At 37.5% G+C, this 57,671-nt stretch carries 60 protein-coding genes, 5 pseudogenes and 1 riboswitch (1 of these 66 running past the window's edge); of the genes and pseudogenes, 52 read left to right on the top strand and 13 right to left on the bottom strand.

All coding sequences use genetic code 11. The features are described 5' to 3' along the window. The 15 genes and pseudogenes from ADG03_RS07480 to ilvD all read left to right on the top strand — a co-directional run. Nucleotides 1-84: the 3' end of a hypothetical protein gene (locus tag ADG03_RS07480; RefSeq protein ID WP_049473236.1), read on the top strand. The gene continues 852 nt to the left of window position 1, outside the view; the window shows 84 of its 936 coding nt (coding positions 853-936); its start codon lies off the left edge, out of view; its stop codon occupies nt 82-84. Between the two features lie 78 nt (nt 85-162). After that, entirely contained in the window at nt 163-897 is a 735-nt protein-coding gene (locus ADG03_RS07475) for a PoNe immunity protein domain-containing protein (RefSeq protein ID WP_049473235.1), read from the top strand. Nucleotides 898-927: 30 nt separating this feature from the next. Continuing rightward, nucleotides 928-1,683 carry a PoNe immunity protein domain-containing protein gene (locus ADG03_RS07470; RefSeq protein WP_049473234.1) on the top strand — a complete coding sequence of 252 codons (756 nt, stop codon included), beginning with the start codon at nt 928-930 and terminating at the stop codon, nt 1,681-1,683. A 9-nt stretch (nt 1,684-1,692) separates the two neighbouring features. Next, on the top strand, nt 1,693-2,172 hold the full coding sequence (locus ADG03_RS07465) for a toxin-antitoxin system YwqK family antitoxin (RefSeq protein ID WP_049473233.1): 480 nt from the start codon (nt 1,693-1,695) through the stop codon (nt 2,170-2,172). An 11-nt stretch (nt 2,173-2,183) separates the two neighbouring features. Continuing rightward, nucleotides 2,184-2,843, top strand: coding sequence for an endonuclease V (locus ADG03_RS07460; protein ID WP_192832144.1), 660 nt, complete (start codon nt 2,184-2,186; stop codon nt 2,841-2,843). Nucleotides 2,844-2,871: 28 nt separating this feature from the next. Further along, on the top strand, nt 2,872-3,042 hold the full coding sequence (locus ADG03_RS11230) for a hypothetical protein (RefSeq protein ID WP_239667202.1): 171 nt from the start codon (nt 2,872-2,874) through the stop codon (nt 3,040-3,042). Between the two features lie 13 nt (nt 3,043-3,055). Continuing rightward, on the top strand, nt 3,056-3,601 hold the full coding sequence (locus ADG03_RS07455; RefSeq protein ID WP_049473231.1) for an ankyrin repeat domain-containing protein: 546 nt from the start codon (nt 3,056-3,058) through the stop codon (nt 3,599-3,601). A gap of 52 nt (nt 3,602-3,653) precedes the next feature. Continuing rightward, a pseudogene (locus ADG03_RS12040) lies at nt 3,654-3,740 on the top strand (DUF6572 domain-containing protein); the annotation flags it as partial. An 88-nt stretch (nt 3,741-3,828) separates the two neighbouring features. After that, complete coding sequence (locus ADG03_RS07450) at nt 3,829-4,743, top strand: hypothetical protein (protein ID WP_049473230.1); 915 nt, start codon at nt 3,829-3,831, stop codon at nt 4,741-4,743. Between the two features lie 32 nt (nt 4,744-4,775). Beyond that, nucleotides 4,776-5,501, top strand: coding sequence for an alpha/beta fold hydrolase (locus tag ADG03_RS07445; protein ID WP_049473229.1), 726 nt, complete (start codon nt 4,776-4,778; stop codon nt 5,499-5,501). Nucleotides 5,502-5,683: 182 nt separating this feature from the next. Further along, nucleotides 5,684-6,667: a GMP reductase gene (guaC, locus tag ADG03_RS07440; RefSeq protein ID WP_049473228.1), complete on the top strand. Its 984-nt coding sequence runs from the start codon at nt 5,684-5,686 to the stop codon at nt 6,665-6,667. Continuing rightward, nucleotides 6,657-6,752: riboswitch (purine riboswitch) on the top strand. It overlaps the preceding gene by 11 nt. Before the next feature lie 90 nt (nt 6,753-6,842). Continuing rightward, on the top strand, nt 6,843-7,424 hold the full coding sequence (locus tag ADG03_RS07435; RefSeq protein WP_003001484.1) for a xanthine phosphoribosyltransferase: 582 nt from the start codon (nt 6,843-6,845) through the stop codon (nt 7,422-7,424). Further along, nucleotides 7,424-8,686 carry a nucleobase:cation symporter-2 family protein gene (locus tag ADG03_RS07430; RefSeq protein WP_049473227.1) on the top strand — a complete coding sequence of 421 codons (1,263 nt, stop codon included), beginning with the start codon at nt 7,424-7,426 and terminating at the stop codon, nt 8,684-8,686. Before ADG03_RS07435 ends, ADG03_RS07430 begins: the two co-directional genes overlap by 1 nt. A 110-nt stretch (nt 8,687-8,796) precedes the next feature. Continuing rightward, nucleotides 8,797-10,140 carry an MATE family efflux transporter gene (locus ADG03_RS07425; RefSeq protein ID WP_049473226.1) on the top strand — a complete coding sequence of 448 codons (1,344 nt, stop codon included), beginning with the start codon at nt 8,797-8,799 and terminating at the stop codon, nt 10,138-10,140. A 126-nt stretch (nt 10,141-10,266) separates the two neighbouring features. Continuing rightward, a complete protein-coding gene (ilvD, locus tag ADG03_RS07420; protein ID WP_013903555.1) occupies nt 10,267-11,985 on the top strand; it encodes a dihydroxy-acid dehydratase in 1,719 nt (572 codons plus the stop codon). 59 nt (nt 11,986-12,044) lie between these two features. On the opposite strand, the gene ADG03_RS07415 is transcribed toward ilvD, so the two are convergent. Continuing rightward, complete coding sequence (locus ADG03_RS07415) at nt 12,045-12,227, bottom strand: 4-oxalocrotonate tautomerase (protein ID WP_001117401.1); 183 nt, start codon at nt 12,225-12,227, stop codon at nt 12,045-12,047. Nucleotides 12,228-12,341: 114 nt separating this feature from the next. Here ADG03_RS07415 and ADG03_RS07410 point away from each other — a divergent pair, with 114 nt between their 5' ends. The 9 genes from ADG03_RS07410 (at nt 12,342) to ADG03_RS07370 (ending at nt 20,080) form a co-directional block, all read left to right on the top strand. Next, nucleotides 12,342-12,926 (top strand): thymidine kinase, encoded by a 585-nt coding sequence (locus tag ADG03_RS07410; protein WP_049473225.1) that lies wholly within the window; start codon nt 12,342-12,344, stop codon nt 12,924-12,926. A gap of 21 nt (nt 12,927-12,947) precedes the next feature. Continuing rightward, nucleotides 12,948-13,421 (top strand): GNAT family N-acetyltransferase, encoded by a 474-nt coding sequence (locus ADG03_RS07405; RefSeq protein ID WP_049473224.1) that lies wholly within the window; start codon nt 12,948-12,950, stop codon nt 13,419-13,421. 15 nt (nt 13,422-13,436) lie between these two features. Next, nucleotides 13,437-14,516, top strand: a complete 1,080-nt coding sequence (gene prfA / locus ADG03_RS07400) for a peptide chain release factor 1 (RefSeq protein WP_045759437.1) — start codon at nt 13,437-13,439, stop codon at nt 14,514-14,516. Then, nucleotides 14,516-15,352 carry a peptide chain release factor N(5)-glutamine methyltransferase gene (prmC, locus tag ADG03_RS07395; protein WP_049473223.1) on the top strand — a complete coding sequence of 279 codons (837 nt, stop codon included), beginning with the start codon at nt 14,516-14,518 and terminating at the stop codon, nt 15,350-15,352. Before prfA ends, prmC begins: the two co-directional genes overlap by 1 nt. Further along, nucleotides 15,339-15,950, top strand: a complete 612-nt coding sequence (locus tag ADG03_RS07390; RefSeq protein ID WP_031577155.1) for an L-threonylcarbamoyladenylate synthase — start codon at nt 15,339-15,341, stop codon at nt 15,948-15,950. The genes prmC and ADG03_RS07390 overlap by 14 nt, the downstream gene beginning before the upstream one ends. A 38-nt stretch (nt 15,951-15,988) precedes the next feature. After that, on the top strand, nt 15,989-17,245 hold the full coding sequence (gene glyA, locus ADG03_RS07385; protein WP_049473222.1) for a serine hydroxymethyltransferase: 1,257 nt from the start codon (nt 15,989-15,991) through the stop codon (nt 17,243-17,245). A gap of 8 nt (nt 17,246-17,253) precedes the next feature. Beyond that, nucleotides 17,254-18,228: a nucleoid-associated protein gene (locus ADG03_RS07380; protein ID WP_003001540.1), complete on the top strand. Its 975-nt coding sequence runs from the start codon at nt 17,254-17,256 to the stop codon at nt 18,226-18,228. Further along, nucleotides 18,228-18,830 carry a lysozyme family protein gene (locus tag ADG03_RS07375; RefSeq protein WP_023918108.1) on the top strand — a complete coding sequence of 201 codons (603 nt, stop codon included), beginning with the start codon at nt 18,228-18,230 and terminating at the stop codon, nt 18,828-18,830. Before ADG03_RS07380 ends, ADG03_RS07375 begins: the two co-directional genes overlap by 1 nt. A gap of 239 nt (nt 18,831-19,069) precedes the next feature. Next, nucleotides 19,070-20,080 (top strand): DUF1002 domain-containing protein, encoded by a 1,011-nt coding sequence (locus ADG03_RS07370; protein WP_049473221.1) that lies wholly within the window; start codon nt 19,070-19,072, stop codon nt 20,078-20,080. Nucleotides 20,081-20,346: 266 nt separating this feature from the next. Here the strand turns inward: ADG03_RS07370 and ADG03_RS07365 are convergent, their stop codons facing one another. The 4 genes from ADG03_RS07365 to ADG03_RS07350 all read right to left on the bottom strand — a co-directional run bounded on the left by ADG03_RS07365 (nt 20,347) and on the right by ADG03_RS07350 (nt 24,740). Then, complete coding sequence (locus tag ADG03_RS07365) at nt 20,347-21,585, bottom strand: tyrosine-type recombinase/integrase (RefSeq protein ID WP_007521706.1); 1,239 nt, start codon at nt 21,583-21,585, stop codon at nt 20,347-20,349. Continuing rightward, nucleotides 21,585-21,779: a DUF3173 domain-containing protein gene (locus ADG03_RS07360; RefSeq protein ID WP_049473220.1), complete on the bottom strand. Its 195-nt coding sequence runs from the start codon at nt 21,777-21,779 to the stop codon at nt 21,585-21,587. The genes ADG03_RS07365 and ADG03_RS07360 overlap by 1 nt, the downstream gene beginning before the upstream one ends. Nucleotides 21,780-22,038: 259 nt before the next feature. Then, nucleotides 22,039-23,400 (bottom strand): hypothetical protein, encoded by a 1,362-nt coding sequence (locus tag ADG03_RS07355; protein WP_007521710.1) that lies wholly within the window; start codon nt 23,398-23,400, stop codon nt 22,039-22,041. Nucleotides 23,401-23,729: 329 nt separating this feature from the next. Beyond that, on the bottom strand, nt 23,730-24,740 hold the full coding sequence (locus ADG03_RS07350) for a site-specific integrase (RefSeq protein WP_007521711.1): 1,011 nt from the start codon (nt 24,738-24,740) through the stop codon (nt 23,730-23,732). Between the two features lie 866 nt (nt 24,741-25,606). Here ADG03_RS07350 and ADG03_RS07345 point away from each other — a divergent pair. Beyond that, a complete protein-coding gene (locus ADG03_RS07345; RefSeq protein ID WP_007521713.1) occupies nt 25,607-25,963 on the top strand; it encodes a hypothetical protein in 357 nt (118 codons plus the stop codon). 125 nt (nt 25,964-26,088) lie between these two features. On the opposite strand, the pseudogene ADG03_RS07340 reads toward ADG03_RS07345, so the two are convergent. After that, nucleotides 26,089-26,421, bottom strand: a pseudogene (locus ADG03_RS07340) (IS30 family transposase); the annotation flags it as partial. Here ADG03_RS07340 and ADG03_RS07335 point away from each other — a divergent pair. The 12 genes and pseudogenes from ADG03_RS07335 to tnpA form a co-directional block, all read left to right on the top strand. Then, nucleotides 26,416-27,153, top strand: a pseudogene (locus ADG03_RS07335) (ATP-binding cassette domain-containing protein); the annotation flags it as partial. The pseudogenes ADG03_RS07340 and ADG03_RS07335 sit on opposite strands and share 6 nt — an antisense overlap. A gap of 326 nt (nt 27,154-27,479) precedes the next feature. Then, a pseudogene (locus ADG03_RS07325) lies at nt 27,480-28,120 on the top strand (peptidylprolyl isomerase). A 9-nt stretch (nt 28,121-28,129) separates the two neighbouring features. After that, on the top strand, nt 28,130-29,215 hold the full coding sequence (locus ADG03_RS07320; protein ID WP_007521724.1) for a toprim domain-containing protein: 1,086 nt from the start codon (nt 28,130-28,132) through the stop codon (nt 29,213-29,215). A gap of 50 nt (nt 29,216-29,265) precedes the next feature. Beyond that, on the top strand, nt 29,266-29,499 hold the full coding sequence (locus ADG03_RS07315) for a DUF5965 family protein (protein WP_000152422.1): 234 nt from the start codon (nt 29,266-29,268) through the stop codon (nt 29,497-29,499). Beyond that, nucleotides 29,496-29,879 carry a DUF5945 family protein gene (locus tag ADG03_RS07310; RefSeq protein WP_007521728.1) on the top strand — a complete coding sequence of 128 codons (384 nt, stop codon included), beginning with the start codon at nt 29,496-29,498 and terminating at the stop codon, nt 29,877-29,879. Before ADG03_RS07315 ends, ADG03_RS07310 begins: the two co-directional genes overlap by 4 nt. A gap of 38 nt (nt 29,880-29,917) precedes the next feature. Then, entirely contained in the window at nt 29,918-30,193 is a 276-nt protein-coding gene (locus ADG03_RS07305) for a hypothetical protein (RefSeq protein ID WP_007521731.1), read from the top strand. A gap of 81 nt (nt 30,194-30,274) precedes the next feature. Then, nucleotides 30,275-30,907, top strand: coding sequence for a DUF3990 domain-containing protein (locus tag ADG03_RS07300; RefSeq protein WP_007521733.1), 633 nt, complete (start codon nt 30,275-30,277; stop codon nt 30,905-30,907). Continuing rightward, complete coding sequence (locus ADG03_RS07295) at nt 30,898-31,125, top strand: hypothetical protein (RefSeq protein WP_007521736.1); 228 nt, start codon at nt 30,898-30,900, stop codon at nt 31,123-31,125. The genes ADG03_RS07300 and ADG03_RS07295 overlap by 10 nt, the downstream gene beginning before the upstream one ends. A 152-nt stretch (nt 31,126-31,277) precedes the next feature. Beyond that, on the top strand, nt 31,278-31,418 hold the full coding sequence (locus tag ADG03_RS11890) for a helix-turn-helix domain-containing protein (protein ID WP_239667201.1): 141 nt from the start codon (nt 31,278-31,280) through the stop codon (nt 31,416-31,418). A 55-nt stretch (nt 31,419-31,473) separates the two neighbouring features. Then, nucleotides 31,474-31,755 carry a hypothetical protein gene (locus ADG03_RS11885; RefSeq protein ID WP_007521739.1) on the top strand — a complete coding sequence of 94 codons (282 nt, stop codon included), beginning with the start codon at nt 31,474-31,476 and terminating at the stop codon, nt 31,753-31,755. Beyond that, nucleotides 31,755-32,527 (top strand): annotated as a pseudogene (gene pezT / locus ADG03_RS07285) (type II toxin-antitoxin system toxin PezT). The gene ADG03_RS11885 and the pseudogene pezT overlap by 1 nt, the downstream one beginning before the upstream one ends. A 127-nt stretch (nt 32,528-32,654) precedes the next feature. Further along, on the top strand, nt 32,655-33,050 hold the full coding sequence (tnpA, locus tag ADG03_RS07280; protein ID WP_371106497.1) for an IS200/IS605 family transposase: 396 nt from the start codon (nt 32,655-32,657) through the stop codon (nt 33,048-33,050). Between the two features lie 431 nt (nt 33,051-33,481). Here tnpA and ADG03_RS07275 read toward each other — a convergent pair whose 3' ends face one another. The 7 genes from ADG03_RS07275 to guaA all read right to left on the bottom strand — a co-directional run bounded on the left by ADG03_RS07275 (nt 33,482) and on the right by guaA (nt 42,417). Continuing rightward, complete coding sequence (locus ADG03_RS07275) at nt 33,482-34,657, bottom strand: MFS transporter (RefSeq protein WP_007521749.1); 1,176 nt, start codon at nt 34,655-34,657, stop codon at nt 33,482-33,484. Further along, nucleotides 34,641-35,756: an ATP-grasp domain-containing protein gene (locus tag ADG03_RS07270; RefSeq protein ID WP_007521752.1), complete on the bottom strand. Its 1,116-nt coding sequence runs from the start codon at nt 35,754-35,756 to the stop codon at nt 34,641-34,643. Before ADG03_RS07270 ends, ADG03_RS07275 begins: the two co-directional genes overlap by 17 nt. Beyond that, nucleotides 35,753-36,958: an ATP-grasp domain-containing protein gene (locus tag ADG03_RS07265; RefSeq protein ID WP_007521754.1), complete on the bottom strand. Its 1,206-nt coding sequence runs from the start codon at nt 36,956-36,958 to the stop codon at nt 35,753-35,755. The genes ADG03_RS07270 and ADG03_RS07265 overlap by 4 nt, the downstream gene beginning before the upstream one ends. 2 nt (nt 36,959-36,960) lie before the next feature. Further along, nucleotides 36,961-38,046 carry a hypothetical protein gene (locus ADG03_RS07260; protein WP_007521756.1) on the bottom strand — a complete coding sequence of 362 codons (1,086 nt, stop codon included), beginning with the start codon at nt 38,044-38,046 and terminating at the stop codon, nt 36,961-36,963. After that, nucleotides 38,027-38,911: a GSCFA domain-containing protein gene (locus tag ADG03_RS07255; protein WP_007521758.1), complete on the bottom strand. Its 885-nt coding sequence runs from the start codon at nt 38,909-38,911 to the stop codon at nt 38,027-38,029. Before ADG03_RS07255 ends, ADG03_RS07260 begins: the two co-directional genes overlap by 20 nt. Then, nucleotides 38,904-40,481 (bottom strand): helix-turn-helix domain-containing protein, encoded by a 1,578-nt coding sequence (locus ADG03_RS07250; RefSeq protein ID WP_049473219.1) that lies wholly within the window; start codon nt 40,479-40,481, stop codon nt 38,904-38,906. The genes ADG03_RS07255 and ADG03_RS07250 overlap by 8 nt, the downstream gene beginning before the upstream one ends. Before the next feature lie 370 nt (nt 40,482-40,851). Next, entirely contained in the window at nt 40,852-42,417 is a 1,566-nt protein-coding gene (gene guaA, locus ADG03_RS07245) for a glutamine-hydrolyzing GMP synthase (RefSeq protein WP_049473218.1), read from the bottom strand. Nucleotides 42,418-42,545: 128 nt separating this feature from the next. Between guaA and ADG03_RS07240 the strand changes: the two genes are divergently transcribed. The 15 genes from ADG03_RS07240 to ADG03_RS07175 all read left to right on the top strand — a co-directional run bounded on the left by ADG03_RS07240 (nt 42,546) and on the right by ADG03_RS07175 (nt 57,543). Next, nucleotides 42,546-43,244, top strand: coding sequence for a GntR family transcriptional regulator (locus ADG03_RS07240; RefSeq protein ID WP_003016564.1), 699 nt, complete (start codon nt 42,546-42,548; stop codon nt 43,242-43,244). A 228-nt stretch (nt 43,245-43,472) separates the two neighbouring features. Then, nucleotides 43,473-44,750: a glycosyltransferase gene (locus tag ADG03_RS07235; RefSeq protein WP_049473217.1), complete on the top strand. Its 1,278-nt coding sequence runs from the start codon at nt 43,473-43,475 to the stop codon at nt 44,748-44,750. After that, nucleotides 44,747-45,724, top strand: coding sequence for an NAD-dependent epimerase/dehydratase family protein (locus ADG03_RS07230; RefSeq protein WP_049473216.1), 978 nt, complete (start codon nt 44,747-44,749; stop codon nt 45,722-45,724). The genes ADG03_RS07235 and ADG03_RS07230 overlap by 4 nt, the downstream gene beginning before the upstream one ends. Next, nucleotides 45,699-46,526: an MBL fold metallo-hydrolase gene (locus ADG03_RS07225; protein ID WP_049473215.1), complete on the top strand. Its 828-nt coding sequence runs from the start codon at nt 45,699-45,701 to the stop codon at nt 46,524-46,526. The genes ADG03_RS07230 and ADG03_RS07225 overlap by 26 nt, the downstream gene beginning before the upstream one ends. Beyond that, nucleotides 46,492-47,757 (top strand): F390 synthetase-related protein, encoded by a 1,266-nt coding sequence (locus ADG03_RS07220; protein WP_049473214.1) that lies wholly within the window; start codon nt 46,492-46,494, stop codon nt 47,755-47,757. The genes ADG03_RS07225 and ADG03_RS07220 overlap by 35 nt, the downstream gene beginning before the upstream one ends. Before the next feature lie 12 nt (nt 47,758-47,769). Beyond that, complete coding sequence (locus ADG03_RS07215; RefSeq protein WP_049473213.1) at nt 47,770-48,714, top strand: 3-oxoacyl-[acyl-carrier-protein] synthase III C-terminal domain-containing protein; 945 nt, start codon at nt 47,770-47,772, stop codon at nt 48,712-48,714. Nucleotides 48,715-48,794: 80 nt separating this feature from the next. Then, a complete protein-coding gene (locus tag ADG03_RS07210) occupies nt 48,795-49,127 on the top strand; it encodes a putative DNA-binding protein (protein ID WP_003016592.1) in 333 nt (110 codons plus the stop codon). 34 nt (nt 49,128-49,161) lie between these two features. Continuing rightward, entirely contained in the window at nt 49,162-50,733 is a 1,572-nt protein-coding gene (gene ffh, locus ADG03_RS07205; RefSeq protein WP_049473212.1) for a signal recognition particle protein, read from the top strand. A 65-nt stretch (nt 50,734-50,798) separates the two neighbouring features. Then, nucleotides 50,799-51,566, top strand: coding sequence for an alpha/beta hydrolase (locus ADG03_RS07200; RefSeq protein WP_049473211.1), 768 nt, complete (start codon nt 50,799-50,801; stop codon nt 51,564-51,566). Between the two features lie 105 nt (nt 51,567-51,671). After that, nucleotides 51,672-52,655 carry an acetylxylan esterase gene (locus ADG03_RS07195; protein ID WP_049473210.1) on the top strand — a complete coding sequence of 328 codons (984 nt, stop codon included), beginning with the start codon at nt 51,672-51,674 and terminating at the stop codon, nt 52,653-52,655. 520 nt (nt 52,656-53,175) lie between these two features. Beyond that, nucleotides 53,176-54,183 (top strand): DUF5677 domain-containing protein, encoded by a 1,008-nt coding sequence (locus ADG03_RS07190; RefSeq protein WP_000763879.1) that lies wholly within the window; start codon nt 53,176-53,178, stop codon nt 54,181-54,183. 526 nt (nt 54,184-54,709) lie between these two features. Then, nucleotides 54,710-55,396 carry a DUF3800 domain-containing protein gene (locus ADG03_RS07185; protein WP_000933618.1) on the top strand — a complete coding sequence of 229 codons (687 nt, stop codon included), beginning with the start codon at nt 54,710-54,712 and terminating at the stop codon, nt 55,394-55,396. Continuing rightward, entirely contained in the window at nt 55,386-55,907 is a 522-nt protein-coding gene (locus ADG03_RS07180) for a hypothetical protein (protein WP_000097857.1), read from the top strand. The genes ADG03_RS07185 and ADG03_RS07180 overlap by 11 nt, the downstream gene beginning before the upstream one ends. Before the next feature lie 204 nt (nt 55,908-56,111). Beyond that, the gene (locus ADG03_RS11775; RefSeq protein ID WP_006151551.1) at nt 56,112-56,252 is read left to right on the top strand and encodes a hypothetical protein; all 141 of its coding nucleotides are present in this window, start codon (nt 56,112-56,114) and stop codon (nt 56,250-56,252) included. A gap of 661 nt (nt 56,253-56,913) precedes the next feature. Then, nucleotides 56,914-57,543: a TetR/AcrR family transcriptional regulator gene (locus ADG03_RS07175; protein WP_000113543.1), complete on the top strand. Its 630-nt coding sequence runs from the start codon at nt 56,914-56,916 to the stop codon at nt 57,541-57,543. Nucleotides 57,544-57,671: the final 128 nt, after the last annotated feature.

The following is a 57,671-nucleotide window of genomic DNA, read 5'->3' as shown; positions in this document are numbered from 1 at the left end:
AGAAGTCCAAAAGAAATTCTTGATCATTTATCCCCACTTATACCAGAAAGTGCTGAAATATTGTCCATCAATAGTAATTATTAGAGGGAAAGAACTATTTTGTATTCTATCTGATAATGTAATGCCTATGAAAATCTCTATATAATTATTGGAGGATAAGCTGTGAAAAGAGATACTATTTTTATTGAAGAGAAAATTCATGAACTAATTCAAATTAATAAATTATCTATTGATGAGTGGACTCAAGAATTAACAAAATTAAAACAAGGGGAAAATTCATACAAACGACCGGTTGAAGAAATTATCAAATCAGTACAACTTGATATTTCTATTTATCAGAAGGAGAATATGATAGCCGCCTACACTGCGGGATATTCTATTGAGAGATTGAGAGAAGGGTATCTTAAATATGTTGATAGTCTTGTCCCTGTGTGGCATAGCAATTCAGGATATGATGCAATGCTATGGGCCCTTTCCATTGGTATTTTGTTAGAGGTTGATGAAACGACTTTTGATAAATTGGTAGATTTGGTAAGGAAAGATGATCCTGAGGATTATTTAATCGATTATCTCATTCAGTTTCGTCATCCAGAATGGAAGATTCGGATAAACTATAATTTCCCAAGACCTTATGGCTTTACCCGAAAGATTATAGAGGAAGAAAATTCTGAAAAGGCTATATCTCTCTTGAAAGAATACTTGACTAAAAAATGGTATCAGGGATGTAGAGATGAAGGCTGGTATGATTTGCATAAGCGCAACATTGATAATTATTATGGCTACTGGTCTTTTGAATCAGGCGCTATTTGTAAAATTAAGGGATTGGAATATAAACATCTAGAAGGAGTTTCCTACTTCCCATACGATTTAGTCGCAGAAGGTGGAATATATAGATAATCTATATAAGGACTTAGAAAGAAGATAGAATTGGAACTAAGAGACACGTTTTCAAATAAAAATAATATCAATGGACTAATCCAAGTTTTTCAAAAAGCCATTCAGGATTCTGAAGAACGAATTCAAGTAATTGAACAGGATGAGAAAGAAGGAATCCAAAAATTTTCTTTGGACAATAAAGTTGTCATTTCGAATATAAGATCATCAATATGTCGGTACCAAAAAGAAGTTATGATAGCGACTTATACTGCGGGTTATTCTATTGAAGATTTCAAGGGTGAGTATATTAAGTATGTAGAGAGTTTGCAACTATCTTGGCAAGGCAATTCTGGCTATGAACAAATGGTCTGGGCCCTCTCTATTGGAATTTTGTTAGATGTTGAGGAGGATATATTCAATCAGCTAGTAGATTTGGTCAAGAAGGATGACCCAGAGGACTATTTGATTGACTATCTGATTCAATATCGACGTCCAGAGTGGAAGATTCGACTGAATTATAATTTTCCAAAGCCTTATGGTTTTACCAGAAAAATTATTGAAGAAGAGGATTCTGAACAAGCTCTAAATTTGCTTAAAGAATATGTGGCTAAGAAATGGTACCAAGGTAGCAGAGATACAGGATGGTACAATTTACATAAAACCAATAACAGAAGTTATTATGGTTATTGGTCCTTTGAATCAGGCGCTCTCTGCAAATTGAAGGGATTGGATTATAAACAGCTAGAAGGGCTTCCGTATTTTCCATATGATTTGGTTGCGGAAGGAACGCAACAAAATAAACTTTAAGGTTGGAAAATGACAGAAGATAAAATTTTAACAAAAGAAGAAGTTCTTCGTGATGGTGTTTGTTTTGAAGATGAACTAGACTGGGGCGGAGAATTCTATGAACAAATTGTCTGTGAAAATGAATTAGGAGAAGAGGTTCCTTATACTGGTTTAGCCTATGATTTATATTCAGATGGTCAATTAGAGTTTTATGGATATATAGATAATGGGTATAGGCATGGTCTAGCTGTCTACTTTTATTCTAATGGAAAAATTAAAAGTATTAATAATCAAGACAGAGGTTCAGCCGAAGGAATTCAAAAAGAATATTTTGAAAATGGTGATATTGAGTCGGTTTCTTATTGTATTGCAGGAGGAGAAATTCTCTATAAAAAATATGATGAGACTGGTAAAGTTATTGAAGAAAAAACAGAGCCTACCGAAGATGATTTCAAGATAGCAAAAAAGTGGGGTGTTGATTTATCGACTTTAGACATGAATTTGAAGTAGAACAAAATCACTTGAGATCTCAGATTGACTTAACGAATCGTTTCATACCTTCTGAAATCCAGTATGTGGCAGGAGTGGACCTTGCTTATTGGAAAGAAGGAGATAAGGAATATGGTGTTGCATGTATCGTTGTCATCGACCGTAAAACTATGGAAGTGTTGGAGGAAGTGAGTTACTCTGACGAAATCCATGTTCCTTATCTTCCTAGTTATTTAGCTTTTCGAGAGTTACCTTTGATTTTAGAGGCAGTAAAACTTTTAGGTGTTATACCAGATTTGTATATGTTTGATGGAAATGGATATTTACATCCGCGCAATATGGGGATAGCGACACACGCTTCTTTCTACTTGAATAAGCCGACGATTGGCGTCGCTAAAAACTATTACCATATTGACGGGGCACAATATACTGACCCTGAAAATCGTGAGGGAGCTTATACAAATATTGTAAAAAACGGTGAAATTTATGGGCAAGTTTTACGGACTCATCAAGATGTCAAGCCCATCTATATTTCTTGTGGGAATTGGATTGATCTGGAAACGACTCGGGAATTTGTTTTAGAATTTGTTACAAAAGATAGCCGTTTGCCAATCACAACACGATTCGCTGATATTATGTCACATCGAGAGAGAAATAAGAGAAAAAATATAGTTGGATTGGGGAAATTATGAGTAACAAAGTATCAATTATGTGCAAGAGATGTTTAAAAAAGAGGGTTCAGATGAACTCGTTCCTGCAGTAACCATTATATTAGACGGTCAAATTAGAAATATCATTGATGCCCTTTCAGAACGGAATGGCTATGAAGGCTATCCAGAAGCTATTTCAGAAATTCTTTTCAAAGGGATAGAAAGTTTGATTAAAAAATAAAAAGGTAGAAAGAATGAGAGTTTATGATTTAGAGTCATCTATTAGAAATGCAGATTTAAAATCGTTTCAGAAATACTATAATGGAGAAATACATCAAGAATTCACAAATGACAATCTTTCCATGTTAGAGCTACTATTTACGGAATCTAGTGATTTTTCTGATAGAATGCAAATCGCAGAATATCTGATTCATCAAGAAATTGATGTAAATCATCAATCAAAATCTAAGAGTACGGCTCTTCATTTACTATTGGGTTCTTCAAAAGCAAATTGGTCTGCTAATCCAAAATATCTTTTAGAAGAAGCAGAGCTTCTTATACAGAATGGAGCAGATGTGAATGTGATGGATTCTCACGGTGGAACACCTCTCTCATATGCAATTGCGACATTAAAAGCCTCTACTGAAGATTTACTTCCTTTATACAAGGCTCTTTTAAACGCTGGGGCATATGTAGATGAGCGTTCAGGGGTAACTTCGTGTATAGAGTTGACAAAAAAATTTCCTTGGAGAGCAGATTTACTTCCTTTGCTGGAGTATTATCAGGGGAAATCACAATGATTAGAACGATTTTGCTACTTCCAGAAAAGAAGTAAAGTAAAATTTGATAATTTCTGACAACAGTTTGGCCTTTCTCGCAGCTGTTCAGAAAGTATTGCAACCGACGGATATGTGTTTGAAGATAGAATTGCCGGAGTAATACCAACCCCTCGTTTAATCGAAATAGTTTGTGTAAAAAACTAGAGAATTGATTAAAAACTTGAAATAAATAGGAGAATGTTAATCGAATGAAATACCTAAAGGCCCTCAGCTTTCGAACTAAGGCGATTGTGAGTTTAATTTTGCTAGCTCTCTTTGCCTACTTAGCTTATTCCTATGCCTGGCCTAAATATGTTCAGTGGAAGGAAGGACATGAAGTACAGATTGTTAAAACAAAGGTAGAAAGAATCGAAACTTTTGGATCTCAGAATCGCTATGTTTATTATGAGACGAGTGGAGCTAATGGATCTTTTGTTTTATCCAATTATTATGTTGCAACTACAGATAAGTTTATTGGTAGCGGATCTAATCAACCGGTTGGATTATCATTTGATGTCTATGATCTTAATCATTTGAAGAATCCACCGAAAACGATTAACGTGGTCGAGCTTTTACAAACCTATGATCAGAGATACAAACTGGACTTTCAGGCAAGAGGAGGATATTCGGATAATGGTAGAGATTATATGGTTCTTTCTTTGGTAAATAAGGAGAACGATAAAGATAAAAAAGAAGTTGCTTTAGATTTAGAAAGTGAGAAGATCACACGGGCACTTCCTGAAGATAAGACAGAATATAAATGGCGCCCTTTTTCATTTTCTTATACCAATCTAGCTGATATAGCTAATGAGTACGGTTTTATAAGCTATTATGATTTATCTTACAGAAAGAATTTTAAAGTAAGAAAAGACGTTCAGCTAAATTTTATTAAAGAATATCCTGAATATTTTAAGAGGATTGGAGGATTAGCCTTTATTGTAGTTAGACAAGGAGACTACAATGATCCGGAAGCTATTTTCCAAGATATGCGCCATTGGTTTGCGCCAGTTGGTCAGGATAAATTAGATGTTATTGCAACAGATCCAAAGACAAATGAGCAAACTCCGATCCATACGTATAAAGAATACAGAGACTGGTACGAAAAACATCGAGATCACTTATAGTTTTTAGAATTTTAACAGTTAGGACAAAACACATGCAGTTTTATTTTATCGGTGGCTTAGGAGGCAATAGCTACCATCTGGCTCCACTTATTGAAAAACTAGGCTTTCCTGTGACCTTTCTAGATCCCTATAGGAAGATGATTCAGACAGAAAACGATCTTCGTGCTTGGTTTCAAGAGCAGATCGGCCAGGTGGAAGAGATCTGTTTATTTGGGCATTCCTTGGGTGGAGATTTGGCTCGTTATCTGGCTACTGAGTTTCCTCAGATCCAGGCTTTGATTCTCCTTGATGGTGGCTATCTGGATATGGAAAAGATCCTGCCTCTTGAGGAAGAGCTAGACGGCACCTTGTCCTTCATGCAGCAGCAAGTCTTTGCAACTTTAGAAGAAGCTATGTTATCCGAACTTGGTGAGGAAGCAGATCCTACTCCTATAGCGCGAAAAGCAGTAGAGGCTAGCTATCGCTGGAATCCGGCAAGTGAACAATATGAATTAAATCTAGATCTAGAAAAGATCTTGGCCTTATTGCGTCTACGGCGTCAGATGAAGACTTACCAGATTCCACTGGCAGACCTGCCTGTCCTTTTTATTGGACCTCGGTACCAAGAAGAGCCTGAATGGAGAAAAGAAGCTCTTAAGCAACTAGATCCCCAGATCCAGCAAGTCTTGCTAGATGGTTTAGGGCACGAACTATATACAGAGGCGCCTGAAATTGTAGCTAGAGAAGTCAACAATTGGCTCCAAAATGTTCATAAATAAAACCTGTTTCTCTTTTTGAAACGGGTTTTTGTCTTGTAATTTCCGAACGTTATTTCCTATAAAATCATTCCCATTGCATTAGGTCCGTATCTTTGGTATAATCTATCAAGGAAACGTCAAGAGACGTAGCGATGCGCTTGCGCATAGGTAGGTCAGTTTTTAGAAAAGAGATTTTTCAATCTATGTTAAATGAATTTCCTATTTTCGACTATGAAGATATTCAGTTGATTCCCAACAAATGTATCATCAATAGCCGGTCAGAAGCAGATACAACCGTCCAATTTGGAAAGCATACCTTCAAGCTTCCAGTCGTTCCTGCCAATATGCAGACAATCTTGGATGAGAATGTAGCAGAGCAGTTGGCGCGTGGTGGTTACTTCTACATCATGCACCGTTTTGATGAAGCGGGACGGATTCCTTTTGTCAAACGCATGCATGAGCAAGGTTTGATCGCTTCCATTTCAGTCGGTGTTAAGGAATACGAATACGACTTTGTAAGTCAATTAAAGGCAGATGCTCCTGAGTATATCACTATTGATATCGCACACGGTCATGCGGATAGTGTCATTCGGATGATTCAACACATCAAGAAAGAATTACCAGATACCTTTGTCATTGCTGGAAATGTTGGAACACCTGAAGCTGTTCGTGAATTGGAAAATGCGGGAGCTGATGCGACTAAGGTCGGGATCGGTCCTGGTAAGGTTTGTATCACCAAAGTTAAGACTGGATTTGGTACAGGTGGTTGGCAATTGGCTGCGCTTCGCTGGTGCTCAAAAGCAGCGCGTAAGCCAATCATTGCGGACGGTGGTATTCGGACACATGGTGATATTGCCAAATCGATTCGTTTCGGGGCATCTATGGTCATGATCGGTTCTCTCTTTGCAGGACATATCGAAAGTCCTGGTAAAACAATAGAGATTGATGGAGAGTCATTCAAGGAGTACTATGGATCTGCTTCAGAGTACCAAAAAGGCGCTTATAAGAACGTCGAAGGGAAGAAGATTTTATTGCCTGCCAAGGGTCATTTACAAGACACCCTGACAGAAATGGAACAAGATTTGCAAAGTTCGATCTCGTATGCAGGAGGCCGAAAATTAGCAGATTTGAAACACGTTGACTATGTGATCGTTAAGAATTCTATCTGGAATGGCGATGCACACTAATTGAATTACTTATTTATTTCACGAATGGGCGTGATGTTTCTACAAGGTGCCGGAACACCTAACAATAAGTAAGTCGGGACTATTTCTCTTTCTAGAGAGATTTCAAGGCTTGCTTAGCAGGCCTTTTTGTATTTTGTGAATGAAGTAGAGGATTTTTAAAAAAGTAGGAGGAAGTATGAAATTACTTGAAGAGCGCATCTTAAAAGATGGCAATGTTTTGGGTGAGAATATCCTCAAGGTGGATTCCTTTTTGACCCACCAAGTGGATTTCAAATTGATGAAAGAAATTGGTCAGACTTTTGCGGACCGGTTCAAAGATGCTGGCGTGACGAAAGTCGTAACCATTGAAGCATCTGGGATTGCACCTGCCCTTTATGTAGCTGAAGCCTTGGATGTTCCCATGATCTTTGCTAAGAAGGCGAAAAACATCACGATGAATGAGGGCATCTTGACGGCTGAGGTTTATTCCTTTACCAAGCAAGTCACCAGCACCGTTTCGATTGCTGGAAAATTCTTGGATCCATCGGACAAGGTTTTGATCATTGACGATTTCCTTGCAAATGGTCAAGCAGCCAAAGGATTGATTCAAATCATCGAACAAGCTGGTGCTCAAGTCGAAGCGATTGGGATTGTGATTGAAAAATCCTTCCAAGATGGACGGGGATTGTTAGAAGAGTTGGGATATCCAGTTGTATCCCTCGCACGTTTGGACCGTTTTGAAAATGGTCAGGTTGTATTTAAGGAGGCAGACATCTAATGCAAAAACAAGAAAGCCATTCACAGGCGGCCATTCTAGGCTTGCAACACCTTTTGGCCATGTATTCGGGATCTATTTTGGTGCCGATCATGATCGCAGGAGCTTTGGGCTATAACGCTCATCAACTAACCTATCTCATCTCTACAGATATCTTCATGTGTGGGGTCGCAACTTTCCTTCAAGTGCAGCTCAATAAATACTTTGGGATTGGCCTTCCGGTAGTACTTGGGGTTGCCTTCCAGTCTGTAGCGCCTCTCAGCATGATTGGGGCAAGCCATGGTAGTGGTGCCATGTTTGGTGCCTTGATTGTCTCAGGGATTTATGTCATCCTTGTCTCTGGTTTCTTCTCTAAGATTGCCAATCTCTTCCCATCTATTGTAACGGGATCCGTTATTACCACCATTGGTTTGACTTTGATTCCAGTAGCGATTGGAAATATGGGAAATAATGCGCCAAAACCAACCGTTCAAAGCTTGATTTTGGCTGTGGTGACTATTCTCATCATTTTAGTCGTTAATATCTATACGACTGGTTTTATTAAATCCATTTCAATTTTGATTGGTTTGATCGTAGGTACTGCCATTGCGGCTTCTATGGGCTTGGTAGACTTCACACCTGTGGCTCAAGCACCAGTCGTTCACGTTCCAACGCCTTTCTTCTTTGGAGCTCCTAAGTTTGAAATCACCTCCATCTTAATGATGTGTATCATCGCAACAGTTTCTATGGTGGAATCAACAGGTGTCTATCTTGCTCTTTCTGATATTACCAAAGATCCAATTAATAGCACGCGCCTTCGCAATGGTTACCGTGCTGAAGGGTTGGCTGTTCTCCTCGGTGGTATCTTCAACACCTTCCCTTACACCGGATTCTCACAAAACGTTGGCTTGGTGAAATTGTCTGGTATCAAGACTCGTCTCCCAATCTATTATGCGGCTGGTTTCCTTGTTCTTCTTGGTCTTCTTCCTAAGTTTGGAGCTTTGGCACAAATCATTCCAAGTCCAGTTCTTGGGGGAGCGATGCTGGTCATGTTTGGTTTTGTATCGATTCAAGGGATGCAGATTCTTGCGCGTGTTGATTTTGAGCACAATGAGCACAATTTCTTGATCGCTGCTGTATCGATTGCTGCAGGGGTTGGTTTGAACAACAGCACCCTCTTCAATGGCCTTCCAACAGGATTCCAAATGTTCTTTGCGAACGGAATTGTCGTTGCCAGTGTCTTGGCGATCGTTCTCAATGCTATTTTAAACCGCAACAAAAACTAATCTCACATGAACCGGAGGTCCTTGGATCTTCGGTTTTTTTGACTTTTAAAGAAACATATAGTAGAGTGGAAGAGGAGAAAATCTTATTTGATGAGAAGAGAGTTAGAATCATGTATGTAACCTATCACTTTAAAGAGCGCTTGCGCTTGTTTTTGAGTCTATTTTTGCCGATTTTGATCTATCAATTGGCCAATTATTCGGCCAGCTTTGTCGATACAGCCATGACTGGTCAGTACCGGACCCTTGATTTGGCTGGTGTTTCTACAGCTACCAGTCTGTGGAATCCATTTTTTACTTTTCTGACAGGGATTGTCTCTGCGCTGACACCGATTGTTGGGCATCATTTAGGCAAGGGAAATAAAGAACGGATTGCTGGCGATTTTTACCAATTCCTCTATCTGTCATTTGGTATGGCCATTCTCTTAATAGGCTTTGTTTGGGGGATTGCACCCATGATTCTCAAGCAGATCGGCTTAGAAAATGTTGTTGCTCAAATAGCCATTCGCTACTTATATTTCCTTTCTCTAGGAATCTTACCTTTGTTGCTCTTTAGTATCGTGCGGACCTTCCTCGATACCTTGGGCATGACGCGTCTATCCATGTACTTGATGCTCTTGCTCTTGCCTTTGAATGCTTGTTTTAACTATATCCTGATCTATGGAGCATTTGGTTTTCCTGAGATGGGAGGAGCAGGAGCAGGTCTTGGAACCTCTCTGGCCTACTGGGTCTTGTTGGCCATTGCGGTTTTGATCTTGTGCAAGCATCCCAAGGTAGCACCTTTCCAATTGTGGAAGCCACAGCCTTATGATTTTAAAGGGATGAAAGAAGTATTGCGACTTGGGCTTCCAATCGGTGGAATTGTTTTTGCAGAAGTTATCATCTTCTCGCTGGTTGGTTTGTTAATGGCAAAATTCCCATCACTGACCATTGCGAGTCACCAATCAGCCATGAATTTTTCAACCCTGATGTATGCTTTCCCGGTTAGTATCTCCAGTACCATGGCGATTATCGTATCTTACGAACTGGGAGCAGGAAGACCAGAAGTGGTCAAACAATATTGCCGTTTGGGACGACTGACAGCCTTTGGCTTTGCCATTGTCACCCTCGTCTTTCTCTATACATTCCGCTTCAAACTGGCAGGGCTATACGGCAAGGACCCAGTCTTTGTGCAACAAACAGCGATTTTCATGACTTATAGCCTCTTTTTCCAAGTGGCTGATACTTTTGCAGCACCCCTACAAGGGATTTTGCGGGGTTATAAGGATACAACGGTTCCATTCTTATTAGGCGTTTTTAGTTATTGGTGTATCTCTATCCCACTAGGGATTTTCCTTGATCATGTGACCAACTTGGGTCCCTATGCTTATTGGATCGGCCTTATTTCTAGCCTTGTCGTGAGTGGAATTTGTTACCAGCTTCGGCTTTGGCAGATCGAAAAAAAGCAGGCAAACTAAAATGAAGTCTGGGAAACCAGGCTTTTTATGTGCCGTGAATATTATAAATTTTCTGAAAGTTCTTGACAATTGATGTCAAAGTGGTAAGATTAGGAGGTAGAAATGAAGAACTAGAAGGAGAACAAGATGAGAAGTGATATGATCAAAATGGGGATCGACCGGGCACCAGCACGTGGTCTCCTCTATGCAACAGGGCAAGTAAAATCAGCAAAGGATATGCAAAAGCCCTTTATTGCCATTTGTAACTCCTATATTGATATCGTTCCAGGCCATGTTCACCTGCGTGAATTAGCAGATGTTGCCAAGGAAGCTATTCGCGAGGCTGGTGGGATTCCTTTTGAATTTAATACCATCGGTGTCGATGATGGGATTGCGATGGGCCATATCGGGATGCGTTATAGTTTGCCATCTCGTGAGTTGATCGCAGATGCTGCTGAAACGGTCATCAATGCCCACTGGTTTGATGGTGTTTTCTATATTCCCAACTGTGATAAGATTACACCAGGTATGATTTTGGCAGCCATGCGGACCAATGTGCCAGCTGTATTTTGTTCTGGTGGACCTATGAAGGGTGGCGTTGACATGACAGGGCATCAGGCGACTCTCTCAAGTTTGTTTGAAGCTGTCGGTACTTATCAAGCTGGTGATATGGGCATGGATGAACTGGATTTCTTGGAAAAAAATGCCTGTCCAACCTGTGGCTCTTGCTCTGGTATGTTTACTGCCAATTCCATGAACTGTTTGATGGAAGTATTAGGCCTTGCTCTTCCTGGAAATGGTACCATCCTAGCTGTCTCAGATGAACGCCGGGAATTGGTTCGCCAAGCGGCCAAACAATTGGTAGAGAATATTAAAAAGGATATCCGCCCACGGGATATTGTGACCAAAGAAGCCATCGACGATGCCTTTGCGCTCGATATGGCCATGGGTGGTTCTACCAATACTGTGCTTCATACACTCGCTATTGCGCGTGAAGCAGGGATTGACTATGATCTCAAAGATATCAACGAAATTGCCAAGAAGACACCTTATCTCTCTAAAATTGCCCCTTCAAGTGTTTACACTATGCATGATGTGCATGAAGCTGGTGGTGTTCCAGCCATTATCAATCAGTTGATCAAAAAAGGTGCCATTAAGGGTGATCGTATCACAGTTACTGGTAAAACCTTGAAAGAAAACGTAGCTGGTGCTGAAATCAAAAATGAAGAAATTATCCATCCAATCGAGCATCCGATTTCACCTGTAGGTGGTTTGTCGATCCTTTACGGAAATATTGCTCAGGATGGGGCTGTTATCAAGGTCGGTGGGGTCGATCCATCTGTGACTACTTTCCGTGGTAAAGCTATTTGTTGCGATTCACAAGATCAAGCCCTTGAGTTGATTGACAATGGAACAGTCAAGAAGGGCCATGTTGTTGTCATTCGTTACGAAGGTCCTCAGGGTGGTCCTGGTATGCCAGAGATGCTAGCACCAACTTCTAAGATTGTCGGACGCGGTCTTGGTAAGGATGTGGCACTGATTACGGATGGTCGTTTCTCAGGAGCTACTCGTGGGATTGCGATTGGTCACGTTTCCCCAGAAGCAGCAGAAGGTGGGAATATCGCCCTAATCGAAGATGGGGATGAAATCGTGATTGACCTTCCAAATCGTACGCTTGATTTGCTTGTCGATGATGCAACTCTTGCAGAACGTCGCAAACACTTGAAACCATTCAAATCAAAAATCTCCAGCGGTTGGTTGCGTCGCTATACAGCCTTTGCCAAATCAGCCAACGTCGGCGGAACCTTGATGAGTGACGAAGAATTCGAAGAACGGAAAGCAGAACGTCAAGCCCAAGAAAAATAAGAAAAAACCTTTCCTGCTATGTGATATCACAAGTAAGAAAGGCTTTTTTAGTGGAACCATTATTTGGTGCGCATTTCACCTTGAGGGAAGTAGGTTCCTTCAGGCATATCATTAATGATAACGTGAACAGCTGACTGAGGAGCGCCAGTATTGCGGACAACAGCTTCGGTTACTTCCTTGGCCAAGGCTTTCTTTTGTTCCAAGGTGCGTCCTTCAAATAGGTCAATTCGTACAAATGGCATATGGCCACCTCCTAAATTTTTTATAGGACTATTTTATCACATTTTGGGATACAAAGCTTAGCAAAATTATGGTAAAATGATAATGAAACACATTTTAGAGAGAACAAAAGGAAAATGGCACAATTATATTATAAATATGGGACCATGAACTCGGGGAAAACCATTGAGATCTTGAAGGTGGCCCATAATTATGAAGAGCAAGGCAAGAGCGTCGTTATCATGACATCAGCAATCGACACCAGAGATGGAGTAGGGGTGGTTTCTAGTCGAATCGGTATGAAACGGGAAGCCGTTGCGATCGAAGACGAAACCGATATCTTTGGCTTTATTAAAAACCAAGCAATCAAACCTTACTGTGTCTTAATCGATGAAGCTCAGTTTTTGAAACGCCACCATGTCTATGATTTGGCAAGGGTCGTGGATGAACTGGATGTGCCGGTCATGGCTTTTGGCCTCAAAAATGATTTCCGAAATGAACTCTTTGAAGGTTCCAAACACCTCCTCTTGTTAGCCGACAAGATCGAGGAAATCAAAACCATCTGCCAATACTGTTCCCGTAAGGCGACCATGGTCTTGCGCACCCAAGCGGGCAAACCTGTCTACGACGGAGAGCAGATCCAGATTGGTGGACACGAGACCTATATCTCGGTTTGCCGCAAGCATTATTTTAATCCGGACATACCAACTGAAAGCGTCTAGAACGTTTTAAAGAGGGTAAAAATGTCTATTTGTTTAAAAGATATTACAATAGAGAATTATTTTGACGTTTTAAATCTAGAAGTTCATCCAAACCAAAGGAATTTTATTGCATCCAATTCCGTTAGTTTAGCTGAAGCCTATGTATATGATAAAAATGGTGATTTTATAGCTCCCTTAGCAGTTTATGATAAGGAAGTATTAGTTGGTTTTGTTATGATTGCCTATGACCGGAAAATTGGGATCAGTAAGGGGAACTACTTGTTATTTCGTTTTATGATCGATAAACGATTTCAAGGTTTAGGCTATTTTAAACCGACTATGGATGCAGTCATTGACTTTGTTCGAACAGAGCCAGCTGGAAAAGCAACAAGTCTTTGGTTATCTTATGAACCGGAAAATAATCAAGCGAGATCTTGCTATCTCCATTATGGATTTAAAGAAACTGGCGAAGTCATAGAAGACGAAATTGTAGCAATCTATGATCTAACAACCTAGAATTAAGGAGCAAACATGAATATCTATGATCAACTACAAGCTGTAGAAGACCGTTATGAAGAGTTAGGGGAATTATTGAGTGACCCAGATGTGGTCTCTGATACCAAACGCTTTATGGAGCTTTCAAAAGAAGAAGCTTCCAGCCGTGATACGGTGACAGCTTACCGAGAGTACAAACAAGTCCTTCAAAACATTGTCGACGCTGAAGAAATGATTAAGGAAGCAGGCGGCGATGCGGATTTGGAAGAAATGGCCAAGCAAGAGCTAAAAGATGCTAAGGCTGAAAAAGAAGAGTACGAAGAAAAATTGAAGATCTTACTTCTTCCTAAAGATCCAAACGATGACAAGAACATTATCTTGGAAATCCGTGGGGCAGCTGGAGGAGACGAAGCCCAATTGTTTGCTGGTGACCTCTTGCAGATGTACCAAAAATATGCAGAAAGCCAAGGCTGGCGCTTTGAAGTCATGGAAGCTTCCTACAATGGCGTTGGTGGGATCAAAGAAGTCGTAGCCATGGTTTCTGGTCAATCAGTCTACTCGAAACTCAAGTATGAATCTGGTGCCCACCGGGTGCAACGGGTTCCAGTGACAGAAAGCCAAGGTCGTGTCCATACTTCAACTGCCACAGTTCTGGTCATGCCAGAAATCGAAGAAGTCGAGTATGACATTGATCCAAGAGACCTTCGGATTGACATCTACCACGCATCTGGTGCGGGTGGACAGAACGTCAACAAGGTCGCTACAGCCGTTCGTATCGTTCACTTGCCAACCAATATCAAGGTCGAGATGCAGGAAGAACGGACGCAACAAAAGAACCGCGAAAAAGCCATGAAGATCATCCGTGCGCGTGTGGCTGACCACTTTGCTCAGATTGCCCAAGACGAGCAAGACGCTGAGCGGAAGTCTACTATCGGGACTGGTGACCGTTCAGAGCGGATCCGGACTTACAACTTCCCTCAAAACCGTGTGACCGATCACCGGATTGGCTTGACCCTTCAAAAACTGGATACCATCTTATCTGGTAAATTAGATGAAGTGGTCGATGCTTTGGTCTTGTATGATCAAACACAAAAACTAGAAGAGTTGAACAAATAATGTTGTTGGGACCATTATTAGCCCAGTATGAAGAAGAATTAATAGCCATTGGAGAGGAAGCAGAAAGCCTCTCCTTCGCGTATCGTGCTTTAAAAAACTGGACCTTTACAGACTTTGTCCTTGCCTTGCAAACAGAAGTAAAAGTAGAGGATCAGGCCTTGCTTCTATCCATCTTTGAGCAGCTGAAACATCACGTCCCTGCCCAATATATTATTGGCAGCGCAGAATTTTTTGGTCATGTTTTTACAGTTGATGAGCGTGTGCTGATTCCACGACCTGAAACGGAAGAATTGGTCGCTCTTATTCTTGAAGAAAACGATGAGAAAGCCTTACGAGTTCTAGATATCGGAACAGGTAGTGGGGCTATTGCTATTAGCCTAGCCCTTGCTAGACCTACCTGGCAGGTTCAAGCTAGTGATGTCTCAGAAGAGGCTTTAGCCCTGGCTCAAGAAAATGCCAAGCAGTTAGAAGCTTTCCTTGAATTTAAGTCGTCAGATGTTTTGGAGCAGCTACCAGGTCCCTATGACCTGATTGTGTCCAACCCTCCTTATATCTCCCATGATGATGTAGAAGAAGTCGGAGCCAATGTTTTAGCCTCTGAACCCCACTTAGCTCTTTTTGCGGATCGTGATGGATATGCTATCTACGAAAAGATTGCCCAGCAAGCACCAAGTGTTTTAACACCAGACGGAAAGATCTATCTAGAAATTGGCTATAAGCAAGGAGCCAAAGTAAAAGAGCTCTTTCAAGAAGCGTTTCCTAACAAACGAGTTCGCGTTCTGAAAGACCAATTTGGACAAGATAGAATGGTAGTAGTAGACAATGGATCACATTGAGAAAGAATTAGAAGCAGGACGTGCAGTTATTCTGCCAACTGAGACAGTCTATGGTATTTTCGCCAAAGCTTTGAATCAAGAGGCAGTCGATTATATATACGAATTAAAACGTAGACCGAGAGACAAGGCTCTGAATTTAAATGTAGCCGGCGAAGAAGAAATTCGACTTTATTCGAAAAATCAACCTAGTTATTTAACAAAACTGGTTGATTCATTTTTACCAGGGCCTCTGACTATTATTCTTCAGGCAAATGAAAAGGTACCTGGCTGGATTCATTCAGGATTGGATACAGTTGGCTTCCGTATTCCGGCTCACCCAAAAACATTGGAATTAATTCGTAAATACGGTCCTTTGGTTGGTCCCTCGGCCAATCTTTCAGGTCATGCAAGTGGAACAAAGTATAAGGCCATTGTAAGCGAATTTGATCAAGTGGTTCCTGGTGTCGAGGATGATGAATTTCTGACTGGACAAGATTCAACTATTTTGGATATCTCTGGTTCCAAAGCAAGGATTTTGCGACAAGGTTCAATTACCAAAGCTGATTTGCTTGCACATGTGCCCGAGCTTTCCTTTGAGGATGATGAACTTCCTCAGTGATAATGTACATAAATAATTTTTTATAAAGGAGTAGACCGATGATTTTTGATAAAGAAGATTACAAAGCTTATGATGCAGACCTATGGAATGCGATCGCTAAAGAAGAAGAGCGTCAACAAAATAATATTGAGTTGATTGCTTCTGAAAATGTCGTCTCTAAGGCAGTGATGGCTGCTCAAGGGTCTATTCTGACCAATAAATATGCCGAAGGCTACCCAGGTCGTCGTTACTATGGCGGGACAGATGTGGTCGATGTGGTCGAAAGTCTCGCGATCGAACGAGCCAAAGAAATCTTTGGTGCTAAATTTGCCAACGTTCAACCACATTCAGGAAGTCAGGCAAACTGTGCTGCCTATATGGCCTTGATTGAGCCTGGTGATACTGTCATGGGGATGGATTTAGCTGCCGGTGGGCATTTGACGCACGGAGCTTCTGTGAGCTTCTCTGGTCAAACCTATAACTTTGTGTCCTATAGTGTAGATCCTGAAACAGAGCTCTTGGATTTTGATGCCATCCTAAAACAAGCCCAAGAAGTGAAGCCAAAACTCATCGTCGCTGGTGCCTCAGCCTACTCTCATATCATTGATTTCTCTAAATTCCGTGAGATTGCGGATGCAGTAGGAGCAAAGCTCATGGTTGACATGGCCCATATTGCTGGTCTCGTGGCAGCGGGTCTTCATCCAAGTCCGGTTCCTTATGCCCATATCACGACTACGACCACTCACAAGACCCTTCGTGGCCCTCGTGGAGGTCTGATCTTGACCAACGATGAAGACTTGGCTAAGAAGATTAATTCAGCTATTTTCCCTGGTATTCAAGGAGGACCGTTGGAGCATGTCATTGCAGCCAAAGCTGTCGCCTTCAAAGAAGCGCTGGATCCTGCCTTTAAAGAGTATGCAGCTAACGTGATTAAGAACAGTCAGGCCATGGCTGATGTCTTCTTGCAAGATCCAGATTTCCGCGTTATTTCAGGCGGAACAGAGAACCACCTTTTCCTTGTCGACGTCACTAAAGTCGTTGAAAATGGAAAAGTGGCGCAAAACTTGTTGGATGAAGTCAATATCACCCTCAACAAGAACTCTATTCCTTATGAAACCTTGTCTCCATTTAAGACCAGTGGGATTCGGATTGGTGCAGCAGCCATCACCGCTCGTGGTTTTGGTGAAAAAGAAAGTCGCACCGTTGCTGAAATGATGATCAAAGCGCTGAAGAATGCGGACAAGCAAGAAGTATTAGACGAAGTACGTAGCCAAGTCAAAGCCTTGACAGACGCCTTTCCACTTTACGAGGACTAAACCATCTTATGGATATTTACGTAAAAAAAGCCATCATTCATCAATTTAGCCCTGACGATACCGATCTCTATCTAGCAGATAAATTTCTCAATATCACACCTAAAATTGAGGAATACTTGCGTAAGAAGATTGAACGGGTCTACTCTGATGAAGCCAGGACCGGTATTTTCGAAGAGGACAATCCTTTTCTTGAGATGATCTCAGATGACCTATTAGAAACTTCGGTCGCAGTAGCGAATCGCTGGAAGGAAGAATTTGTCGTCTCTGAGAATCAAAAGACTAACGATTTGGTGTTCATTCAATTCTCAAAAGAAGGGGTGGACCATTTTGCCTTTCTTCGGATCGCCTTACGGGAAACCTTGACGCATCTTGGCGGTGAAGTGGACAATCCGATTAAGCTGACGCAAAATAATCTACCTGGTTTTGGGACTGGTGCAGATGAAGCTTTGGTCATCAATCTTCAAAGCCACAAATACCACTTGATTGAAAAACGGATCAAGTACAACGGGACTTTCTTGAACTATTTTTCTGAGAATCTGTTGCAGGCGCAACCCAAGATCTCCCCTAAAAAATCGATCAAGGCACTAGAAAAAACAGCCCAGAAGATTGCGGAAAGCTTCAACACAGATGATTTTCAATTTCAATCAAAGGTTAAATCAGCTATTTTCAACCATATTGAGGAAGAAAATAAACTCTCTCCTGAGAAATTAGCGGATGATCTCTTCGACGACAATCTGACTGCCCGGCTTAGTTTTATTGACCAAGTTAAAGAAGCTGTACCAGAGCCTGTCACCTTTGAAGAGATTGATGCAAGTCGCCAGTTGAAGAAGTTCGAAAATCAGAAATTGTCATTGTCAAATGGAATTGAACTGATCGTTCCGAATAATGTCTATGAAGATGCAGAATCTGTTGAATTTATTCTAAACGAGAACGGGACCTATTCTATTCTGATCAAAAATATTGAGGATATACAGAGTAAATAATGATTAAACGTATAGTGAAGATCTTCTTATTCATCTTACTAATATTTGGAATCTACAAGGGTGTTCAGATCCACCATGATGTCAAACAAGTCATGCAGTACCGCTCCCTGGTTAGAGAAGTCCTTGCTGAGGAGGACACCACGGCCAATGAAAACCTCATTCTGGCTATGATCTATACGGAGACCAAAGGCAGAGAAGACGATGTCATGCAGGCGAGTGAGAGTGCAAGTGGTGAGACCAATACTATTAGTGATAATAAGGCCAGTATTCGCCAAGGAATTCAAACTCTTTCAGATGAGTTAAAAGAAGCCAAGAAAAAAGGCGTTGATAGCTGGACTGCGGTTCAAGCCTATAATTTTGGGAAAGACTACATCGATTACGTCGCAAAACACGGTGGAACAAATTCCCTAGAGTTGGCCCGCGCTTATTCACGGGATGTAGTAGCGCCAAGTCTTGGCAATGTAACCGGTGAAACTTATCTTTACCTCCACCCTATCTCTCTTTTAAACGGGATGGAACTCTACATTAATGGGGGTAACATTTATTATTCTCGTTTAGTAGAAACCAATATGACGATTATGAAGTTATTTTCATGGTTTTAATCATTTTCCAGAGAGCCAATTGGCTCTTTTTTTAAGCTGATCAGTTCTGCCTCCAGTTTTTAGGGAAAATAAAAATGTCATGCATTCTTAAAAAAACTGTAAGCTAGTTTTAAGAAATCAACTGTATAATAAAAATCGAAGTGGGTAAACTCTTTATTTACTTCTTTTTTCATCTCTAGTGAGGTGAGAAAAGTAATAAGAGATGCCCAGAGTTGATTTGAGTTAGAAAGAAGAAAAAGATGAAATTAAAGAAGATTGCATTGTTTGTAACGACGACTTTAGCCTTGTTTACCGCTGTCCCTCGGGTTTCTGCAGATAACAATGTGCAGAAAGTCATCGACGAAACCTATGTCAAACCAGACTATGTTTTGGGCTATTCACTAGACCAAAGTCAAATCGAACAAACTTTGAGTCTCTTGAACTACGATAGTTCGAAAGATAAAGAAGAGTGGAAGACCATGACACCAGAGGTTTATTCTTCGATTATGAACGTTACCAACGATGATAGTTTGGAACTTTATTCCTCTGTTAAAATTCAAAAATTAGGCAAAAATAAGCCACTAGAAGTCAATATCGTGACGCCTCAAAACATCACCAAGGTCACTGCAGATATGTATCGTAATGCAGCCGTTACACTTGGATTGGAGCATGCTCAAATTACAGTAGCTTCACCTATCCAAGTGACTGGAGAAAGTGCTTTAGCTGGGATCTATTACTCGCTTGAGAAAAATGGTGCCAAAGTTTCTCAAGAAAGCAAAGATCTGGCTCAAGAAGAGTTAAAGACTCTATCCGGGATCAATGAAGAAAACGCGGGAAAGAAAAACTTCGATGCGGATAAGTTAAACGTAGCATTGACCGACATAAAAACGGCAGTAGCCAATGCCAAACAGAACAATCAGGATTTAAGCAAGGATGATATTCGAAAGATCGTCGAAGAAACCCTTAAAAATTATAAGCTGGATACAACTGTGACAGGCGACCAGATTAATTTGATTGTTAATTTCGCAGTGAACCTTTCAAAGAGTAGCGTCATCAGTAGCAAAAGCTTTACTAAAACTTTGTCGGATCTGAAAGATAGTATCGTAGACAAGGCAGGCGATACCTTTAACAATATCAATCTCAATTTTGATACCAATGCTATTCTAAAAGACAGTGGAAATTTCTTCACAAATGCGTGGAATGCCATTGCCGGCTTCTTCGGAGCCATCTGGAATGCCATTGTCAAATTCTTTAGTGGTTTAGTTGGCTAAAAATAGCAGGAAAGCACTCTTGACAAGAAGTCAGAGTGCTTTTTGTGTGCGATTAGCTATTTTTAGAATGGCTAAATTCTTATGTTAAGCTCACGAAGAGGGTCCCGCGGACCTTTAACTCGCTCTATTGTTTTAAAGCTCATGAAAAAAAGGTCCTCCGGACCTTTTTTTATTCCCACTCAATGGTTGCAGTCGCCTCAAAAAGCTTTATAGAACAGGCTTTTCAAGGTGTTAATTGTTTTTTGGTGGGGTTTTTGGTGGGAATGTTATTTTGAAATTGATTGATTCCCGTTGAAATGTACTAAGCTAGAAGATGGGAAAGAAACATTAATAATTCCGACCATTTCATTAGTGATAGCTTCATCAGCGCCATCCCATAGATGCGAGTAGTGTTTCAAGGTGATTTCAGGAGAAGAGTGTCCTAAACGTTTTGATAGAATAAGTACATCAGCATTTAATTCATTAATTAGCAGCGATGCATGGCTGTGCCTGAGACCTTTCGCTTGGATAGGCTTTACGTGAGCAATCTTGGCGTACCTTTTAATAATCCTTGAGATTGTAGATTTCAACATAGGTAAGCCATCGTATGAAAAGATAAAATCGTTCTCGTGTCCTAGTCCAATCTTTTTTTGAGCTTCACGCCATTTTTTTAACACATCAATAGTATCTTTATCTAAACTAATCATCCTTCTTCCGTCTTTAGTTTTCGAATAGGAATTACGTGTCCATTCTTTTTTGTTTTTAACAATAAGCATATGATGAACTCGTAGGCGTTGCTTATCAAAGTCAACATCATTCCATTGAAGGGCACAACCTTCATTTACACGTACGCCAGTCATGAAATATACCCAAATCATCACGAAGTTTAAATGTTCATATACATCTTCAATGTAAATTTTCGAAATAACAGCTTCAAATTCGCTCTTAGTCCAATATGGGACATTACTTTTTCCTTTAGGAATTGCATTAGATTGCTTAGAAATGTTTTTTTCCACATATCCCATTTGCAAAGCATAGTCCAATGATTTCCTAAACATGCCAAAGATGAGGCTAGCATATCCTTGTGAATATCCGGCACCATCCTCATCTTGACTAGTCAGTAACCACGTGCGAAACATCTGAACTTGTTCAAGGGTTATCGAACGAAGCATGGTGTCACCAAAACGATCACAAAGCTGTAAAAGATTTTTCTCTCGCACTGAAAATGTACTGTGCTCAACTGTTGTTCTATAGTATGGAATATAATGGTCTTCCATAAATTGCCGATATTTCATACGGTAGTTAGAATAACCTTGAGATTGATGATATTCATGTTTCAGGCGAGTTAATTCTTTATAAGCATCTGAGGCCGATTTAAATGGTTTTCCATGCTGATCTACCCTAGATTTCTTTCGTACACGTTTCCCAGTAACTCTATCTCGACCAAATTCGGTTTGAAGAAAATATTTTCCGTCTTTATCAGAATATACTCCAGGAAATTTTGTTTTCTGTTGATATTGTGGCATTATCCCTCCTCGTGAAGTGAAACACCCAGAATTTCTTCAACAGCACTGATTGGGACGTGCCCTAAACGTCTATTATTATAAAAGGCATACCCCTTTTGTACCATAATTTGCTTAGCTTGTCTAATGATTGAAACCGCAGTATAGGGATTGTAACCCATATTAATCAAATCCTCTTTATTCATTGTTTGTTTCATAATTAATAATCCTCTTGAATTTTCTAAATTTTATTGCGATAATAGAAAAAGGTAATAGATATTATTACTGTTATTTTTTGAGTTTGTTTCTGATACCGGCCAAAGTTTAGAAACAAGCTCTTTTTTGTTCTAAAAAATTCACACATATCTATTTCCTTTCTCAAATAATCAAACGAAAACTGTGTACATATAAATACATGTTTGTTGTTGTATCAAGGTTTACAGCCATAAATGTAAAAAAATTATTATTTAATTTGCTTTATTTTTTATTAATATCTAAATCTACATCAGGGAATTCTTTTAAAACATGGTTTCTAATTTTATTCTTTTGATTTCGAGTATTAGATCTTATAGTTTTATTTAAAATTTTATTTCTATAATCTAATGAATAATCTTTTAAAACATGCTTAAATGTATGAGTCGACTTAGCATCTTTATGACATCCTAAACCTTTTTCTTTAGCAACTTCTAGTGATTCATAAAATAGTTTAAATATATCTCGAACGTGCCAAGTAATCATTAATCCGGTCTCGTTTTTTTCAAAATATTTTTTTTCACTATTTTGGAAGGAGTCTATTATTGTTCTTTTGGTTCTACCTTTATTTTTGAAAGGAGCAATATTCGACAATGCTATAATTTCTTCGTCTAACACCAAAGGAGACAAAAATCTAAGAGAATGATTATTTACTTGATTTAAAAGTTCTTTAATATAACTTTTAGGACCGTATTTGTTATAAACATCTTGAATCACTTTTTTAGTTTTTGCACTTGATTCTTCAATTAACTTTATGTACACATTTATTGTTGAATGAAGTTTTGTTTCCAAATATTCTATCAATTGTGCATCATTCAGTAAATCTAAAGAATTGGTTCCCAAAAATTTTTTAATTTTATTTTTCTTTAATACTAGTTCAAATCTTTGGACATTAATATTATCTAGTTTTGAACCATTTCTTCTGATTTGTCCTTTTCTTTTTGCTTTTTCAATTTTATCGTAAGTAACGGTTAATTCTTCATTACTAATCTTACAACTCAAAATTGGATAGTCATAGTTGTTCTTTTTACTTTTCTCATTTCCAAAATTTGGAGGGTATCCTGATGAAAGACATTTGTGTAGAAAACTTCTGAGCTGTAAGTTTGGAGTTTTATCAAAGGCAATTGTATAAGCAAGTTCCATTTCGAGAAAGAGGGCAGTCGAGTAAGTAATCAAAATACCGTAATTATTTTTAATAAAATCGATTGCGTTTGCTAATCTACTTTTAATCCCCTCAATACCAGCCGTTTCGATATTTAACCCCCCATGAATTAATTCAATGTAACAGTACGATGTTTTAAAATTTGATTCATCAAAAGAAATAGTGATTTTCCCGAAAAATTCTGATTTAATATCTAAACTAAGCAACTTTCCATCTATAGATGTCTTTAAGTTACAAGTACTATCATATTTTAAATTCTTTATTTCTTTACACTCTAAAGAAAAATCCTGTAGGGATAATTTACATTTATCTATTCCAGCAAAACAAGGCATTGATGAGAAAGCCTCTAGTATCTTTTTTTCATTCTCAATTTTTACTTCTAAACGTTTTTGTTCTTCTTCCTGTGTTAATTTTCTTCTAGCCATTCGATTAAATTCCTTTCACATAGTATTTTGATAAAGTATGTTGTTTGGGGTAAGATTAAAAATTTTTTCTTTTTATACCCCCTATTCTTTAGTATGCCAGGAACTTGTTCAAAAACCCTTTTTTTTTCAAAAAAAATAATGAAAAAATGAAAAAAATTTTTTTAAAACAAAAGAACTTAATGTTTGATTGTTTGAAAAACGCGTAGTGATAATGGTTTGAAGAAAGAAGTAGGTTCTTATCTACTTTATTTTTCATTTAGATTAAGAATAAAGATGTGAAAAAAATGATTTTAGATTTGATACACTTAAAACATTACAAAGTAAGTTTATTAGTTTGCTTGTGCGATTAACTTATATGCATACGATTTTTGAAATTCTTCTGGTCGATTGTGTCCGAGAGCACGCGATACAATTAAGCTGGCCTTTCGATCCAGGACGACTCCCCTTAATTCTCCTCTTAGAAAAATTTTTTCTTTTTTATCTTTGATATCTTTGGGATCTCTCGCGACAAGAAGATAAAGACGTTTTGCGTATTCAGCACGATATTTATGAGGTTTTAAAGCAGATGGAACTTGAAACACACGCTTTTTACCAGCTAGCTTAAACTCCTCAACAAGCCTCTCTAATTCTTCTTTGTCTCGTGTGATAATCGGAACCCAACGATCTCTAGCTCCTTTTGTTTTATGCTTTTTACCAATGATTTTAAGATAATATCGGCCATCCTCACGTTGGTAGAGTGAGTCACCAGTAATTGCTTTTAGCTCATTTTTTCGTAGTCCAGTGGCAGATACGATTGAAAACCATCGATTATTCGTTTCTTCAGACATTCTATCGTCATTAGATTTTAAGCGATTATTTTTTTTGTTGGCTCGATATCGAATATCTGTTGCAATAAAAGCAGTAGAAGATATTCCTAAAACTTTCGCCAATGCTGCTTTATAGGTTGACTGAGTAGGAGCAGAAAGCCCTGATTTTTTACAATGTTCTAAATATTGATTTACCAAGTCAATCCATCCCTCTTTATCGTTAGATTTATCAAGAGCTTCTAACTCTTCGGCAGTAGCTGTTGTAGCAACAAAGGAAGCAAATCGGCTCCAGGAACCAGCGTAGTTATGAAGAGTTCGGTCGGTATGGATTAAATGAATGTCCTCTCCCGTTTTTTTGGATTCATTTCGCTTGATACCCTTTCCTTTTTTAAAGCGCGTGACTAGATTAGTTAGTCCTTTTGATTGGACGAATTGTTTACGGCCTTCGAAAGTAGTTAGAGAACCCATCTGTTGTTTCTTAGCTTTCTCTTTGGCTTTTCGTCGATCAGCACGACTACGTCTCTTCTTTGCCATAGTTCTTTCCTTTCTATTATAGATAATGTGCTTTTAAAGAAGGTCTTAAGAAAATTCTTAAGGTCTTTTTTAATTCAAGTTGAAGTAGTGCAGTGACTTAAGCTTATATTCACTGATGTAGTATCTTCCCTGTGCTGAGGGCGCTTCTTAATTTATGGCTAAGAAGATAACCAGGCCATTTTACAACATGACAAGTTGACTCAATTCAAATAAAATGTAGAGTTCCACCTTACAGATAAAAATCTGTTGTTTTTTCTTTTTACTCTTTTTCAGGTTTAAATGCTTTGAATTTAGCAACTGAGTTAAGCTAGTTTTTTGTATTCTATTTTTAGACTTTTATTATTTACTTTCGTTCTTATACTTTTATACTTTCCTTTGTTATGATCAAAAAATTTTTTTACTGCTATTGACATTACTTTTATTATCTATACATTTATTTTTTTAGTTAGTGAAATACAAAAATTGGTTCTTTCTTAACTCAGCTTAAACCTGCTATTTCCACGATAGCTACCTCCTTTTAAATATTAAAAAAAACGTAGCTATTTAGTTACGTCTCTACTTAATCAATCTTTAGATATCTATAGTATGCCATAAATTGATACTTCTAAAAAACAAATTTTTTCTTTTTTGTGTTATACGGTTTTATTTCGGACTGAGTGTTTAGCGTGACTTACACATACGTTTCTGTCAACGCTAAACACACAGATAATTAGAAGCACAAAAAAATGGGGAATGTGAGAAAGAAATAAGTCTACAAAAGATTCAATAAGCAAAACAATACATTTATCTTTTTTAAAACTTTTATTTTTATTATTATAAAAAAATGGCATACTCTAATTATAATAACATTTAAGGAGGAAACAACTATGTTTCTTAAAAATTATACCATCATTAGTCATATTCTCTATAAAAATCGTCGAGAATTCGAAAACACATTTGATTGCTATCCTAAAAAGACAGTGTATGAGTTCTATATTAGGGAGTCTGCAGGAGAAATGAAAATTAGACAAAAAGAACATAATGCAATTCATGTTAGCTTGTATTCTAATAAAAAAAGAAGTTACGTTACACTTTACTTAAGAAGTTTTACGCCAGAGGATTTGGTGGCGATTATGAATTCTTTAATCAAGCAGAAGAAAGAACTTGGATATGAAAGATTAATTTTATTACTTTCAGAACTCACAAATGATCAATCTTTAAGTTTACTGATGAAGTTATCCTAAAATGAAATAAACACACTGGGATGAGTATCTCAGTGTGTTTTTGTGATAAAATATAGTAGATTAATAAATGAAAAGTACATATTTTTATAAATGATAAATTGCAAGAATAAGTGCAACATATACTTGAACTCATCCTCTAGAGCTTCACAAGCAGTTATGTAAGCTAAACATTTTCGTGGTCGGTGATTGATATCATATAAGGCCTTGTTCAAAGCCTCATCAGAGATAGTGGCTAAATCTGTTTTCTTTGGGAAATATTCTCTTGGTAAGCCATTTGCGTTTTCATTGCTTCCTCTCTGCCAGGATGAATAGGCGTCCGCAAAGAAAAAGGAAATTCCTAAGTTCTCCACCAGAGGATAGCAGGCAAACTCTTTTCCCCTGTCTGAAGTGAAGGTTTTAAGAGCCTCTTTTGGAAATAGCCTACAAAGTTGTTCGATAGCTGAAAACATGGCTTTGGCTATATCACTGCTTTTTCGGAGCCAATTCAGGAAATCCTATACGACTTGCAAATGCTGGAGTCGGTCAAACCTGTGGTGCAAAGTTTTCAAGCAATTGTCAGCCGTCCGTCCGCTGTTCAGGCACCTCAGATGTCTTTCGAGACCCTGATGCTAAACCATATCACCAAGCGACTGGGGGAGTCTAGCTTGACTATTCCCCACGTTGAAATTCGCAAGGGGGACAAGATTGCCCTCATCGGCGAAAATGGTTCTGGAAAGAGTAGTCTGCTCAATATTTTAAACGGGACTGACCGAGATTTTCAAGGTGAAATCTCACTTGATCATCTCCCTGTTCATCAACTCTGGGGAAAATTTGGTATGATTTTGCAACAGGAGCACACCTTTATCTCATCTTATGAAAATAATGTCACTATTTTCAAGACTTTTGAGGCTAATTTTAGGGATGAAAAGTTTGAAAAGATACCACCCCAGTCCCTGTCAGGTGGTCAGCAACAGCACATGTATCTCAATCGGGAGAAAAATCGTCATAGTCCGCTAATTATCATGGATGAGCCTTTTTCTGCTTTGGATGCCAGCCAATTTCAAAAGGAATTAGACAAGGTACTTAGCTTATCAAGTGCTGTCGTCCTTACACTTCACCGTCAAGAAAAGATGCTATCACGCTTTGATCAGATTTGGGAAATCAAGGATAGGGAGTTGGTTGTCGTGAAAAGAGTTCTAAAACATGACTAACATAAGTTTTTCACAAGTTCAAAAGAGTTTTCATAAGAATAAGATTTTGGCTATTCCTGATTTTCATCATCTATTATCTAGTCATGATAAAACTGATCATACGCTTTCAACACATTTCGGTTTTTTTGGGGGTATAAATACCGTGCGCTTGTTTTACTCAGGCCTCGTTTTTCCCGTGGTAAGCTCGGTGAATTTGAGACAATTATTTGATAGTATTATAAAAAATTAAGGATCTTTTTTCAATGTAGAGTCCTTTTTCTATTGTGATACTTTTTCAAGATTTATCTGGTATGCTTGACCTAGTTTTTATAGAAAGAAGGTCTAAGATGTTAAATAAAGTCAAAACTAAAGCCTTAATTAGTGTTGGAGCAGTAGCCGCAACTAGCTTTATTCTCATGATGGGATATACTGTTGGTCAACATTCCACTGCTAAACAAAGTCGCAAAGAAATCGAATTGACTGCAGCTAAACTTGTAGAGGACAAACAAGCAGAAGATAAAGCCAGAATTTTGTCATCGGATACTGTAAAAGAATTTTTGACTCAGTACTATACGAAAGAAAAGCTCGGAGAAAATAATACACGCATTCAACCTTATATGACTGAATCGGCTTATTTTCAAGAATTGTCAAGTCAAAATGATGCCATGAACCAAGTGTATAAGGATTATATTTTGGATTATCATTTTGAAAAAGCAGATATCTTGTCAATCAGACTACGAATCAAGCTATTGCCATGGTCTCTTATAATGTAACCTATGTATCTGATTTAAAGAATGCCAACCAATTAAAGACTAATCAGACAGAAACAAGAACAGTTAAGTTATCCTATTCTAAACTACCAGGTAAGTTATTGGTCAATCAAGTGCATGTTTGGAAATCTGGGTTAGATGATTTGGATAAGGCCACTCCCAAAACTTTAGAAGAATCCTCATCTGTTCCATCACTGCCAAATACTACAACAAAATGATGATATTGCATGGAAATAGAAGAATGTAAGCAAATTTCAATTCTTGATGTAGCCAATCGTTTAGGTATCTCCTTTAAACAAGTTTCGAGCAGTGTCTATGAACATCCTGAACACGATTCATTCCGAATTTTTTCGAATACCAATACTTTTAAATGGTTTTCAAGAGATATTCAAGGTGATGTCATTGATTTTGTTCGACTTGTTAAGGGAACTTCCTTTAAAGAAGCTCTAACTTTTCTTTCTGAAGAACCTTTTCAAAAAGAAGCTGTTCAAGAAAATAGAGATAGACCATTTTATTATCCTTTAAAGAGAATAGAAGATTCTAGCTGTAGTCTGGCTAGATATTATTTAACAGAATGTAGAGGAATCTCAGAAGAAATCGTACAAAAGATGATTCAACAAGGTTTGATAGCACAAGCCAGTTGGAAAACAAATGAAACTGTTGAACCTGTTATTGTTTTTAAAAGTTTTGATCATCGTCACAAACTGCAGGCAGCAAGCTTACAAGGGATTTATAAGAATCACTCTCTTCCTAGAGAAAGGTTAAAAACGATTTTAAAAGGAAGCCATGGACATGTTGGAATATCCTTTGACATTGGTAAACCAAATAGACTGGTCTTTTGTGAATCGTTCATCGACTTGATGAGCTATTACGAACTTCATCAACAAAATCTATCTGATGTTCGTTTGGTATCTATGGAGGGATTAAAAAGGTCTGTTGTTGCTTATCAAACTTTACGACTGATAGCTGAAGAAAATCAGAAGTTGGAATTTTTAGATACAGTAATACCTTCAAAGTTATTGCCTTTGATCAATACAATTCGTGATACCACCAGCTATTTTGATAATCATCCAAATTTATTGACACTTGCGGTAGATTGTGATGATGCAGGAAAAGATTTTTCTGATAAGTTATATCAATCAGGATTTCCTGTTTTCCTGGATTTCCCTGATAATGAATCTGGGAAAGAAAAAGTAGACTGGAATGATGTCCTTAGAGAAAAGAAATCAGATTTACAATTGATGATCGAGAATGCAAAAGAGACATTGAGGAATCAATCAGTAAGACTAACCTCTCAATGTTTAGAATTGTGATAACAAAATCAAGATGTTTTAGCTAATATTAGAATGAAGGAGGATCGTATATAACCATTATTGAACGCTTAGAAGAAAAGGTCACTAGGCAAGAAAGCAAGGTAGCAAGAGAGACAGAAAAACTCGCTGCTTACAAAGAGCAACTGGAGACAGCGATGTTTGCGACGTTCAAAAGGCGTCAAAGCATTAGTCACATGAGTTTTGAAGAAGCTCTTGACCATGCCTTCGGTAGAGAAAGACAATTCGATGATTCTGAATTTAGAAAGGATGAAATGAGTGAATGACAAAAGATTGGAATTTTAATCAACCATTAGAAAGTAAATCAGAAAATCAAGAAGATCCAGATAAAATTGCGGCCTTATTTGGAAATCATCAAGGAGGTAATGATGTAAATTATGAAGCAGCTTTTCAAAAGCGCAAACAAGCACCTATGACGAAATCAAATTCTAGTTCTAAACCCAAAGTTACAGAGGTTAGAACCGGAAAAGAGACAGATATCACTACAAGTTATCAGCAACATCTTAAAAGACTTATTGCGGATAACAATAGCGATATTCAAAGCAGTCAAAAGAAAATTGAAGAGCTACATACGTTGATTGACACAAAGAATAAAGACAATAAGAAATTGCAGTCAATTTATGATGCGATTTCCGAATTACACTAAGCAGTCCTGATAGGCTGCTTTTTTTTGAGAGGTTATAGATGTTTACAACATTTTTTAAGAAAAATCACGACAATAGTGATGTATTTAAAAAGCTGATTCATAGACTATCTGATATGTCTGTCCAAGATCTTGAAAAAATAGACCGACTGCTAGATATCATTTTTACTCCAGATCAAGGATCAGAACAGATAAAAACAGAATCAACTTATAGAGAAGAAACTTTGGACGACACATTAAAGGAAGATAAGAATCAACTTTATAAGGAACAATTGGAGAAGAATTTAGAGAGGTTTAGGAAAGATGGAAGAAAGTGAATAGTTTCATAAAATTTTCTTTTACTTGAATAAAGTCTTGTGTTATACTTTTAGTATAGACTAGAGAAGGAAGTAAATATTTTGGAGTTGACTACCAAGCAGGAAAAGCAACTAGGTCAGACGCAGTGGTTTCATGCTACATTATTGAGACATTTAGAATCCTTAAAAAAAGGTATCAATGTTCAATTTAACTTAGGGAGTGAGCTAGATTTTGGTCCTGGTTTCTATATCACGCCTGACTTTGAACAAGCTAGAAAATTTATTAACAAGCAAGTTGAAGTATTAAATCGAAGCACCTCTAATAATAATATTTTTGACTCAGAAGAAGAAGTAGGAATTATAGTAGAATTTCGTATTTCAAATTTTATAGAAATTTTTAAGAACCCTGACTATCATTGTCACTATTTTGCAAAACATAAAAAGTCAGAGTCAGATTTAGATTTTGCGGAATTTGTCTTTCAAAATCGGGAAAATCCAGATTCATTACAACACCATTTTGATTTTATCTATGGTGTTCAGACTGATGACAATCCAACCCAAGCTTTAGCTCGTTTTCGTCAGAATGAAATTACAAAAGAAGAAATGCTTGCTGAATTTAGAAAACCATATTCTTTTAAACAATTATCCATCCACAACCAATCTTTTTGTGATATAATGAAAATAGAGAAGGTTTATCAATCAAAAACAGGAGAGGAGTTACAAAAATGGCAGTAGTATCATTGGAAAATAATATTAAACTATATAGTTCAGAATTATTTCAAGCACTATTAAAAGCCTCTAATTATAAATTGGATGAGCGTATTGCTCAGATTGTTGCAGAAGGCTATGCTCGTAAACTAGATTATTCTGATCCTGAACTGATGCATGTTGGTGTAACTTCGGTTGCTAACAATCTGCTTACAAAAATTAAACAAGAGTATTTTAATGTATAGTATTTTGAAAAGCCACCGCAAAAGGAATTACTCTTTAAGGTGGCTTTTTTAGAAGTAAAGTTTAGGCTAGAAAAACAAGAAACAACGCACCAAAATTGGTGCGTTCTGCTTTTTTATGCTATAATGAAAGTTTAAAAATAAAGGAGTTTGCCATGATTGGAAAGAACATAAAGTCCTTACGTAAAACTCATGACTTAACACAACCCGAATTTGCTCGAATTATAGGAATTTCTCGAAATAGCTTGAGTCGTTATGAAAATGGAACTAATTCAGTCTCTACGGAGCTAATATAGACATCATTTGTCAAAAGTTTAATGTATCTTATGTAGATATTGTAGAGAAGATAAAATGCTAAATCCTGTTGAAGATTATGAATTGACTTTAAAAATTGAAATTGTGAAAGAAAGAGGTGTTAATCTATTATCTCGACTCTATCGTTATCAAGATAGTCAGGGGATTAGCATTGATGATGAATCTAATCCTTGGATTTTAATGAGTGATGATCTATCTGACTTGATTCATACGAATATCTATTTAGTAGAAAATTTTGATGAAATAGAGAGGTATAGCGACTATTTCGATGGAATTGAACGTATGTTAGAGATATCTGAAAAACGGATGGTAGCCTAATGGAAATTCAAGATTATACTGATAGTGAATTCAAACACGCTTTAGCACGGAATCTTCGTTCTCTAACAAGAGGAAAAAAGTCCAGTAAGCAACCCCTATAGCGATTTTGCTTGGAGGGCAAAGTGGTGCTAGCAAGACTACAATTCATCGTATTAAACAGAAAGAATTTCAAGGAAATATTGTTATCACAGATGGCGATAGTTTTCGTTCTCAGCATCCACACTATTTAGAACTTCAGCAAGAATATGGCAAAGATAGTGTAGAATACACCAAATATTTTGCAGGTAAAATGGTAGAGTCTTTAGTAACAGAATTGAGTCATTTGGGATACAATCTTTTGATAGAGGGAACTTTACGAACGATTGACGTTCCAAAGAAAACAGCACAACTCTTGAAAAGTAGGGGATATGAAGTACAATTAGCAATAATTGCGACAAAGCCCGAATTGTTCTATCTGAGCACCCTTATCCGATACGAAGAACTGTACGCTATCAATCCAAATCAAGCACGCGCAACTCCAAAAGAACATCATGATTTCATTGTAAATCATCTAGTTGATAATACACGACAATTGGAAGAACTGGCTATCGTTGAAAGAATTCAAATTTATCAACGAGATAGAAGTTGTGTATATGATTCAGGAGAAAATACAACTTCAGCAGCAGATGTTCTTCAAGAGTTACTGTTTGGGGAGTGGAGTCAGGTAGAGAAAGAGATGCTTAAAACTGGAGAAGAAAGATTGAAAGATTTAACTAATCGAAATGGTTGTTAGATCTTGAGTTTAAAAATATAGTCTACTTATAACTTTTGTTAGTTGTTCAAGGTGGGCGAAAATTTTTTAGAACTAAAAAACGCATAGTCTCAGGTGTTGAAAAACTTGAAATTATGCGTTTTATTATGTGACTATTAGTCCGACTCGCTCCGCTAGGTGCGAGACAAAAAAAATCACTCGCTATGCGAGTGCGCGTCGAATGTTATGCCAAAAAAACTCCGAACTCGATACAATAAAGGTGTTCAAGCCAATGTTAGGAAGTATTCCACCGAGGATAAGTGTTTCGAGTTTCATGGGTTATTTAAAAGGTAAAAGTACACTTAGGATGTTGGACAGGCATACCAACCTCAAGTACAAGTTTGGGAATCGGCATTTCTGGGCGGAAGGTTATTATGTGAGTACAGTAGGGCTTAATGAAGCCACAATTAAGAAATATATTCAAGAACAGGAAAAGCATGATATAGCACTAGATAAATTAAGTGTAAAAGAATATGAGGATCCCTTTAGGGATAGTGGTAAGTAATACTAAAGCCGCCTCTTTGAGAGGCAAGTGACGAGTCAAGAGCAATAAGGCTTGAACAACGTGAAAGCCAGCGACTTTAGGCGCTGGCTGGTAATTTGGGCTTATAGCTCTGGGACAAACCACCCGTTAGACGGGTGGTCATGATTATAAGAGCGATGAGTTATAAATATTTTGAAATGAGTTTATTTTCCGTTAGAGTGGTAGTATCTTATGATTAAATAGATTTCAATAATTCTTATAATTTTTCAGATGGTTGATTGTTGAAAATCTTTAAAGAATCTTCATTTGTTAGCTTTATATCACGTGTTAAACTGATTGTAGGCACTATCCTATCTCCTATCACTACTTAAATTTATTATAGCTTATTTCAAAAAGATTTTCAATTTGGAATTGAATAATCTTCCTAATTTTGTGCTGCGTAGCTGGATGATTTAACTTTTTTGGTAACTCTTATTAAGTGCTAGTAAACTGATTATATAAATCAACAGTTGAACAATACCTATATATTGAAATATTTGCCAATTTTTAAAATCAATCCATGATGCAAACATAGTTCCGAAAGGAGCAAAGATACCACTAATAGTGAATATGATGCTAAAAATGCGTCCTAAGAAATTGGAATCTATAGAAACTTGGAGATGTGACATTAAATTCACATTGAACATTGAAACAGTTGTAGAGAACAGAGAAAATAAAATCAATAAGATAATTTGCGAGGACTGAAAAAGATTAATAAGTATTAAGGAGACTGCACCTGGCAATAAGAAATGAAGAAAGTATCTCGGTTCAATTTTTTTCTTGTTTAGACTGATGATAAGAGCTCCTATGATACTTCCGATAGATTGAGAAACGAGAATATAGGCAAAAATTTGATGAAATTGAGAAAACGTTGCTGTGAATGGAAGATAGAAGGAATAGATCGCATCTAAGAAGTTTAGAAAAGCGGAAGAAATTAAAATGGTTAGGAGTGTTTTGTCTTCATAGAGGTAGGTAAAACCTTCTTTTAATCCAGTAAAAAATTTTGATTGGATAGTATTATGGTGATGTAAAATGTGAAAACGATATTCACACAAAGCTGAAATAATAAAAGAGAAAGAGTTAATCAGCATACCATATCTAAATCCAAATTGATGGATAACAAAGACGGAAGCTAGCGGTGCTCCAACTCCAACAATCTCAGCCACTATTTTAGAAATAGAGTTATAGGTAAAGATTCCATCGCTGGAAAGAAGGTCTTTTATAATAGCCTTATAAGCTGGGCCGTTAAAACTAAATAAAATAGCCAGTAATATATTGACAACAACCAATATCCAGATATTTTGCGGATTATAAAATAAAAATAGTAAGAAAGTTGCAATTGCAGCAATCACATCTGTTAGAATGAGCATGCGTTTTCTATCGCTAAAATCAGCAACATATCCTGCAAATAGATTAAATAGTAAGCGAACAATGGATTCGCTAGACTGATAAAGCATCATAAAGAATGAGGATTGAACGGTAAGGTTTGCGATTAATAATTTATTGGCATAATCAAAAATAATATTACCCAAGTTTGTTGTTTGTCCCCTGATAATCAGTAGTAGGATATTTTTATTCTCTTTGTTCATACTTATATTCCTCAAGTAGCTCGTTTATGAGTGTAAATTCCTTCTCATTCTTTACACTAGTAGTGATGAGATAGCGTAAATCATCTAGTGAATGAGCAGGGCAGTTTATCTTTTCAGGATATTCTCTAAAAAATTCGATAGGGATAGGGAGCTTTGGAGGAGCTTGATGATGGCCATTCTGAAAAATAGCTAAAGTCAGTGCAATTTTACTGGGCGATGTTGGAATCTCTGCTGGTATAGAAACACTATTTATAAGGTTCCAGTAAGTATCTAGGATATCAATTTGAAATGCACATTTGATAAGCAAAGGAATATTTCCTCCACCAAACCGCTTTCCAATTTCACAAAAGCTTACCTCATCAGTAGTGGAGTTATAAAAGAACTCTGCATGGAAAGGATGTATTTTCTCAGTTCCTAAACTGTCCAATACTTTTTGGGTCTCAGTTTTTAATCGTTGAATGAAGAGGGGATTATTATAGTGAGAGTTTGTACGGACGATATTGATGAAGGTTGTTTTAATATCTAGGATATTTCCTATATATTCATGTGTAAAAAAGTATTGGATTTTTCCATTAATAGCTATACCATCACAAGTAAACATGGTATCAAATTGTTCCTGACTTTCTAAAAGAAAATTCTCAGCTGTATAATACTCTGGTATTTGAGAGATAATATGAATATCTTTGCCAGAAGCTTCACATCTAGGTTTAATCAGAAAGGTATTAGGAAGAATATCATTTGGGTTCAATAGTTGAGGCTGACTGATTTGTTCACTCAGCTGAGTGCGCATGATTTTCTTGTCTTTATAAGTATAAGCGATTTTCCAAGCCTCTTCATCGGAGGTAAAAAGCGATTTTAAGATACCGACAATATGCATGAGTCCTTCATCTAGTGTGAAAATATCCTCTATGTTCTGTATATCTTTGAAAAAAAAGAGTAGATTAATTTGACTAAAATCATCTATACAAAAAATTTGGTTCTTTAAAAATCCAACTGAAAGATAATTTTTTTCTTGTCTGCTAGGACAGATAATACCTAAATTTTCGTTTGCTTTAATACCAATACTTGCAGGAGAAAAGCGATAAATAAAATATTTCATTTTTTATACCTCGTGTTTTCTAACACCCAAGTCTCAGCTCCTAAGAGATTGTTTTTTGTTTCTCGGAATGTTGAACCATGACAAGAAAAACCGACAACAGCATCTGCACTGTGAAAAGCAGAATGCAACTGTTTACCAATTTGCGTGTAAGTAATATAGTCAAAGATAGAATACTGTTCTTTTATCGTTTCCGTTAGTTCTGGGAGTTGTTGGATGACTCCTTCCATTTTGGCAGTTAGGAGCCAGCCAGTAACTGGAAATACGGTTGGAAGTATGGGTAAGGTGTCACTACAGATGGCTGTCAAGAGAAGCTCAAGAGGATTGTAGGTCAGTTTATATTGTAGATTTTGACGAATCCGTGCACCACCAATGCGTGAAGCAATTTCCAAAAAAATGATTTCGTGTCCATCGTAAAACACCTCTAAGTGAAAAAGAAATGTTCCATTGGGATAAAGTCCATGGCTTAGTGTAGAAGCATAGTCAACAAGCTTATTGAACTGTTCTGAAGTATGGTCTAAGGAAACCGCTGCAGCTGAGATACCTTTTTTAATGAGCAAGGGATTGTAGATATATTGGGAAGGTTCACAGTAGATGATATTCCCCTGATAAACAAAGCCATCTATGTGATAGACATCTGCATAGATGTATTCTTGAACAAGGACAGTCTTATCTTTCCAAAAATGATCAGAATGAAAGGAAACCAAATCAGTCTCTCTCTTTAAATGAAAAGTATCAACAGAACCAGCTCCATCCAAAGGTTTTAGAATAATATCTTCATGTTCTTTGAAAAAGTTTTTCAATTCCTCATAAGATGAGATTTTCCGGGAATGGGGGATTTTAAAACCTAGTTCATTAACTTTCTGTGTCATTTTACTCTTATCACGGAAAGTTTTAGCTTGACTGACTGATTGTCCTTTAATATGAAATTGTTCTCGTAATTCTGCAGCCAATACCATATCAAACTCATCTAAAGCAACAATCGCATCGAAATGAGATCGTTGTAGGATTCCTTGTGAGGTTTCTTTTCTCTTTTCAGGATAATGTTGGGTAGTAACTAGAGTGACATTGGTTGGTTTATTCGTTTCAAATGATTCTACTTTGCTATCATCAATCAGGAGTGTATAGTGATGATTTTTGGAAAGACAAGAGTAAATATCGGTGTAAGTTTCACGATAGGGGTGTAAGATAAGTAATTTTGCCATGATTATTTATAACTTTCTATTGGATTTTGATAGAGGTTTTTATGCGAATCTCTATAATAAGCAAAGTTGCTCGGCAATTCAGGTAGTTTGTAAGTGGGATCAATCTGACTTTTGTAGAGTTTATAAGGGATCCCTAATGTTTGATAGGCATAGTCTGCCCCCATTGTATCCCTATTCTTTTTGACTTTCTTTAACGCTTTATTGATATTTCGAGAGTATTCCTTGTATTGTTTTAGTAATTCGATTTTAATCGATGGAAACTCATTAAAAATAAGTTCTACTGAGATGTTGTGAATATCACACTCTAAAAAAATTTCCCTAGCTACCTTTTTTAGGGCATAGCTGTGTCTATGATTGCCAAATTTTCCAATTTCTGGGAATAAAAAGTTTAATGCTTCTAGTTGACTGATGAAAAAATGTGCTAGTTCATGGCTATTAGAAAGTCTATATAACCTATTGTAGGTAGCCAGAAAAGTTTGTGACTCGTAAATAGACTTAGCCTGTTCACGAATCATATCTAATCGTAAAGGAAAGAAGACACTGTCTAATTGAGACTGAAATCCTCCTTGAAAATTGATTAGAACAAAATTTGCTAATGTTACCAAACCATCGTGGTAATTACTACAAATTTTAATGTAGTAATGATTCCCTGATAAAGGAACATGACACTGAAGTCGATTTTTATCAATTTCGATAATGTGATTAGTAACGTTGTACAGTTGACCAAGGATATCAGTCATTTTTGGACATATAATATAAATGTTATCGAAAGGAATCCATTTATTTAAAAATTTTGTGATAAAGGTTTCAATAATTTGTCCATATTTCTCTTCATGGAAGGAAAATAAACTAATTAAAGTTTGGCATGGGGTAGAGATAGGGTTTACTAAGTTAGCAGGGTAGACATTTCGGAAACAAACTTGTTCTTTTACATATAAACCATCTTTCTTTTCTTTAAAATACTCTAGCTCATCTTGAATGGGTGAAAAAGTAAATAAGTTCTTTTCTTCTCTTATCAAAGGCGATGATGGGAGAGTCTGAGCTTTAAAGATACGTTGTAAATCGTCACTATAAGTATTCTTTGCCATTGATTTTACCTCGGCTATCGACTTTGTTGATTGCAAATGGTTTGTTGGGTATATCTAATAGATAATCCTTGTTAATTTCTTTTACAATGTGTTTAGATATATCTGCAATTAGCTTGACAGAGGGATGTCTTCCATCTTCTTGGAAAGGATGATTATTTTTTTCGACATAGTATTTGAATAGTTCATATTCAGGAAAGTAATAGTCGTCCCCTAATTCCATAATGGCTTCTTTGATAATACGATAATTTTCAGTCGTAGCCAAATGCAGATTATGAAACTTTTCAGAAGCTTTAAGAAGTACATAGGGAATTGAAAATTGAATCTTAATTTTAGGGTTAATAAGTTGTACAACTCGCATAATTTGTTTAGCAAAATTAAGTATATCGTCGGACGATAGATAGACATTCTTAATTTCAGGATTGAGAAATTGATTCTTTGGAAGTCTATTCATAATATGGTTGACTTTAGACCACATTTCAACAGAACCTAGAGATAGTATTAATAAATCTGACTCAGTTAGTGCTGTTTTGACATAATTGTCAATGTTTAAATTTTGATGTAGAACAGCTTCGTAACTTTCCGACTTATTCCAAAAACGAATTTCATCATAGAACACCTTTTGTTTGGAATCTATTAAAATATGATGATCCAATTCAAGTGCAATAACTTCTAAATCCTTTAGCAAGGAAGGAGCATTAAAAATGGTCTCGTAAGGAGAAAAAGTTTTAATTTGACTGTTGGAAAAATAGTCAATACCGAGTGATAAATTTCGTGCTGTACATGCTCCTAAGAAGCATATTTTTTCAGGACGATAAGTTAGAAAATATTTAGATTCATTTGATGAGTAAAAATGTAAGCTATCCATATAGTTCACCATCATATCCTAGAATATTTAATATGGTTTGAATATTACCGAAGCCACGCATAACTTGGTCAAAGTTTAATAGCACAGCGGATTCAATATTTAATTGTACTATTCCCATCAATATCGCCATTCCAGCGCGTATATCTTTGAGATTGTATGTGTTGGATTGATAATTCGTGAGTGATAATTTGTCTAGTGTTTTTAAAGCACCATTATCTAATACTTTAATTCGTATACCTAGCTTCTCTAATTCAGCCACATGACTGGCTCTATGAATAAAAACTTCATCAAATAGAATGGAAGATATATTATGAGATGCTAGAAATTCTGATACAATGGGACCTAAATCAGTGGTGATAAATGGTGCAGCACCTAATCTTAGAAATTCAAAATACTCGGTTTCTATTTGAAATACTTTTTTGAATTGAATTGTGTGTTTATCTTCAATAATTTTTAATCCTAATTTTGTAAAAAGTTCAATGTAACTTTGGGGAATATCTTTGATAAGTATATTATCGAAAATGATATTTTCTAGCTCATCCCAGAATAGTAAAACATAGGATATAAGCATAGACATATCAGGAGGTAAGGTTATTTCAGTATTGACTATATCAATAGAATCTACTTTAGGGATTAAAATTTTATCAGATGTTAAATATTCTACAGTTCGATTAGTAGCTGATTCTAGTAATGTAATGAGGTAGCACACAGTAGGGTCTGGTGAAAGTCCGTTGATTCTAATTTCATTTGGATAAACATATGCCAAACTAATAGCATTGAAGAAAGCACCAACACTTTTACTCCCATCAGCGTAACAATTCAATGTGATATTTTTATTTAGTAAGTCATTTTTCTCAGAATAAAAGATTTTATTCTCTTCGTTATAGGTGTAGTTCGCTACGGTGGAGAGAATGTCAAGGTGTAAGTCAATAGGTCTAAAGCAAAAGTCATCTCCTCCAGGGAATGTGAACAACAGACGATGATAGCGATAGGTCAAAGCTGAGATAATACCGATGCTGGCTCGACTAATTTTATTAAGAGAGATGATGTCTTTAGGTGTATTTGTAGATTGGATTTCAATGGTGTCTTCACAGGTATATGAGTCAGACCAATGATTATTCCCTAGTTCATACAAAATATTTAAAAAGTCAAAAGCAGTGGGACAATTTCTAATAACTAATTTATGCTTATTCAGAAATAAGCTAGACAATAGAATATGAACACCAATAACTTTATCACCTTCAATCTTGATGTGATTTTTTAGAGTGGTAGAATTTTTACCCTGACTTTTCTTTTGCAATTTCATATTAAAGTGCTTAGGTAAAATGTCATCTGCTGTTTTAGAGAAGCTTTCTTTAGTCAAAGAACTTGGTTGATTTAAACTAACTTCTAAATCTTCGAAGGATATTTCTAGTAGTTTTGCATAAGCTATTAAGTCTTTAACATTGATATCACGAGAGCCATTTTCCCAGTTTGAGATAGCCTGTCGGCTTAGTTTTAATTGATTTGCTACAAATTCTTGAGTAAACCCCATTGATAATCTACGCTGTTTTAAAAAGTCACCAATCATAGGCGTATGTCTCCCTTATGTTAATTTGGTTATTATTATACTCGTATAAAATAAAATTTCAAGAATTTTCAGGCAACATTTTGTTGCGTAGCATGATGATCTAATATCTTCTGTAAATGGGGCGTACTTGTTTATGTCTAGGAGGACTGATGCGTCAGTTCTCCCGTTTTTATTTATGTGACTATTAGTCCGTCTCGCACCTAACGGAGCGAGACGGACTGAAAGTCACATAATATAAAAAAGCCTCACCAAAAAAAATTCTGGTGGGGCTTTTGGTGGGGAACCAATCAATTTTGACTGATTTTTAACCTTTTATAATAACCTAAAGTGCTGTTAAAACAACCATTTCACTTCAAATCATGTTTATAAATCATTCCCACTCTACAGTTGCAGGTGGTTTACTTGTGATATCGTAGACAATGCGGTTTACGTGGTCAACTTCGTTTACGATACGGACTGAGATTTTTTGGAGAACTTCCCATGGAATCTTCGCAAAGTCAGCTGTCATTCCGTCGATAGAAGTGATAGCGCGGATAGCGATAGTGTAGTCGTAAGTACGACCATCTCCCATAACACCTACGGAACGAACGCCAGTGTTAACTGTGAAGTATTGCCAGATATCGCGTTCAAGACCAGCTTTAGCGATTTCTTCACGAAGGATAGCGTCTGATTCACGGACAGTTTCGAGTTTTTCTTCAGTGATTTCTCCCATAACACGGATGGCAAGACCTGGACCTGGGAATGGTTGGCGCCATACGATGTGGTCTGGCATACCAAGCTCTGTACCAAGGGCACGAACCTCATCCTTGTAAAGAGTGTTAAGGGGTTCGATGAGTTCAAACTGCATGTCTTCTGGAAGTCCACCAACGTTGTGGTGAGATTTAATAGTTTGAGCAGTATCAGTACCTGACTCGATGACGTCTGTATAGAGTGTTCCTTGAGCAAGGAATTTCACATCTTTTAGTTTGCTTGCTTCATCGTCAAAGACATAGACAAATTCGTTCCCAATGATCTTGCGTTTTTGTTCGGGATCAGACACACCAGCCAATTTATCAAGGAAACGTTTAGCAGCGTCTGCTTTAACAATGTTCAAACCAAATTTGCCACCAAGCATCTCCATAACTTGATCTGCTTCCCCTTTACGAAGAAGACCGTGGTCTACAAAGATACAAATCAATTGATCGCCGATTGCTTTTTGGAGAAGAACCCCAACAACAGAAGAGTCAACACCACCTGAAAGGCCAAGAAGGACACGTTTGTCTCCGACGGTTTCACGGATTTTTTTGATCTGCATGTCAATGAAGTTGTCCATGGTCCAGTCACCTTTAGCCCCACAGATGTTCAAGGCAAAGTTACGCAAGATATCATAACCGTGAACAGAGTGACGAACCTCAGGGTGGAATTGGATTCCGTAGATTTTCTTGTCTGGATTTTCAATCGATGCAAAAGGACAATCGGCAGAAGTACCAGTGCGGATAAAGTCAGACGGAATTTCTGTAACAGCATCTCCATGGCTCATCAAGACTAATTGTTTGTCTGGTGTATCCGCAAAAAGAGCAGAAGTTTCTGTCAAGCTGAGTTCAGATTGACCATATTCACGGTTACCAGCATCACCTGCAGGAACGACCTTCCCACCCAATTTATGGGTCAATAATTGCATCCCGTAACAGATTCCAAGGATTGGAATACCGAGTTCGAAAATTTCAGGATCGATATCAAAAGAACCTTCCTCGTATACAGAGTTTGGTCCGCCTGAAAGAACGATCCCGACTGGATTGATTTCACGAACTTCATCAGCAGAAATCTTGTGGCTCTTCAACTCTGAGAAAACACCAATTTCACGAATCCGCCGTGAAATAAGCTGATTGTATTGGCTACCGTAGTCAAGCACGATGATTTTTTCAACATCATGCAAATCAGTTGATAGGTTTGTCATCTTATCCCCTTCTTAAAGAAATTTACTTTCCTCTATTCTAACACAAAAGCCTTGTCTTTACCAATCTCTGATTGAAGAATTAGGAATTTTACGCTACAATAGAGATAACACAGAGAAAGAGCAAGGTTATGATTCCAGCTTACATTCAAATTCATGATCAGATTAAGTCTGAGATTGATCAAAAAATATGGAAAATCGGGGAGCGTCTTCCTAGCGAACGCGATCTAGCTGAGAAATTTCAGGTGAGTCGGATGACGCTTAGGCAGGCTATTACCCTTCTGGTTGAAGAAGGAGTGCTTGAAAGACGTGTAGGAAGTGGTACCTTTATCACCAGCACGCGCGTTCAAGAAAAAATGCGGGGCACAACCAGTTTTACAGAGATTATGAAATCGCAAGGCAAGGAACCTTCTAGCCAAGTGATTTCTTACCGGAAAACCATTCCTAGCCTCCAAGAAGTGGATAAATTGGGCATTGATAAGACTGAGACCATCATTCGGATGGAGCGGGTCCGGTATGCCGATGGAATCCCTGTTGTTTATGAAGTGGCCTCTATTCCAGAGAAATTTATTAAGAATTTCAATCGAGAAGAGGTAACCAGCCATTTCTTCCAAACCTTGGAGCGTCATGGTTATAAGATTGGAAAGTCGCATCAGACCATCTATGCGCGATTGGCCAAGGATAAGATTGCGGACTACTTACAGATTTCAAAAGGGCAGGCTATTTTAGGTCTGACACAGGTTTCCTATTTTGAAGATGGGACGGCGTTTGAGTATGTAAAAAGTCAGTATGTTGGCGAGCGGTTCGAATTTTATTTGGAAAATAACTAAGCTCGCAAATCGTAAAAATAGAAAACTCTTCAAATGTGTGAGAGGCTCACTCTCTTTGGCATTTGGGAGCTTTTTTTAGGTTGAAGTCATTCTTTCTAAATAGTGATAGTACGGTCAAAAATAAAAGATTTAAAAAAATTTTATTTTTTCTTCAATTTTTGATTTTTTTTACGAATTAATAGATAGAAGCTAGTTTTAGATCTAAAAAAAGATATAAGGCAGGAAAAAATGAAAAAAATTAAAATCGATGTGGTAGCTGTTCCCTTGAGTGGGCATCTGTACCCAACTTTAAATCTCGTTAAACCCTTATTAGATGATCCAACTATGGAAATCCGAGTTTTCACGGGTCCTCAGAAAAAAGCCGTCGCAGAAAGTCTCGGCTTCACAGTCGTTCCGATTCTAGAGGACAAAGTAGAAGAGTTTGAACGTGCGGCTAATAACGATAAGAAACTCAATCTCTTTTCAGCTTATCGGCAATTGTCCAAAAGTCTTGATTTGATTAATCATGTATCAGATCAATTGCTAGAGGAGTGGCGCGTCAATCGTCCAGATATTGTCATTGCTGATTTCATCACTCTATCAGCTGGCTTTGTGGCAGAACAGTTAGAAATTCCTTGGATTACCACCATGGCAACCCAATTTGTAATCGAAACTCCTTATGGTCCTCCTTGCTTCTTCGGAGGGATGGGAGTCGCGCGCACGAAGAAGGAAGAGAAGATACAGGCACTATGCCGTAAACTCACGCGCATTGGAAAATACTGTGGGGCTTTCCTCTTACGCAAACGCTTAAAACGTTACAATTTCAAGTTGTACAATCAAAATGGAGTGGAGACCATCTACTCTCCTTATGCCGTCTTTGGAATTGGGATGATGGAGCTAGAGTTGAAGACACACTTCCCTCATCAATATGCGTGGCTTGGCCCTTTGGGTACTTCTATTGAAAAAGCAGAAGATTATCCTTTAGATCTCATTCCTTACGAGGATAAGACGAAGGTACTCGTGACATGTGGAACCCAGTTGCCTTGGGCAAAAGAGAACTTGCTAGAACAAACCAAGCAGTTGGCCAAAGAGCATCCAGAATGTCACTTTTTCGTCACCTTAGGAGATGGAGCAAAGGAATTCTCTGAAGAAGAAGTAGCGCCAAATGTGACGGTCGTCTCATATCTACCCTACAAAGAATATATTCCGCAGATGGACTATGTCATTCACCATGGAGGAGCTGGAATCTTTTATCAGTGTATCGAATTTAAAAAACCAGCCTTGATCTTGCCACATGATTATGACCAATTTGACTATGCGATTCGAGGAGTAGAAGCAGGAATTGCCTTTCAAGCACATCGCAATCGCACCGAAGAGATTCAAGCAGGTTTTAAGGCTCTATTAGAAAAAGAATCTTGGGAAAAGTTAGAAAGACTAAACAAACTTTCAAAAACCTACAAGCCGTTGGATACCTTGGAGTTTGAGATTCAACGATTATTAAGACGTGGAACGGATGGTAAACTATGAAAATTCTTGTAACAGGTGCGACTGGCTTCCTTGGAAAATATGTGATCGATGAGTTGTTGGCTCACGATTATTCCATTGTAGCCTTTGGCCGAAACGAAAAAATTGGGAAGGCTCTGGAAGGTGAGCGCGTCCAATTTATCAAAGGGGATTTGAGCGCTATTGAGGAATTAAGACAAACCTTTCAGTCTGTTGATGCTGTGGTTCACGCTGGAGCTTTATCCACTGCCTGGGGACCTTGGAAGGCCTTCTATCAGGCTAATGTAGTTGGTACTCAAAATGTCCTTGACTTGTGCCGTGAATATGCGGTAAAACGCTTAGTTTACGTATCTTCTCCCAGTATTTACGCAGCTGGAAAAGACCAATTAAACATTAAGGAAAGCGATGCTCCCAAAGAAAATCACCTCAACAATTACATCCGAAGTAAATTGGCGTCTGAAAAACTTTTTTCTGACTATCCAGATGTGCCAAGTATCATCTTGCGTCCTAGAGGATTATTTGGTGTGGGGGATACCAGTATTTTACCTCGTGTCTTACGCCTCAGTCGAAAAATTGGAATTCCTTTGATTCGTGGAGGAGAGCAGCTCATGGATATGACCTGTGTGGAAAATGTTGCCCTAGCCATTCGCTTGGCTCTAGAGGCCAAAGAAGCACACGGACAGGTTTATAATATTACAAATGGGGAACCAAAGACCTTTAAGTATTTGATCGAAACAACACTAAAGGGATTGGGAGAGCCGATTCGCTATCGGAAAATTCCGGAAGGTCTAGTAGCAGGTGCGGCTTATAGCCTTGAAGGAGTATATCGATTATTCCATCTGAAAGCTGAGCCTCCTTTGACTCGCTACACCTATTATCTCCTTCGATATAGCCAAACTCTCGATATTCAAAAGGCCCAAACAGAACTTGGCTACTATCCAAAAATGACCATTGAAGAAGGGATTGACAACTATGTCCAACATGATCAAGCGCATTGATTATTTCCCAGCAGGCTATTGTAGTAGTCATTCTGGTCTCTTATTTAAAGAGATTCCGAATGAAAAAATGCAATTTCCAGCAGGTGTCTTTTTGATTCATCACCGTGAAAAAGGCTATATTTTGTACGATACCGGCTATCACTACGAGATTAAGAAAAAAGCTCGGTATTTCTGGTACCGTCTAGCCACCCCAATGCAGATGAAAAAAGAAGACCAGATCGATTATTTATTGCAAGAGCGTGGAATTGATCCGGCAGAAATTACTTATGTGATTCTTTCGCATTTGCACCCGGATCATCTCGGTGGAGCAGCCCTTTTTCCAAATGCTCATTTCTTTGTTACCCAGGAAGTCTATGAGGTGTACCAAAAACCTAAATTTAAAGATCTGATTTTTAAAGAGTTTTTGCCAGCTGATTTCAAAGATCGGGTGACTTGTCTTAAAGCAGATCAAAGGCATCCTGCTTTCCCCTATCGCCCGACTGCGGATTTTTTTGGAGATGGGAGCATCCTTGTTTCGTCCATCGATGGACATGCGAGAGGGCAAGGTTGTCTTTATCTGGATGAGTTCAAACTCTTCATCGGAGCAGACCTTTCTTGGGGAGTAGACCTCTTGCCTTACACAGGGCAAATGCGTCTCATCCCCTCCTTGGTTCAGGATAATAAGAAGGCTTATCTTAAAGGAGCTGAGTTGCTGGAAACACTCTTGCAAGATGGCATTCAAGTTGTGGTCAGCCACGACCCGCAAGAACGGATTGAAAGGATTTTAAATGAAAAAAACAGTCTTTCTGAAAACCTTTATTGAAACCAGATGGTGCCACCGATTCCGTTCAAAAGAGGCCTTGAAGCGATATCAATATAAGCAATTGGCGCGCTACCATGCTTTTATCACTTCTCAGTCTCCCTATTTTCAAACCCATTCTCCCGAATCCTTTGGAACCATGGATAAATCGTTTATGATGACACATTTCAATGAACTCAATACCCTAGGGGTGGATCGAGATCAGGCTTTAGAGATGGCGATTCGCGGAGAACAGACGCGAGATTTTACTGAGATGAATGGAGAAGTAGCAGTAGGCTTGTCTTCTGGGACTTCAGGCCACCGAGGAGTTTTTGTCACCACAGAAAAAGAGAGAAGTATGTGGGCTGCAGCGATCTTAGCCAAGATGCTTCCGAAAGGAAAACTATTTGGTCATCGCATTGCCTTTTTCTTACGAGCGGACAATGAACTTTATCAAACCATTAACTCAGGCCTTATCCGCTTGGAATATTTTGATATTTTCAAGGATAGCAAGGAGCATTTAGAGCGTCTCAAAGACTATCAACCAACTATTGTGGTCGCACCAGCTTCAACCTTGATTGAGTTAGCCAACTATGTCAGCAATCAGCAACTTGCGATCCAACCCGTCAAGGTTGTCTCTGTCGCAGAAATCCTAGAGGAACGAGATGCTGAGACAATCGCCAAAGCCTTTCAACTAGACACGGTTGATCAGGTCTACCAAGCGACAGAGGGATTTTTAGCTTGTACCTGTTCAGAAGGCAATCTACATCTTAACGAAGATATTTTGTATGTCGAAAAAGAGTACCTAGATGATAGCCGCTTTTATCCGATTATTACGGATTTCAAACGAACCAGTCAACCGATCTATCGCTACCGCCTCAATGATATTTTGGTAGAAGAAAAATCTCCTTGCCCTTGTGGTTCCGTCTTTACTCGAATCGCAAAGATCGAAGGACGATCAGATGATATCTTCTATTTCAAAAAAGAAGATGGCAGTAGCCAGATGATCTATCCGGATTTTATTCGACGGTGTATTCTCTTTGTCGAAAATATTCAGGACTATCAAGTAACTCAGTTGGCAGATAGATCCATTACCATTGCCTTGAGTCACCGGACAGAGTCTATTGAGCAAGCGATTTTTGCTCAATTCGAACTCTTAGCTCAGCAAAAACAATTCATTCTTCCAAGTATTCAATTTATCGATTACCAATGGGACCCAACACGTAAATTAAAACGTGTTCAACGACTTCAATAAAAGGAGAATCCTATGACTACTGTAAAAAGACATTTGCAAATTAAAGGCTATGGAACAGCGCTTCCAGCTCATACAGTTTCTTTCAAAGACCAGACTCGTTACCGCGTGAAAGAAGGAGAAGAAACACAGATTGATCTTGCAGCGCGTGCGATCGAAGCTGCTTTAAACCATGCGGGTCTTGAAATGGCAGACATCGACTGCCTGGTTTCGGCTAGTGCAGTTGGTGTTCAGCCCATCCCTTGTACAGCTGCTTTGATCCATGAGCGCGTGGCCAAGGGACTGACGATTCCTGCCATGGATATCAATACTACCTGTACCAGTTTTGTATCAGCCTTAAGCACCATTTCTTATCTGATTGAAGGTGGAGAATACCAACGGGTGCTGATTGTATCCAGTGAAGTAGGAAGCCTAGGGCTTAATCCCAAACAAAAAGAAAGCTTTGAACTGTTTAGCGATGGAGCCGCAGCTTTTATTTTTGAAGCAACAAAAGAAGATAAAGGAATCATTGCTAGCATGCAACGTACCTGGTCAGAGGGAGCCCATGACACCGAAATTCGTGGTGGTTTGACAGCGTATCATCCGAAATTGTACTCTGACTCAACAAAGACTGATTTCATGTTTGACATGAAAGGGAAGAAAATCCTTTTGCTTTCTGCCCGTGTTATTCCAGAAATGTTCCAAGAATTCGAAGAGAAATCAGGCGTTTCTAAAGATGCTGTAGACTATATTATTCCTCACCAAGCAAGTCGTGCCTTACCACTCGTCATGGACAAATTGGGCGTTGGCAAAGACAAGTACCTCAATATTGTCAGTGATTATGGAAATATGGTTTCGGTAGCCGTTCCTTTCGGCCTAGCCTATGCACTGGATCATGGCTATGTGAAGGAAGGAGATACCATCTTCTTGATGGGAACTGCAGCAGGGATGACGGTCAATATGTTGGCACTGAAACTCTGATGATGAATCCTCTCATTTCAAGCTCAAAAAGCTTCAAGTCCCGCTAGTCTTTAGCGGGCTTTTTTGATATAATGAAAGGTATGGAAATTGAGAAAACCAACCGAATGAATGCGCTCTTTGAGTTTTATGCAGCGCTCTTGACGGACAAGCAGATGAACTACATCGAGCTCTACTACGCAGATGACTACAGCTTGGCTGAGATTGCAGAAGAGTTTGGAGTGAGCCGTCAAGCGGTCTATGACAATATTAAACGTACAGAAAAGATTTTGGAAGACTACGAAATGAAACTCCATATGTATTCCGATTACATTGTTCGTAGTCAGATTTTGGATCAGATTTCTGAAAAATACCCTGAAGATCCTTTTTTACAGGAACAAATTTCTGTACTTTCCAGTATCGATAATCGAGACTAATGATTAAATACAAGACAGAACTAGGAGAAAGAGTATGGCATTTGAAAGTTTAACCGAACGTTTACAAAACGTCTTTAAAAATCTTCGTAAGAAAGGGAAAATCTCTGAAGCGGATGTCCAAGAGGCAACCAAAGAGATTCGTCTAGCCCTCTTAGAGGCCGACGTTGCCCTTCCTGTTGTAAAAGACTTCATCAAACGGGTCCGCGAGCGGGCTGTAGGTCATGAAGTCATCGAAACCTTGAACCCTGCCCAACAAATCGTGAAGATTGTCGATGAAGAATTGACAGCGATTTTGGGTTCAGAAACAGCAGAAATTATCAAATCACCTAAGATTCCAACCATTATCATGATGGTCGGTCTTCAAGGGGCTGGTAAAACAACCTTTGCGGGTAAATTGGCCAACAAATTGGTCAAGGAAGAGAATGCACGTCCTTTGATGATTGCGGCCGATATCTATCGTCCAGCAGCCATCGACCAGTTGAAGACTCTTGGTCAACAGATCAATGTCCCTGTCTTCTCACTTGGTACAGAAGTCCCTGCAGTAGAGATCGTTCGTCAAGGTTTGGAGCAAGCAAGAGCCAACCACAATGACTATGTCTTGATCGATACGGCTGGTCGTCTGCAAATCGATGAAAAACTCATGGGCGAATTGCGCGACGTCAAAGCACTTGCCGAGCCAAATGAAATCCTCTTGGTTGTCGATGCCATGATTGGTCAAGAAGCGGCCAATGTGGCGCGTGAGTTTAACGAACAACTCGAAGTGACCGGGGTCATCTTGACCAAGATCGATGGGGATACCCGTGGTGGTGCGGCCCTTTCTGTTCGTCAGATTACTGGGAAGCCAATCAAGTTCACTGGTACTGGTGAAAAAATAACCGATATCGAAACCTTCCACCCGGACCGTATGTCTGGTCGGATCCTCGGTATGGGGGATATGCTGACGCTGATCGAGAAGGCTTCTCAAGAATACGATGAGAAATGCTCTCTTGAACTCGCTGAGAAGATGCGGGAAAATACCTTTGACTTCAACGATTTCATCGATCAGTTAGACCAGGTTCAAAATATGGGACCAATGGAAGACCTGCTCAAGATGCTTCCAGGGATGGCCAATAACCCTGCCATGAAGAACCTCAAGGTCGATGAACGAGAAATTGCTCGCAAACGTGCGATCGTATCATCCATGACCCCAGCTGAACGCGAAAATCCAGATTTATTAAATCCAAGCCGTCGTCGTCGGATTGCTGCTGGATCAGGAAACAGCTTTGTCGAAGTCAACAAATTCATCAAAGACTTTAACCAAGCCAAGCAGATGATGCAAGGCGTCCTCTCTGGCGACATGAACAAGATGATGAAACAAATGGGCCTCAATCCAAATAACATGCCGAAAAACATGCCTGGTGGAATGCCGGATATGTCTGCCCTCGAAGGCATGATGGGACAAGGTGGCATGCCTGACTTGTCAGCTCTTGGCGGAGGCGCTGGAATGCCTGATATGAGCCAAATGTTTGGTGGCGGTCTCAAAGGAAAAGCCGGTGAATTTATGATGAAACGGGCGATGAACAAGATGGCCAAACAAATGCGCAAAAATAAGAAAAAACGGAAATAATCGTTTCTAATAAGGGCCTGGAACACACTGTTCTGGGTTCTTTTAGAAACTACTACTAGAGGATCATGTTAAAAAAACTATTTCAACAAGTCATTCGTTTCTTTGCAAGATTGTTTTCTTCGCACAGCAAGCCCTTTGAATTCCCAAAAGGATCGAAGAAACCAGCGATCAGACCGATCATCTTTGTACCTGGAAGTTCAGCTAGTATCCAGCGATTCAATGGAACCATCCGTATGCTCCATCGCTTTTCTAGAAAAAAGCAAAGTCTCTTAAAAATAAAGGTCAATAAAGATGATTCTATAGAGATGGAAGGAAGACTGAATACGAAAGAGCCGAATCCAATAATTGTGATTGGCTTTGAGAATAATCGTGATGGCTACAGCAATATCAAGCAGCAAATCGAATCTCTTAAGACCGCTCTTACCTACCTTCTTGATCACTATCATTTTACAGAGTTCAAGGCTGTCGGTCATTCCAATGGAGGATTGGTTTTGACTGGTTTACTGGAAAGTGGCTTTTTAGAAAAGAAAAAGCTGACCGTAAGAAAGCTCGTTATTATTGGCAGTCCTTACCAATTCAATCAAGAAATGTTTGACGATTTTCAAAAATGGAAGCATCGCCTAGGAAAAGAAGTAGAGGTCCTTAACTTTGTTGGTAGCTTTGCTGGAAAATCAGATGGCATCGTTCCCCTCTCTAGTGCCCAAGCAGCACAATCTATTTTTGAGAAACAAGCCTATACAGAAGTGAATTTAAACGGTCGCAAGGCTCATCATTCAGCTTTACCCACTAATCCAGATCTAGTAAAACAATTAAGTCTATTTTTGAATCTATAATTTAATTACATAATTTCGGTTATGTAATTTTTATTTGTCTCTTGCAATCCTTAAGTAAATATGGTACATTTTTGGTAGCGATTACACATACTTAAGGAGGATTTTATGAAAAATCCCAAATTATTAGAAACAATGAAAGATTACAAGGGACGGGATGAGGTTCCCGCAGATTTTGATGCTTTTTGGGATCAAGCCCTAGCAAAGATGACTGAACTGCCTGAATACAAGCTTAAAAAACAAGATTTCAGCATTCCAAATGTGATTTGTTATGAATTAACCTTTAAAGGAACACGAGATGGGCTTGTTTATGCGCGGGTTGTTTTCCCAAAAACGGATCAAAAAGTTCCCGTTATTTTCCATTTTCATGGTTATATGGGCCGTTGTTGGGATTGGGCTGATATGCTGGCTTATATAGTAGCCGGTTATGGTGTTGTATCTATGGACGTAAGAGGTCAGTCAGGCTATTCAACAGACGGAGATCGCTCACCACTTGGTAATACGGTAAAAGGACAGATTATCCGCGGAGCCGTGGAAGGGCCGGAAGAGCTCTTTTATAAGGATGTCTACTTAGATCTTTACCAGTTAATTGAAATTGTAGCCAGCCTTCCTCAAGTAGACGACAGTAAACTTGCCAGCTACGGAGCCTCTCAAGGTGGTGCCCTGGCCCTGATTGCTGCTGGATTAAATCCCCGAATCCAACGAACAGTCGCCATTTATCCATTCTTATCGGATTTCAGACGGGTATTAGAGATCGGAAATACCAGTGAGGCCTATGACGAGCTTTTCCGTTATTTCAAGTTCCATGATCCATTCCATGAAACGGAAGATCGTTTGATGCAGACTTTGGCCTATATTGATGTGAAAAATTTTGCCCATCGTATCAAAGGACAGGTTCACATGATTACAGGTCTAGATGATGATGTCTGTTATCCTGAAACGCAGTTTGCCATTTATAATCGATTAGAAGGTCCAAAAGAGCATTTAATCATGCCAGAATATGCCCACGAAGCTATGAATGTTCAAGTCAATGATCGAGTCTATAATTGGCTCTGTGGTAGCAAGATTCCATTTCGATATGTAGAAAAATAAGTTAGAAAAGAAAAACAATCAGTAAATCCATGAGATTTGCTGATTGTTTTGTGTTTAAAAGGGATCTAGTATAGAAAGGGATACAAAACAGTCCTATAAAAACTAAAAGTTTATGTACAATTGACTTAACTAGAGCTAAACCATTGATACAACTGAATTAGAAGCATAAAGTACATTCTTTAAAAAGTGTACTTTATTTTTATTTTGTACATTATTCTGGAGTGGTATTTTGTATGTTTTCTAGTTCATAACATCATCTGATTTAAGGGATTATTTTGTACATTTTTTACTCTAATAAGTGCAGAAGAAGTGGTGGTTCAATTGTACATTTTTTTAAAACTTATTTATGTTCCTACTTAACACAAGATATAGATTTTTATTTTGTTGATGGTATAATTAATGATAGATGATGCGCTATTTCTAAACGTAAAATACAAGATTTTCTAATTTATTTTCTTTTAGACTAGAAGATTATTGCAATAAATACTATGTATAAACTATTAAAAAGGTAGGAGCTATAATGGCCGATAAATTTGGACAGTTTTTTAAAGATACACTAAAAGAAATTCTCGTAGAACATGTAAAAGAATTAAAAAATCAATCTGAAATTGATAAATTTTATGAAAAATATGAAAAGGCTGATTTTTCAGGATTATATCTAGAAATGATTAATGACACTTCAAATCAAATGGTAAGAGATGCTAAGATGATAATGCATGAGAATACGTTACTGTTTAGAGGAGAGGAAACAGAAATAATTGCAAGAATAGAGCAAAAGTGGTCTAATGCGTTTGCTACATCTGAGACCATGTATATGATGGTTCTTGAATCTGTAAAAGATTATTCTGATTATGTAAATAAAATTGATAACAAGGAGAGAGAAAAATCTATTCATAAATACACAGCCTTAAAATACATACACGGAAGAGGTCTACAACAATTTTTAGAGATAATCACTTTAATGAAAAATGGATTTGCTGATGGTGCGTATTCTAGATGGCGTTCACTTTACGAATTAAATATTATTGCGTCGTTTATTTCAGAATATGGAGAGGAAGTTGCTGAAGCTTATATTTCATCACATAATACAGAAGATCGTTATGAATGGGCAAGAGCTTGTGGTGAATTTAGTCCTAAAAAGAGATATATAAGTTTTGACGATATCAGAAAAAAATCCAATTTCCCATCAGAATTATGGCAACAACCATATCGAATCTCTAATGAAGTCACACATGCATCATCACAAGGCACATTTAATCGATTAGGTCTAATGGACGGGGAAGAGAAAATAAGTGTAGGGCATACTGATTATGGACTAACAATACCTGGTGAACACTCTGCTATAACAATAGCGCAACTTACGGGGTTGCTTTTGATGGTATATCCATCTGGTGATTCTATAATAGCTGCAAAAATGCTAAATAAGTGGATTGATGTGGTAAGAGAGCAATATTTTAAAACACATGACTATATTTTTCCTGATGAACCCAAATTATGGAATAATGAAAAAAATTTAAGTCTAAGATAGATATTTGATAGAATAAAAAAGTACAAAAAATTAAAATTATTTTTATTAAAGACTCAGCAAAACACAATATATTGTTTTTTTTATTTGTATACATAAAGTTTTCATTGAAAATTACTACATGTTAAAACTAAAAAATTTTGTACTTTTCCCGAGACAGTGGATAAACCCTTGATACAACTGAGTTTAAGGAGTAATGTAGACTATTTGAAAAATGTACTTTATTTTATTATGTAAAATTGAAAAAGCTAGAATAACGTTCATCGTGGTATCTATATTGTAGTCCATTAGGAGATTTTTTAATGTATATTTTAGAAGAAAGTTTGGTGAAGTTGATGAAGAGCAAAAGTACATTTTTAGGTATAGAAAAACAGACACCGAAGTAAGATGTCTGTTCTCCAATCTATTTTAGATTATTGTTCTTAAAAATACATACTAATTCTTGAAGAATAATCCTTTGTAAGTCTTAGTTTTACTGGGGGTTCGTGGTATAATAGAATTATTACTACAAAAATTAGGAGTTATTAAGATGCTCAACTTATATTGTGATGAGTCTTGTCATTTGGAAAATGATGGTGAGAGTGTAATGTTAATAGGAGGGATTTCTTGTCCAGACTATGTAAGGAATATTGTCTATAAGGAGATAAAAGAAATAAAAAGAAAACACGGTATTTCTTCACGTTCTGAAATAAAGTGGAGGAAAGTTTCAAATTCTAAAATTACCTTTTATGAAGATCTTGTAAATTATTTTTTTGATAATGAGCATCTTAATTTTAGAGTAGTTATAATAGACAAAAATAAATTAAACCATAAGAAATATAATCAAACCCACGATGATTTTTACTATAAGCAGTACTTTTATTTAGTAAGAAAATTTCTCTTTGAGGATGATGTTAACGTTTTTATAGATATAAAAGACACAAATAGTATTTTAAAAGTTAACAAGTTAAAGAATATTCTTGAAAACTGGAAGCAGTCACCCAAACATATCAAAAATATTCAACAAATTCGCTCTCATGAAAACTCAATAATGCAATTAGCTGACCTATTGATAGGGGCAGTAGCTTATAAAAATAGGAGCTTTGAAAGTAGTTTAGCTAGAATCAGGCTAAGTAATTTAATCTCTAATAGAGCTAAGCATGAGTTAACAACGAATACAAAGTATAACGCAATAAAATTCAATATTTTTAAAATGGAGTTAAGTGATGAGCAGTAACGTAACAGATTTTTGTCCTATCCTTCCTCCGAAGATAACACTTGATCAATTTAATGGTGACTATGCTCTTTATGATGATTTTTTATATGAGAATGTATTTTTAGAGCAATTGTTCAACTTCAAGATAACTTTTAGAGGGAAATTTGTCGAGTTAAAGTCGTATCCGTATTTTGAAGGTAAAGAAGATAGTTATTTTCATCTTACCTGTAAAAATTTTGATATAGATTCAGAAGAACGAGAACCTGATTTAAGAAGGAGCGAAAGATTATGTTGGTTAAGACCTGCAATAGAAACGGATCATAACAAGATTTGCAAACAAGATTGTTTCTTAATATATGAACGACCGTATAAAAAATCTAATAGAATATTTTTATTAGATCCAGTAGATCGCTATTTTATTGTACTTGAAGAAAGACCTAGTTACTATTTATTGATAACAGCATTTTACATACACTATGATAATGTACTTCGAAAGAAACTGAAAGAATACGATAAATATAAAACTAACTGAGAAAAACAGAAAACGTCCCTATGATTAGGGACGTAATCGCAATCTCCTTCAACAACTTGGTCGATGAGTTAACTATATTATACCAAAACTATAAAATATTGCAAGTATTTAATTAACAGACAGCAATAATTTCAGAGATATTCTCCCAAATGTCCAAATGGATATCTCTATTCCCGCATGAAATTTATTTACAAAGAGTACATTATGGACTTACAAGAACTTTACGACAACCTATCAACTGAGTTAAACACTCTTGGTATTCGGTTAGATAAAAATATTTACCAAGGAATGCAAAAAGAATCGCTAAAAGGATTTCTTAGTGACTTTGAGAAGCCGGTGTATTAGGCACACCTTTGAAGTCAACTCAAGGATGTAGAATCTTTGGATAGCTATCAGAGATTGTTAGATGGGACTGATGACCGCCAATCTGATTATGTTAAGCAATCCATTCAGCGCTTTTACACGGAGTTTGTTGAATCAATCAGGGATGAATTATATTAAAGAACACTGATGACAAAAAGTCTGGCAAATTCCTTGTCAGACTTTAACTATATGATTTTAGTAAAGTATATTCTCACTAAAATTCAGGTTTAATAAATTTCCAGTTTTCACTTTGATAGGGTAGACTTTAGGATATTTTTGTTCCAAAAAAAAACTAAAAGTTTATGTACAATTGATTTAACTAGAGCTAAACCATTGATAAAACTGAATTAGAAGAATAAAGTGCACTCATTAAGTAGTGTACTTTATTTTTGTTTTGTACATTTTTTGTTGATGGCTTAATCAATACTACATCTCTATCAGGCAATTCAGACTCCATTTAGTCCTCTAAAACCCATGTTGAGTGTGTATCTTTGCTGGTAAAAGCTTAGAAACCTTGTAGCGAAGTAATAATGAAAAGCCTTTATTATAAAGGTTTTTCATATTCCAATAAAGAACTTGACATTATTAGTTACTTCCACTACAATAGAATTACATACCATTGGTATGATAGAAAGGGACTGGAATGGCAAGAAATAGAAACTCACATGAAACTAGACAAAAAATACTAGAGGTCTCTAAAAATTTATTTTTAGAAAAAGGATTTGATAATACGTCAATACAAGATATCATAGATGGGTTAGGTGGATTAACAAAAGGTGTTATCTATCATCATTTTGAGTCTAAATACGATATACTGCAAACAATCATTAGCGAAAATAATCAAGAAATTTTAAATTATAATTGGAGAGGAAATACTGGGTTAGAAAAGATACAAAATTCTTTGATGGACTCTTTCTCTAATTTTGAACACCAAAGGCTCGTTTACTCTGCCTCAATCATGCTTAGAAGTCCACGTTTGTTAGGAGAGCAGTATCTAGGTCTATTTTCTGATTTTTTACCCGAAATTAGAGAAAAAGTTTACGAAGGAGTTGAAGATGGGTCTATTAAAACAGAATATCCAGAAGAGCTAGCAGATTTAATTGTTTTAACTCTAAATATTTGGATTGGTTTTCAAATTTCCGTTTTTTCATTAGTAGAATTAAAGCGCAAAATGAATTTCATTAAACTTACTTTTGAAGGTCTAGGGGTACAGTTAATTTCTGATGAAATGATGGAGGTGATTTTCAACTTATTTGATCACTTAAAAAAATAGTAAATAAGTAGTCGCATGACATTCTTGTTAATACTAATTTCTATTTATGTATTATCAATTGAATAAACTATATTACATAATTTATAATTTAAAAATAACACACTTAAAGTGTGTTATTAAAAATCCAC

Origin of the sequence: Streptococcus parasanguinis, assembly GCF_001069785.1 — a bacterium.
Classification (GTDB): domain Bacteria; phylum Bacillota; class Bacilli; order Lactobacillales; family Streptococcaceae; genus Streptococcus; species Streptococcus parasanguinis_T.
Note: the sequence above shows the minus strand (reverse complement) of the source record. Positions and strands in the feature narration are given on the sequence as shown.

Bases quoted from the DNA above. Each gene is read 5' to 3' on its own strand.
- ADG03_RS07465 (WP_049473233.1), top strand. From the start codon at position 1,693: ATGACAGAAGATAAAATTTTAACAAAAGAAGAAGTTCTTCGTGATGGT.
- ADG03_RS11230 (WP_239667202.1), top strand. From the start codon at position 2,872: ATGTTTAAAAAAGAGGGTTCAGATGAACTCGTTCCTGCAGTAACCATT.
- ADG03_RS07455 (WP_049473231.1), top strand. From the start codon at position 3,056: ATGAGAGTTTATGATTTAGAGTCATCTATTAGAAATGCAGATTTAAAA.
- ADG03_RS07450 (WP_049473230.1), top strand. From the start codon at position 3,829: ATGAAATACCTAAAGGCCCTCAGCTTTCGAACTAAGGCGATTGTGAGT.
- ADG03_RS07445 (WP_049473229.1), top strand. From the start codon at position 4,776: ATGCAGTTTTATTTTATCGGTGGCTTAGGAGGCAATAGCTACCATCTG.
- guaC (WP_049473228.1), top strand. From the start codon at position 5,684: ATGTTAAATGAATTTCCTATTTTCGACTATGAAGATATTCAGTTGATT.
- ADG03_RS07435 (WP_003001484.1), top strand. From the start codon at position 6,843: ATGAAATTACTTGAAGAGCGCATCTTAAAAGATGGCAATGTTTTGGGT.
- ADG03_RS07430 (WP_049473227.1), top strand. From the start codon at position 7,424: ATGCAAAAACAAGAAAGCCATTCACAGGCGGCCATTCTAGGCTTGCAA.
- ADG03_RS07425 (WP_049473226.1), top strand. From the start codon at position 8,797: ATGTATGTAACCTATCACTTTAAAGAGCGCTTGCGCTTGTTTTTGAGT.
- ilvD (WP_013903555.1), top strand. From the start codon at position 10,267: ATGAGAAGTGATATGATCAAAATGGGGATCGACCGGGCACCAGCACGT.
- ADG03_RS07415 (WP_001117401.1), bottom strand. From the start codon at position 12,227: ATGCCATTTGTACGAATTGACCTATTTGAAGGACGCACCTTGGAACAA.
- ADG03_RS07410 (WP_049473225.1), top strand. From the start codon at position 12,342: ATGGCACAATTATATTATAAATATGGGACCATGAACTCGGGGAAAACC.
- ADG03_RS07405 (WP_049473224.1), top strand. From the start codon at position 12,948: ATGTCTATTTGTTTAAAAGATATTACAATAGAGAATTATTTTGACGTT.
- prfA (WP_045759437.1), top strand. From the start codon at position 13,437: ATGAATATCTATGATCAACTACAAGCTGTAGAAGACCGTTATGAAGAG.
- prmC (WP_049473223.1), top strand. From the start codon at position 14,516: ATGTTGTTGGGACCATTATTAGCCCAGTATGAAGAAGAATTAATAGCC.
- ADG03_RS07390 (WP_031577155.1), top strand. From the start codon at position 15,339: ATGGATCACATTGAGAAAGAATTAGAAGCAGGACGTGCAGTTATTCTG.
- glyA (WP_049473222.1), top strand. From the start codon at position 15,989: ATGATTTTTGATAAAGAAGATTACAAAGCTTATGATGCAGACCTATGG.
- ADG03_RS07380 (WP_003001540.1), top strand. From the start codon at position 17,254: ATGGATATTTACGTAAAAAAAGCCATCATTCATCAATTTAGCCCTGAC.
- ADG03_RS07375 (WP_023918108.1), top strand. From the start codon at position 18,228: ATGATTAAACGTATAGTGAAGATCTTCTTATTCATCTTACTAATATTT.
- ADG03_RS07370 (WP_049473221.1), top strand. From the start codon at position 19,070: ATGAAATTAAAGAAGATTGCATTGTTTGTAACGACGACTTTAGCCTTG.
- ADG03_RS07365 (WP_007521706.1), bottom strand. From the start codon at position 21,585: ATGCCACAATATCAACAGAAAACAAAATTTCCTGGAGTATATTCTGAT.
- ADG03_RS07360 (WP_049473220.1), bottom strand. From the start codon at position 21,779: ATGAAACAAACAATGAATAAAGAGGATTTGATTAATATGGGTTACAAT.
- ADG03_RS07355 (WP_007521710.1), bottom strand. From the start codon at position 23,400: ATGGCTAGAAGAAAATTAACACAGGAAGAAGAACAAAAACGTTTAGAA.
- ADG03_RS07350 (WP_007521711.1), bottom strand. From the start codon at position 24,740: ATGGCAAAGAAGAGACGTAGTCGTGCTGATCGACGAAAAGCCAAAGAG.
- ADG03_RS07345 (WP_007521713.1), top strand. From the start codon at position 25,607: ATGTTTCTTAAAAATTATACCATCATTAGTCATATTCTCTATAAAAAT.
- ADG03_RS07320 (WP_007521724.1), top strand. From the start codon at position 28,130: ATGGAAATAGAAGAATGTAAGCAAATTTCAATTCTTGATGTAGCCAAT.
- ADG03_RS07310 (WP_007521728.1), top strand. From the start codon at position 29,496: ATGACAAAAGATTGGAATTTTAATCAACCATTAGAAAGTAAATCAGAA.
- ADG03_RS07305 (WP_007521731.1), top strand. From the start codon at position 29,918: ATGTTTACAACATTTTTTAAGAAAAATCACGACAATAGTGATGTATTT.
- ADG03_RS07295 (WP_007521736.1), top strand. From the start codon at position 30,898: ATGGCAGTAGTATCATTGGAAAATAATATTAAACTATATAGTTCAGAA.
- ADG03_RS11890 (WP_239667201.1), top strand. From the start codon at position 31,278: ATGATTGGAAAGAACATAAAGTCCTTACGTAAAACTCATGACTTAACA.
- ADG03_RS11885 (WP_007521739.1), top strand. From the start codon at position 31,474: ATGCTAAATCCTGTTGAAGATTATGAATTGACTTTAAAAATTGAAATT.
- ADG03_RS07275 (WP_007521749.1), bottom strand. From the start codon at position 34,657: ATGAACAAAGAGAATAAAAATATCCTACTACTGATTATCAGGGGACAA.
- ADG03_RS07270 (WP_007521752.1), bottom strand. From the start codon at position 35,756: ATGAAATATTTTATTTATCGCTTTTCTCCTGCAAGTATTGGTATTAAA.
- ADG03_RS07265 (WP_007521754.1), bottom strand. From the start codon at position 36,958: ATGGCAAAATTACTTATCTTACACCCCTATCGTGAAACTTACACCGAT.
- ADG03_RS07260 (WP_007521756.1), bottom strand. From the start codon at position 38,046: ATGGCAAAGAATACTTATAGTGACGATTTACAACGTATCTTTAAAGCT.
- ADG03_RS07255 (WP_007521758.1), bottom strand. From the start codon at position 38,911: ATGGATAGCTTACATTTTTACTCATCAAATGAATCTAAATATTTTCTA.
- ADG03_RS07250 (WP_049473219.1), bottom strand. From the start codon at position 40,481: ATGATTGGTGACTTTTTAAAACAGCGTAGATTATCAATGGGGTTTACT.
- guaA (WP_049473218.1), bottom strand. From the start codon at position 42,417: ATGACAAACCTATCAACTGATTTGCATGATGTTGAAAAAATCATCGTG.
- ADG03_RS07240 (WP_003016564.1), top strand. From the start codon at position 42,546: ATGATTCCAGCTTACATTCAAATTCATGATCAGATTAAGTCTGAGATT.
- ADG03_RS07235 (WP_049473217.1), top strand. From the start codon at position 43,473: ATGAAAAAAATTAAAATCGATGTGGTAGCTGTTCCCTTGAGTGGGCAT.
- ADG03_RS07230 (WP_049473216.1), top strand. From the start codon at position 44,747: ATGAAAATTCTTGTAACAGGTGCGACTGGCTTCCTTGGAAAATATGTG.
- ADG03_RS07225 (WP_049473215.1), top strand. From the start codon at position 45,699: ATGTCCAACATGATCAAGCGCATTGATTATTTCCCAGCAGGCTATTGT.
- ADG03_RS07220 (WP_049473214.1), top strand. From the start codon at position 46,492: ATGAAAAAAACAGTCTTTCTGAAAACCTTTATTGAAACCAGATGGTGC.
- ADG03_RS07215 (WP_049473213.1), top strand. From the start codon at position 47,770: ATGACTACTGTAAAAAGACATTTGCAAATTAAAGGCTATGGAACAGCG.
- ADG03_RS07210 (WP_003016592.1), top strand. From the start codon at position 48,795: ATGGAAATTGAGAAAACCAACCGAATGAATGCGCTCTTTGAGTTTTAT.
- ffh (WP_049473212.1), top strand. From the start codon at position 49,162: ATGGCATTTGAAAGTTTAACCGAACGTTTACAAAACGTCTTTAAAAAT.
- ADG03_RS07200 (WP_049473211.1), top strand. From the start codon at position 50,799: ATGTTAAAAAAACTATTTCAACAAGTCATTCGTTTCTTTGCAAGATTG.
- ADG03_RS07195 (WP_049473210.1), top strand. From the start codon at position 51,672: ATGAAAAATCCCAAATTATTAGAAACAATGAAAGATTACAAGGGACGG.
- ADG03_RS07190 (WP_000763879.1), top strand. From the start codon at position 53,176: ATGGCCGATAAATTTGGACAGTTTTTTAAAGATACACTAAAAGAAATT.
- ADG03_RS07185 (WP_000933618.1), top strand. From the start codon at position 54,710: ATGCTCAACTTATATTGTGATGAGTCTTGTCATTTGGAAAATGATGGT.
- ADG03_RS07180 (WP_000097857.1), top strand. From the start codon at position 55,386: ATGAGCAGTAACGTAACAGATTTTTGTCCTATCCTTCCTCCGAAGATA.
- ADG03_RS11775 (WP_006151551.1), top strand. From the start codon at position 56,112: ATGGACTTACAAGAACTTTACGACAACCTATCAACTGAGTTAAACACT.
- ADG03_RS07175 (WP_000113543.1), top strand. From the start codon at position 56,914: ATGGCAAGAAATAGAAACTCACATGAAACTAGACAAAAAATACTAGAG.